Consider the following 57,671-nt stretch of genomic DNA (forward strand, 5'->3'; position numbering starts at 1 on the left):
TAAGTTAGCTTCAGCAAGCTTTTTCTTTGCATACTGATCTCCCTCTTCGATTCTTTCAGCAAGTCTGATTTCTTCATCAGATGATAACAAAGGAACTTTACCTATCTCTTTAAGGTACATTCTAACAGGGTCATCTATTGCTATCCCTTCTGGTATAGAAAGATCTAGTTCTTCTTCGATATTCTCTGATTCACCAATTTCACCTATTACTTCTATTCCCATGGATTCTAAAACTTCATAGATTTTTTCGATTTGGTCTGGACTTAGATCTATTTCATCTAGTTCATCCATAATTTCTTTATATGTTAAAGTACCACTCTTCTTACCTTTTTCTATGAGTTTCTTAACAATCCCCATTTTAGCATTTTTGTCTTTAGTGTCAACTTTAGCGGCTACTGCTTTATCCTTTGTTGGTTTAGCTTTATTTGCCTTTTCAATAGTTTCCATGTTAATACCTCCTTCCGCCATATCCGTACTTAACCCCTTTCTAATCTTTTAAGTTTCTCGTCTACTTCTTTAGCTTCTCTTACTAGCTCAATGGATTCTCGAAACAATCCTTTTTCTTCATATTGTTTCAGCTTATGTAAGATTTCCTTTTTGTGATTTTCTAAACTTTGCTTTTTGATTTCTTTTATATAATCATTGATGATTTTCTCCATATTACTTTCTGTAATCATCGTCTCAATTTCTCTTATAAGTATCCATTCTTTTAAACTTTCACCATCATCACATCTGAATTCTATTAGGGGATGTATATCTTCCTTACCTTCTTCAAATAGAGATGTTATTATTGAAAATATCTTTTTATGAGAATTTAAAATTAAGTCCTCTCTAGATATATGCCCAATTATATATTGATAGAATTCCTTATTTGACATAATTTTAAGCAAACTTCTTTCGGACTTAATATAAGCTGGCTCTACATATAATTTTGTTCCAAATTCTTCCTTATTATTCATGTTAAGAGAAGATTCATTGTTTTTTGTCATTTTTTTTGATAATAAGTCGTACAATGATTGTTCACGGAGTCCTGTTTCTTCAGCGATTTTTTTTACATACACATCCTTTTCCACAGGATTTAAGTCAGCTATTATTTCTGTAACTCTTTCTCCATATTTTATAATCTCTTCATTATCATTAAAGTTTATTCCTTCTCTAGCTCTAAACAATCTATATTCTATTAGAGGCTGTGCTGAATCAATTAATCTTAAAAACGCCTCTCTTCCATTGCTTCTTATGTATTCATCTGGATCTTTTCCTTGAGGAACTGTCAGAACTCTAACATCAAACCCAGCACTTCTCAGTATTTCCAATCCTCTTATAGTAGCATTTTGACCTGCTATATCTGCATCATATGATATTATTACTCTGTCAGCATATCTTTTTAAAAGCCTTGCTTGACCTGTAGTTAATGCAGTTCCTAGCGATGCCACTACATTTGTTATCCCATACTGGTGAAGTGAAATACAGTCCATATATCCCTCTACCATAATAAAATATCTTTCTGGTATTCCCTTTTTTATAGCAAAGTTTAGACCATATAAATTAGTACCCTTTTGAAACACTAAGGTCTCTGGAGAGTTTAAATACTTAGGCTTAGAATCATCAAGCACTCTTCCACCAAACCCTATAACCTTTCCTTTATAATCAAATACTGGGAACATTACTCTATTTCGAAATCTATCGTAGACTCTTCCTTTTTCACTTTTTACAGCTAACCCAGATTCAATTATTACATCTTCGTTATATCCCTTCCTTTTTAGGAAGTTAAGCAAAGAATTCCAACTATCCGCTGAGTATCCTAATCCAAATTTTTTTATTGTATTTTCAGTAATACCTCTTCGTAGGAAATACTCTTTTGGCATTTTGACATTTTGAAGATTAGAAAAGAAGTATCTTGCAGCTTCGGTATTAATTTTATGAAGTAAATCTTTCTTCCAATTTATCTTGCTCTTACCTGGACTTTCACTTTCTAGCGGTATATTAGCTCTTTCTGCTAAAAATCTAGCCGCATCAAAGTAAGATAAATTTCTAGTTTTCATTACGAAGGTAATAACATTACCAGCTTCTCCACAACCAAAACATTTATATATCTGTTTTTCTTGTGTAACCGAAAAAGATGGAGTCTTTTCACTATGAAAAGGACAGAGTCCTGTATAGTTTCTTCCGGCTCTTTTAAGTCTAACTGATTCTGAGATTACATCCACAATATCATTTTGTTCTTTTATCTTTTCTAAAAGTTCTTCTGATATTTTCAAGGAGCATAACCACCTTAAAATAAATTTATTTCTTTGCAAGTTTTATAATATTCGACATAAGTTGATAAAATCCTTCTTTTTGTTCTACATTTTTTCAAATTTATTATTAAACTTTATATTCCAAGTAATATTTATTATTCGTTATTTTCTTTAATTTTCCTTCTTATATATAAATAACTAACATTTTTTTATGATTATATAACTTTTAGTCCTTAATTTATTAATAAATCACAAATTTAGGTACATATATTTTATTAAACATATTAAGACAATAATCATCACTCATACCAGCTGCATAATCAGCAACAGCTCTTTCTAAACCTTCTTGTTCAGAAATCTGTTGATAAATATTAGGCATCTCTTCAGGATGTTTCATAAAATATTCAATTACATGTCTTAAGACAAACTTAGCTTTATCTCTTTCAATCTTTAATATATCCCCAAGATACACTTTTTTAAACATAAAGCTTCTTAACTTAGTCATTGCATCTCCTACCTCGTCACTTAAAGAAACCTTTATATCCCCTTTTTTTATGTTGTTCAGTGTATTTTCAATACAATCCGTTACCAATATATTAATTCTTTCAGAATTAGTTTTACCTAATATATTAATTATGTCTTTAGGGATTTCATCCTCTCTAAGAAGTCCTGCTCTTATAGAGTCATCTATATCATGGTTCACATATGCCATCTTATCACTATATCTCACCACTTGACCTTCTAATGTTGCTGCCTTAGCAATACCATTGGTAAAGCCACTATGATGTTCTATGCCATCTATAACCTCAAAGCACAAATTTAAACCTCTTCCTTCTTTCTCAAGTCTTTTTACCACTCGAACACTTTGTTCGTTATGTCTAAAACCATCCTTTAAGAATTCATTTAATACTTCTTCACCCATATGTGCAAAGGCTACATGACCTAAATCATGACCAAGTGTTATAGCTTCAACTAAATACTCATTTAACCCTATGCCAACAGCAATCGTCCTAGCTATTTGAGACACCTCTAAGGTATGTGTAAGTCTAGTTCTATAGTGATCTGAAGACGTTTTTATAAAAACCTGCGTTTTATGTTTAAGCCTTCTAAAAGATTTACAATGAAGTATCCTGTCTCTATCAACCATATAACAGGTTCTTATATGATCTTGTTCTTCACTTTTTTCTCTTCCTTTTGTTTTGCTAGAAAAAGAAGCCTCTTTAATCAGTGTCAAACTTTCAAAACCTTCAATTTTTTCCCTTATAGTCATATAATCACCTCCTTTTATAGATATTCTATATATTTTCTTAAAATCCTTCAAAATTATGCTACTATTTATCATTTGCATTTTTTTTCAAACTATTACAATTTTATAATTATTAATATAAAATTATTATTCAATTTAAGAAAATTTCTTACAATACTTCATTCCAGCATAAAACAAGTATCCTTCATTTTAGATTTGCAGTCCAAATATAGTCATTGCTATTTTAGATATTTTTTTGAAACTGAGATGTTTTTTGAAACTGAGATATTTATATTGAAATATGATCTAATTAATTAAAATTAATGTTTCAGAGAGATTCCCCCTTAATATCAACTTACTAATCAAACATAGCAAAATAAAATTACAAAACATACGTATAATGTAATAATTTTCATAATATTAATATAATATGAATTTTTATGTGAAGGAGGTATTTATGCCAAAGGAATTGCATGCAGCTGCTGCCAGCTTATTATCTGAATCAAATGTAGGAAAGCACGTCTTACCTTACTACAATTTGAAAGAAGCCTCCATAGAGCAAATAAAGTTGAAGAATACAGACAAGCAAAGAGCTGTTTATAAAATTGATTATAACAACAAAACTTATTGTTTAAAAAAGGTTTATTATACAGAACCAGAGTTACTCTTTGTCTATTCTGCTATGGAATGGCTTTATAGAAATGGTATTAACGTCCCAAGATTTTTACCCACAGTAAATAAAAGTAGATTTGTAAATTATAATGATATGCTTTTCGTACTTACTCCATGGGTTGATGGAGAAAAATGTAATTATGACGACATAGACAATATAGTTGAAACTTCAAAATACTTAGCAAAAATGCATTATTCGTCAAAAGATTTTTTCCCAATACCAGATAGTAAAATAAAGAAAGGATATGATGACTTATACATATCCATCAATAAACATTTTCAAAAACTTTTAATATGTTCAAATTCCGCATACCTATATAAAGATAAGTTTTCTAAAATGTTCCTGGATAGCTTTGATAAAAACATAGATCTAGCAAAGTTCGCATTAGAAACTGCATCTACCATTAATAAAGATAACCTTACATCATCTCTATGTCACGGTGATTATGTAAATAAGAATATTATCTTTGATAAGAACAAAGAAATTTGGATCATTGACTTTGATAAGTGTTCATATGACTACATTGCACATGATATTTCTTATTATCTGAGACGATTACTGAAAAGAGACAATACAAAATGGGATGTAGAAATAGCAATTAATTGTATAAAAAACTATAACGAGATAAACAAACTGACTGTTGATGATATTAAATATATTTTAGTATACTTATCCTTCCCTCAAAAATATTGGAGGATTTCTAAAGACTATTATAATAACATAAAGAAATGTAATAAGAACTCTTTCTGCAATTTATTAGAAAAAACAGTTAAAAAAACTGATTACCAACTTAATTTTATATCTGAATTAACTGATCATTTAAAAAAGCATTATTCATTGGATATCTAATTAAAAGTTATATTATAATATCAATGAACTAACGAGTTGCTATATCGAAACCAAATTTGTACTTGTTCGAAAATCATGCACATATATTCTGTAGGCATGTATAAATTAATAGTTGAGCTCGGAACTCTAAAACCCATGAATGTATGGAAATTTATATTTCTTTATATTCATGGGTTTTAATTTTAAGTTTTATGTTTAAGAATATTGTTGAAATTAATTTTTTTTACCTGAAATGTTATATGCGCAAGCTATTAGAATCAAATGATTTTTCATAAAGCAAAAAAGAAACCTAATTTTCATTAGGTTTCTCTTTATTTAAATACTATCTTGGATTTTTAATTTGAGCTTGAGCAGCAGCTAATCTAGCTATTGGAACTCTAAATGGTGAACATGATACATAGTCTAATCCTAATGCATGGCAGAATTCTACTGAAGAAGGATCTCCACCGTGTTCTCCACAGATACCAAGTTTGATATCAGCTCTTTCAGATCTACCTTTTTCAACTGCTATCTTCATCAATTCACCAACACCTGTTTGGTCAATCTTAGCAAATGGATCTTGTTCATAGATCTTCTTTTCATAGTAGTCTTTTAAGAACTTAGCAGCGTCATCTCTTGAGAAACCAAAAGTCATTTGAGTTAAGTCATTAGTACCAAATGAGAAGAATTCAGCTTCTTTAGCTATAGTATCTGCAGTTAAAGCAGCTCTTGGGATTTCTATCATTGTACCAACTTTGAAAGGTATTTCTACACCTTTTTCACTCATAACTGTCTTAGCAGTTTCTACTACTATATCTTTAACATATTTTAATTCTTTTATTTCACCAACTAATGGAATCATTATTTCAGGAACTACATCATAGCCTTTATTGTTTCTAACTTCAATAGCAGCTTCCATAACAGCTCTTGTTTGCATTTCAGCTATTTCTGGGTATGAAACAGCCAAACGGCATCCTCTATGCCCCATCATTGGGTTGAATTCATGTAATTCCTCACAAGTTGCTTTAAGCTCCTCATAAGTTATATCCATTTCCTTAGCTAAAGCTATGATATCTTCTTCAGCTTGAGGTAAGAATTCATGTAGTGGTGGATCTAAGAATCTTATAGTAGCTGGTCTTCCTTCTAGTGCCTCGTACATAGATGCGAAATCGCCTCTTTGCATTGGAAGAAGCTTATCTAAAGCTTTTCTTCTTTGTTCTACAGTCTTAGCAACTATCATTTCTCTAACAGCAGCAATTCTATCTTCAGCGAAGAACATGTGCTCTGTTCTGCATAATCCAATACCTTCTGCACCAAATTCTACTGCTTGAATTGTATCTCTTGGTGTATCAGCGTTTGTTCTAACCTTTAATTTTCTTGTTTCATCAGCCCATCCCATAAATGTTGCGAAATATCCGCTTATTTCTGGTGAAACAGTCTTTATAGCTTGAGCATATATATTACCAGTTGAACCATCTATTGATATCCAATCATTAGCAGTTAAAGTCTTACCTGCAACTTCTAATGTTCTATTAGCTTCACTAATCTTTAATTCTCCACATCCAGCAACGCAGCAAGTTCCCATACCTCTAGCAACAACTGCAGCATGTGATGTCATACCACCTCTTACAGTTAATATACCTCTTGCAGCTATCATACCTTCTATATCTTCTGGAGATGTTTCAAGTCTTACTAAAACTACAGTTTCTCCATTTGCCGCTCTTTCTTTAGCTTCTTCAGCTGAGAATGCTATTTTTCCACATGCAGCACCTGGTGAAGCTGGTAACCCCTTAGCTACAACTTCAACCTTTTTCATTTCAGCAGGATCAAAAGTTGGATGAAGTAATGAGTCTAATTGCTTTGGATCAACTTTTAGAAGTGCTTCTTCCTTTGTAAGCATTCCTTCTTCAACTAGATCTACAGCAATCTTTAATGCTGATTGAGCAGTTCTCTTACCATTTCTAGTTTGTAAGAAATATAAAGTTCCTTCTTCTATTGTGAACTCCATATCTTGCATATCTCTGTAATGTTTTTCTAAGGTATTAACTATGTCTTCAAATTGCTTATAAATTTCAGGATTTTGTTCCTGTAATTTAGCAATTGGTTGAGGAGTTCTTATACCAGCAACAACATCCTCACCTTGAGCATTCATTAAGTACTCACCATATATTGCATTTTCTCCTGTAGATGGGTCTCTTGAGAATGCAACTCCTGTACCAGATGTTTCTCCTTTGTTACCGAAAACCATCTCTTGAACGTTTACAGCAGTTCCCCAATCCCCAGGTATATCATTAAGTCTTCTATAAACTATAGCTCTTGGGTTATCCCATGATCTAAATACAGCAGTGATTGATTCTATAAGCTGATCTTTAGGATCTTGTGGGAAGTCCTCACCTTTTTCTTTCTTATAAAGTGCCTTAAATCTTACAACTAATTCTTTAAGATCATCAGCAGTTAAATCTGTATCGAAATGTACACCCTTTTCTTCTTTCATCTCATCGATTTTAGCTTCAAATAATCTCTTTTCTATTCCCATTACAACGTCTGAGAACATTTGAATAAATCTTCTATATGAATCATATGCAAATCTTGGATTGTTTGTAAGACTTGCCATTGCTTCAACAGCAGCATCATTTAAACCAAGATTTAATATTGTATCCATCATACCTGGCATTGATACTCTTGCTCCAGATCTTACTGAAACTAAAAGAGGTTTATTTAAATCACCGAATTTTTTACCTGTTATTTCTTCTAACTGAGCTAGCTTTTCATGAATTTGATTTATTATTTCTGGCGAAATCTTTCTTCCATCTTCATAATATTTATTACAAGCTTCTGTAGTTACTATAAATCCTTGTGGAACAGGTATACCCAAAGTTGTCATCTCAGCTAAATTAGCACCTTTACCTCCCAGTAAATTTTTCATTGATGCCTTACCTTCTTTGAAGAGGTAAACATATTTTTTGATCTCCATCTCAATACTCCTCCGTTCAATACTATTTATATTAATATGTTTATATATATATACTTAACAGAGCTAATGCTCCGAAAGCTGACGAATTGAACTGTGAACCATAGATTGTATTACTTACCCTTAATTATTGACCATTTCCCATTTTTACAAACAATTTTGTAATATTTGTTTTAGATATCTTTCCAATTATCTTATATTGATCCTTTTGTTCCTCATCAAGAACTTTTTCAACCACCGGAATAGAATCTATTTCATGTTCTATTATCTTTTTTGCTGCATTATATGCGCTTTCTTCTTTGCTTACAAATATTATATTAGGCATTCTAGTCATTATGACACCTACAGGAACTTTATGTATATCTGTTCCACCTATAGCTATCTTCAAGAAATCTTTTCTTGAAACAGCACCTATTAAAAAGCCATCACTTTCAACAAATAATGTTCCTACATCTGTTAAAAAAAGATTCACTATCGCGTCATATACCATAGTTTCTTCGTTTACAAATGCAGGCTTAGACATTATGTCTTTAACCTTTATATTGGTGATGTGCTCATACATGAGGTTATTCATTGGCTTCTCAGTGTAAACATAACCTACCTTTGGTCTTGCATCTAAGGCACCAATCATAGTAAGCACTGCTAAATCTGGCCTTAATGCCGCTCTAGTAACCCCTAGCTTTGAAGCCAGCGCTTCTGAGGTAATAGGCTGTCCCTCTTTTACAAGCTTTATTATCTCTTCCTGACGCGGTGATAACTTCAATGTCCTTCCCCTCTTTCGTTTTAATAGAGGAATATTCTGATTATTCAGAACCGTATACGTTTTACATAACTTATTATATCACTATATCGAAGTTTGACTATGCCAAATTTTCTGAATAATCTTTCAAATTCTTTGAATATTCCTCATTTGCCTCTTATTTCATCTGAATTTTCTTATTTTTCTTTAAATTCCTTATTCTTTATCCACTTCATCAAATTTAACTGTATAGGTATAAACTGGTGAATCATTATCTACATGAATATTTTTACCAGCAGACTTCTCATTTTTTACTGAATTGAACTTATCTTTTAAGTTTTCAGCCAAATCTGTTGCTTTATCTTTTAGATCAGTAGCCATATCTTTTACATCAGAAACAGTCTCTTTGACCACCTTATTCACAACTTCAACAGACCCATCTTCTTTAGTTATCTCTATTGTAATCTTAGTAGCAATAGCTGTAATTATACCTATAGCTAATAATTGAGGTAATACTAAGGCAATAACACCCGCAGCAATTCCAGCATTAACCGGTACATCAATTAATACTTTCTCATCTTTTTTTATTTTAATTCTAGATACATTTCCCTTTTTAATTAATTCAGATAACCAAGCTTTAAATTCTTCTATTGTTTCGTACTTTTGTGAGCCTTCTTCTTTTTCTGATTTCCACTCACTTTCACTATTCTTATCATGACTCTTTACTTCCTCAATATAAATTAAAGCATCAAGAACTTCCCCATTATTTACTTCTAAAGCATGTTTTGCTTCAGCATAACTAACACCTGTTCTTTGTCTTACTTGATCAACTTTCTCTAAAGTAACTTCACTCATTTTTATCACTCCTTAATATAATTTAGCATTTCTAAACTTTTTGGTTTTTTAGAATAATTAGAGTTAATAATGTATGCTGTAATTTTTGCAATTTCATCTTTTACTGTCTTATTGATATTAAGTCTATATATTTTATCCATTGGTGCGGTGTTTAAATACTTTAATGCACTGTATGCACCTTTAGACAAAGATATGCCATATTCTTTTGGACAATCTTCGCACACACCTCCATAAAAAGACATGTTTATGTATGCAGCAGAATTTATACTTTTTTTACAGTATGCACAATTATCTAGATTTAATCCATAGCCCGTAGCATTTAATATTTTAAGTTCAAAACTCCTAATTAAAAGCTCATAGTCAAGAGCATCGGTATTTAATAAATATAGGCAGGTAACAAAATCTTTAAATAACTTCCCGTTATCCTCTTCATCTGTTACGCATATATCTATCAGTTCACAAATGTATGTTGAATATGTAAGTTTTTCTAAATTATTTAATAATCCTTGAAAAGAGTTGGTTATTCTCCCTTCTGAGAGAGTGTACAGATTTTTCCCTTTAAAAACTACGAATTCGCCGTAGCATAATGGGAGCGTAAGAGATAAATGTCTACTTTTACTTTTTTTTGCGCCTTTAGCGATAACTGCTATCTTACCTAACTTTTCTGTATATAACCATATCAATTTATCATTTTCTTTAAAATCTTGAGCTTTAATTACTACGCCGTTCGTTTCAAAAATAGACAGAAATCCTCATCTCCTACTTATTTTTTCTTATATCCAAGTTCTCTTAAAAATAAAGGGTTATCTCTCCATTCTTTTCTTACCTTAACCCAAATCTTTAAGTTTACTCTTTCTCTTAAAAACTTCTCAATTTCATATCTAGCACTTTCACCTATTCTTTTTAGCGTTTGACCATTCTTACCTATGATTATTCCTTTATGGGAATCTTTTTCACAGATTAGATCAACCTCTATATTATATAAGCCTCGTTCATTTTGTTTCATTTGTATTATATCAACCGCTATTCCATGAGGAACTTCCTCATTTAAAGTTCTAAGTGCCTTTTCTCTAACTATTTCAGAAATTACAAATCTCTCCTGCACATCAGTAATCATATCTTCCGGATAGAATTTCGGTCCTTCTGGTAAGTATTTCACAATTAGGTCTAAAAGAGTACTTGTATTTTTTCCTTTAAGAGCTGATATTGGTATTATCTCTGCGAAACTCATTGTTTCCGAATAATTTTTTAGAGTCTCTGCAACTCTTTCCTTTGTATTTTCATCCACCTTATTTACAACTAGAATAACTGGAGCTTTTATATCCTTTAAGCCCTCAATAATATATGAATCTCCTCTGCCAATTTCTACATCTGGAGTAATTAAAAATAAAACTAAATCAACTTCATTTAAAGATTCTTTAGCTGAAGTCATCATATATTCACCTAATTTATGTTTAGGTTTATGCATTCCAGGAGTATCAACGAATATCATTTGATAATCCTCTGCTGTTAATATAGTCTTGATGTTGTTTCTAGTTGTTTGCGGTTTGTTGGAGACTATTGATAATTTTTCTCCCATTAGGTGATTTAAAAGCGTAGATTTCCCCACATTTGGTCTACCTACAATAGTTATATATCCTGATTTAAACATTTGTCCTCCTAGTTATTTATTTAAGTCTTCTTTTGAAAATATACCTGGTAGTATGTCCTCTAAAGTCTTCACTATATATTCTTTCTCATTTTTGATTATTATAATAGGGATCTCTTTATCTTTTGCAAATTCAGCAATAACCTGTCTGCATATTCCACAAGGATATGTAAAAGCATTTACATCTCCAATAACTGCCACAGCCTCTATTACTTGATGTCCTTCAGAAACAGCTTTAAATATAGCAGTTCTTTCGGCACAATTAGTAGCTCCAAAAGAAGCGTTCTCAATATTGCATCCTTCAAAGATTTTTCCATCACTCATTATAGCTGCTCCCACAGGGAAGTTTGAATAAGGTGCATAAGCCTTACTTCTCGCATTTATAGCTGCTTTTATAAGTTCTTCATACATTTTTTATTACCCCCAATTGTTTTTTGGTGCAAAATAAATTATAGCACTATTAATATTATTTACAAGCTAGAGGATTTCCTTACAGAAATTTAATTAAATAGTTTAAATACAATTAAAGTTAGAAAAGTACCAAATACGGCTCCCACAATGACTTCCCATATACTATGAACTTCTGAATCCACTCTGCTCTGGGCAGTTATAAAAGCCATTAAGTAGCTAAGCATAATACACAAAGGTTCCTCAGTTATTAAGGCTATAGCAGTAGCCAGCGAAAATGCCAGTGCACTATGCCCACTAGGCATTCCACCTTTAAGAGGAGTACCTTCTCCAAAAAAAGCTTTAGCAGCTATTGTCATCAGGCATACAATTACTAAAACTATAAAAATAGTATATGGTTCTGACTGCCTTATCATTCCGATTGTATGATATGTCACATTGGTAAGTTTATCCCAAAATATCACATACCCAACCAAAATAGCATTTATTGCTGTAACTAATACTCCACCTGCTGCTGCATTTTTCGCAAGCTTTGCTAGTGGATGATAATAATTTGTAGTCATATCAACAACATGCTCTATGGCTGTATTCATGAGCTCTGCTGCAATAACCATAGTTATTGTTACTGCTAAAATAAGGAATTCGAACTTCTTAATATCATATATAAAACAAGCAGTAAGAACCACAAGGGCTACTGCTATATGAATCCTCATATTCCTTTGGGTCCTTACTGAATGTATAATACCGTTAATTGCATAATTGAAGCTATCAACCAATTTTCTTACCTTCATATTTTCCCCTATTAAACCTCTCTAGTTATATTTAATTTTCCAAGTATGCTTTCTTCTCTTTCTCTCATAATCTTTTTTTCATCTTCTGCCATATGATCATATCCTAAAAGGTGCAAAATAGAATGAACTACTAAATAGCAGCATTCTCTTGTAAAGGAGTGATTAAAATCTTCACTTTGTTCCTTTGCCTTCTCCAAAGACAGAACCACATCACCTAAAACTAGATCTCCTTCATTAAAGAAAGATGCATCAAAGTTATAATTTAAGTAAACATCCTTGTATACTTTCCCTTTAGGATAATCTAACATCGGAAAAGAAAGTACATCTGTTTCTCTATCTATATTCCTAGTTTCCTTGTTTATTTCTCTAATAGAATCATTATCTACAAAAATCACGCTTATCTCACAAGCTTTATCTACCAACTCTTCTTTAAGAGCTGTTAGTATTACTTCCTCAATTATTTTTTCAAAATCACTATCTACTGACATCTTATCTTGTCTATCATCTATGAAAATCATATTATCACTCCGTAAATCACTTTATATTAAGTCTAGTTATTTATTCTTTTTCATATATTAAATTAAAGCTTATCTTTCTCTGTTGGGTATTCTATTCTCTGATGGTATATTCCATTTAGTACTTTTAAAAAGCACTTAGAAATTTTATTAATATCTTTAAGGGTAAGATCACAGTTGTCAAGTTCCCCAGAGAACAATTTATCTTTTACTATCTTATTTACCATCTCTTCTATCTTGCCCTTTGTAGGATCGCTTATTGATCTAACTGAAGCTTCAACACTATCAGCGAGCATTATTATTCCAGCTTCCTTGCTCTCTGGCTTTGGTCCTGGATACCTAAAATCTTCTTCTTTTATTTCATCAGAATTTTCAGCATTATTTTTCATAGTTACATAAAAATATTTAACTAAAGTTGTTCCATGGTGTTGTTCAATTATATCCCTTATGACCTGTGGAAGATTATATTCTCGTGCTAGTTCTAACCCGTCTTTTACATGTGAGATTATTATGAGTGTACTCAAATTTGGAGTTATTTTATCATGAGGATTTTCTTTACCAATTTGATTTTCTTTAAAAAAGTATGGCCTTCTGGTTTTTCCTACATCGTGATAATAAGATCCAATTCTAGCTAACACTGGATTCCCCCCAACCTCTTCTGCTGCTACTTCAGATAGATTGGCAACCATCATGCTATGATGATACGTTCCTGGTGCCTCCATAAGCAGCTTCTTTAAGAGAGGATTGTTAGGGTTTGAAAGCTCTAAAAGCTTAACTGTAGTTACCACATCAAAGGTACTTTCGAAGAAAGGCAACAATCCTACTGCCATAACCCCTGAAAATAAGCATCCTATGATAACAAAACCTGATTTCAACAACACATCTAAAATATTATTTGAAAGTATCATTCCTTGGGTAAAGGATACAATAGCAACAATAATCGACAAGAATAGAGTTGAATATAATATGTCGTTTCTCTGTTCTATCTTTCTTAATGATGTAGCCCCAATAATTGAATTTAAAGCTGCTAACACTATAACCTCTGGATTAAAGTTTACAGCCCCAGCTATAAGTATGCAATTGAACAAACTTAAAACTAAGGATACCTTATAGTTTATAAGTAAAGTTAACAGTATCGGAGCACAAGCTAATGGTATTAAAAATGGTGATATTATAGCTAAAGTCCTCGCTAATATCAATGAGGTTATATTAACTATATTAATAAGCAGCAACTTACTATTATCCTCATATATATTCTTATAGTATTTGTTTAAATATCTATATTGTAGAGATAATATAGCTGCAACAAATACTGCAGTAGACAGATATATAATTATATTTATCCCTGAGTTGTTAAGTAGGCCAAGCGAGCCTAATATCTTTATCTGATCTTCTGTTGCCGGCTCTCCTTCTTTTATGATAGTCTGATTCTTTTTTATAACAATAGGCGCAACTTCCTTAATTGCTTCCTTCTTCTTTTCTTCAGTCTTATCCTTATCAAAAAACAGATTAGCTTTAATTTGATAATAACCTATGTTCTTTAAAATATCCTTTACATTTCTATTATAATTAGAATTTGATATTTCATTGTCAAATATACTCCTTGCATTCTGCAAGTCTGAAGGTTGATCCTCTTGTATATTCTTCTCATAAGCCTTCTCCAAACCCGATATTACCAAATCAGATATTGACTTTATATTTTCTTTTGGTAAAGCTATTAAGCTGCCTATTTCATCATTGTCAAGTTTAACAGTCTCTAATTTACTGACCTGATTTATCTTCTCTGCATCGGGTATAGCAGAATCCTTTAGCGTGCTTATTTTATTAAAAAAAGTTCTTACATTATCTTCAGCATCCTTCTGTATATCCGTTTTTAAGGTATACTGTTGTCCATACTTATCAGCCTCTGATTGTTGCCTCTTTGCAGTTGCATCTTGATCAACTATCTCCCTCGGAGCTTTTATATCTACTTTTGAAATATCTCCCTCTCTTAAATCATATTTTTTTGTTACAAGAGAAGATATAGTGCATAGATATACTATTATAAAGGTTAATGTAAACATAATTATTCTTTTAGGGTTTTTTATAAATTTAATAATAAATTTTCTTTCTCTGCTCAAAATCACACCTTCTTATTAGGCTTATTTTCAGTTAACCACTTTACATCCTTTTTTAGTTTATGGTTTCATAGCTATATTCTGTTCTATGACTACAGCTACTTTAAGTCTAATCTTTCCCTCTCCAATATCCTCTGTGTTTACTAGTTTTTTTACAAACTTACCTTGTTTATCAATATCCTTCATTATAGCATCATATAAAGTATTTGAGGCCTTTTCTATCATACTCTCCTTGTCTTCACTTATAGGTTTAGAACTTTTCTCATAATATACTACTTTATTTAATATTTTACCCTTATTTTCTATTTTATCATAGTCACTAAATTCTTTTGTAGGTTTTTTTAGATAAATTTTCTTACCGAACAATTCAATATATAAATCTTCCTGTTTATTACCAGTCCTTTCTTCTACATTTCCACTTACCTGCAACTCAATTATTTTCTCGTAGAAAGTGTTTGCAAGAACTTTTCCATCAGCATTCACTTTATATTCAGCACCTTCTTTTCCTTGTATCCCCTTTATAAGAACTTGTCCCTTTTTTACTAATTCTCCTTGATTAACCGCCGCAGTACCAGAGGTCGTATAAACTCTAACTACTTCTCCATCCATTTTTGCTACAACATCATTTTCATTAACGTTTTTTACTATCTCTGGAGGGTTTATTTTTTCCTCAACTTTAATCTTCAAAGTTGATCCTTCTATTCTAGCTCTCACCCACATTATCTCCCCATTTCCATCTTCCAGTTTCTTTTCCAAATCTCTAAAATCTACTAAAGACTTCCTTACCCCTGGTTTAATACCAAGCCTTGCCAACTGTTGTCTTATTTCATAAGGTGATAAATACTTACCAGTGTCAACCTGAACACTCCATATGTATGTTGAGAGATAAAATAATATTGCTAAAAATAGAACTGCCCCCGCCATCAATGTGCCTCTTTTTTTCATCCTTAAAAGTAAAAATGTAATTCCTTTTCTACCTATCACTTTAACTCGCGCCTTTACTTTTTTGGCACATTCTAAGACTGCATTATAATCATTTAATTCTACCTCAATAGTTATAGTTGAAATATCTATCTTTTGAATATTTTTAGCAAGTATACCATTTTTCCATAAAAGATTTATAAATTTCTCAGGATATAAAACCTTAACCTCAAGCTTTACTATACCTTTACTGTACTTTTTAAAATCCATATCATCATAACCCCTCATATATTAAAGATTTAAATTTACCACTTATAGTTATTGTATTTCCTCCTATAAATAAAATTTCTAGATTCACTCCATCTAATGTGATTGTTCCTACTTTGGAATTTATTTTTATTTCACTACTATCAAAGGATATTATTCCTTTATGATTTTCAATAATGATCTCATTATCACCAGTTATAACTATTTTAGGAATATTAAGCACGATATCACGCGGCAAGTCTAGTTTTTCCGCCAGTCCCTCTTTAACTTTATCTATTTTACTCTCCATTCATAAAACTCCCGATAAGTACTTTCATATTAGTTTATGAGTTGAACGCTTCATAAATGCTAATTTTATATCTTGGATTTCGAAAATGTATGTTAACATAAAAATTTGCTAAAGCGATCTTCTTTAGTACTTTTTTGCGCATCTGCCTTTTCTTAAGCGTATGTGAAGAATCTTACAGGCGACATATTCTTCTTTTTTTATTCTTTAACTTTATACTATGTCTTAAGTCTGTTCGCATAATTATCCACAGATATAATTGAGATATAATTTCCTATACAGTAAAAAAACTCTATACCTTTTAATTATGCTAATATAATCAAAAGGTATAGAGTTTAGTTAAATGCTATTTACTTTTTAAAATCATTATTAAATTTGTTTTACTACTATTCAAGGTTTAAGGGTAAAAAAACAAAAAAGAACTCAAATTGAGTTCTTTCTTATTTATTTAAATAATCTTTTACCATTTGACTAACAAGTTTACCATCAGCTCTACCTACTACTTTAGGTCTTACCGCTGACATAACCTTACCCATGTCTTTCATGTTATTCGCGCCCACTTCGATAGCTGCTTCTCTGATGATTTCTAAAATTTCGTCTTCACTTAACTGCTGAGGAAGGTAATTTAACAAAATCTGGATTTCAGCATTTACTTTGTCTACAAGATCTTGTCTATTTCCCTTTTCGAATTCAAGCATAGACTCTCTTCTTTGCTTGACTTCTCTAGATAGAATCTCTATAACTCGTTCGTCCTCAAGCTGTACTACTTCAGTTTTTTCAACTAAAAGTACTGCAGACCTAGCAGTGCTTAATGTTTCAGCTTTAAATTTATCTCTCGCCTTTAAGGCTTGCTTCCAGTCTTCTTGAAGTCTTTCTTTTATTGTTGGCATCATTCTACCTTCTTCCAAAGAAATTCTTACTTAAACTTTCTTTTTCTAGCAGCTTCTGACTTCTTCTTTCTCTTTACACTTGGCTTTTCATAGTGTTCTCTTTTTCTAACTTCAGAAAGAACACCCGCTCTAGCACATTGTCTTTTAAATCTTCTAAGTGCTTGATCTAATGATTCGTTTTCTCTTACTCTAATTTCTGACATTCCTTTTTTCCCTCCCTCCGCTAGCTATATACTGTTTTAATATATCACAGCTGTGGGCTTAACAACACACGCTATATTATACAATAGAGTTTTCAATACTGTCAAGAATTTCATCGCTAATTTTAGCTAGTTTTTAACCTGGAGGCCATTTTAATTCTCTTCCACCTAACACATGAAAATGCATGTGATTAACTGTTTGTCCTCCATCCTTACCACAGTTATTAACAATTCTATATCCAGAATCTGCTATGTTAAGCTCTCTTACTAGTTTATTAATAACGCTGAATATATGTGCAATCACTTTAGTGCTTTCATCATCAATATGATTAACACTTTCTATATGTTTTTTAGGAATCACTAGAAAGTGAATTGGAGCCTCAGGACTAATATCATTGAAAGCTATCACATCTTTGTCTTCATATATTTTTTTTGAAGGTATCTCACCTTTTGCTATTTTACAAAAGATACAATTTTCCATAATAATTCACCTCCTTTAAAAAAGTCGCTGAAGCGAACTTCTTCAGTGAGTTTTTTTGCGCATCTGCCTTTCCGAATACATATGAGGAAAATCTGGCAGGCGACATATTCTTCTTTTTTATTCTTTGAATTATATAATGTTTAAAGTCGTCACTCAAGTTTATCCACAGATATACTTGAGGTATAAATTCTTAAAGAATAAAAAATTACAAATACACTTACCATTTGTAATTATATATATATATATCTTACCACTAAAAAGAGTAATTTAACCATAATATTCTAAACAAAAATTATATTATTTCTCCGATAGCATAATCATTTTTACTTTCCAAAAGCTTTGTTGGCATTATCTTACCTATCACAGAATCACAATCAAATTTTGCAACTACTTTTACATAGTTCTCAGTATATCCTTCATAATATCCTTCCATTGATTGAACTGCCTGTTCAAATAATACTTTTTGCTCTGTTCCTATTAAGCCTTCAGTAAATTTACCTTCATTATATTCATTTAAATCAATTAGAAGTTTACTTCTTTCTTCTTTAATATTTCCGTCAACTTGTTTCTCCATTGATGCAGCCCTTGTACCCTTTCTTGGGCTGTATTTGAATACATGAGTTTTTGTTAGTTTAATATCTTTTAGGAATCCATAAGTTTCTTTAAACTCCTCCTCAGACTCACCTGGGAAACCAACAATCACATCTGTAGTTATAGATACATCAGCAAAAGAATTTCTTAATATATTAACTATATTCTCATAGTCTTTAGCTGTATACTTTCTATTCATTCTTCTTAAAGTTTCATCTGAACCACTTTGTAAGGATAGATGGAAATGATGGCATAGTTTTTTTAGCTTTGATATACGAGCCACTACTTCTTCAGTAAAGAATGTAGGATCTATTGATCCTATTCTTACTCTCTCAATACCATCTATAGATTCTATAACCTCTAATATATCTACTAAAGTAACATTTTCTTCTAGGTCAACTCCATATGAAGCAGTATGTATACCTGATAGTATTATTTCCTTAAAACCATGCTCTGAAAGCTTCTGTACTTCTTCCTTTACTTTTTCAGGATCCTTAGAACAAACAGCACCTCTTGCATACGGGATCAAGCAGTAAGAACAAAATCTATTACAGCCATCTTGTATCTTTAAAAAAGCTCTAGTTTTATCTTGATATTCTTCTATATTTAAATCTTCAAACACATCATTCTTCATTACAGGTGAAACTTGAACTTGTTGTTTACCTTCATCAATAGCTTTATTCACCCAATAAACTATCTCTCCTTTGTTTCTTGTACCAAGTACAACATCTACCCCTTCTATTCCCCCAACCTCATTAGGAGCGATTTGAGAGTAACAACCAACAACTGCAATTGTAGCTGCTTCATTTTCACGTCTAGCTCTACCAATTATCTGTCTTGATTTTTTATCCCCCATATTAGTAACAGTACATGTATTTATTACATATACATCAGCAAAGGTATCAAAATCAACAACTTCATACCCTTCCCTTATAAACTTTTCTGCCATAGCTTCTGATTCATATTGATTTACCCTACAACCTAGTGTAGAAAAAGCTACTTTCATTGATTATTTCCTCCTATATCTCCAAGTTCATATTGCAACAGAGATACTGCTGTAAATCCAGCAGTCTCTGTTCTTAAGATTCTCGGTCCTAAAGTCACAATATGAGCTCCACTTTTCTTAAGATTATCTATTTCATATTCTTCTAATCCGCCTTCAGGCCCTATAACAATAGCTATATTCTTAATAGTCTTATCACCTATTTCACTTATAGCATTTCTTATCCCATAGCCTGTAGCATTCTCATAAGGTACTACTATCATATCCATATTACCTAGCATATCAATCATGCTGCCAAATTCAACTGACTCATCTATATCAGGTATAATTGTTCTCTTTGATTGCTTAGACGCCTCTAATGCTATTCTATGCAGTCTATCAAGCTTTTTAAATTCACCCTTTAACTTTACATCTACTCTATTAGTAATTAAAGGAATAATTTTCCTTATACCTAATTCAGTGCACTTTTGTACTATCAAATCCATCTTTGTTGATTTAGGTAACCCTTGAAACAATGTGATATTTATATTACTTTCATTATTACAACCTAATTCTTCAACAATTTTAACCTTAACGTATTGTTTTGTAATCTCTTCAATTTCTCCAAGGTACTCTTTACCTTCTAAATTGTTTATAGCTATCTTTTCTCCGGCTTCTAATCTTAGAACTCTATAAATATGCTTTACATCATCTCCAGAAATAATAGCATGTGTATCAGTAAAGGTCTCCTTTGGTGTGAAAAATTTATGCATTCCACATTCTCCTTAAAAGTCTATTTTACTCTAGCTACAATACAGTTCCATTCTCCATCTTTGTTTACTTCAACAACTTCAAAGCCTGAAGCTTCTAATTTATCTATAACCATTTGTCTTCTATCATGGATTATTCCTGAAGTTATAAATAATCCACCTTGATTCATTGCTTGTTTAACATCATCAACAAGTATGCATATTATCTCGGCTATTATGTTTGCTACAACTATGTCAGCTTTTCCGCTTACTACATCTAAAAGATTTCCTTCTAATATCTCAATATTATTTAAATTATTGAAACCAACGTTTTCTTTTGCAGAGTCTACTGCTACCGGATCAAGGTCAACCCCTACAACATGTTTTGCACCAAGCATAGATGCAACTATTGCAAGTATCCCTGATCCTGTACCTATATCAAAAACTACCGAATTTTCTTTTACATTCTTTTCAAGTGACTCAACACACATTCTTGTAGTTTCATGTGTTCCTGTACCAAAAGCCATTCCTGGATCAATTTCAACTACAAGATCATCGCCAGTATTTTCATACTGTTCCCATATAGGTTTTATCACTATTCTATCACCTATTTTAGTAGGCTTATAATATTGCTTCCAGTTATTAGCCCAGTCTTCTTCCTTCATTTCAGTTGCTATAACTTCACCCTCGCCTATATCTATTCCACACTCTTTAAGTTCTACAAGTTTTTCTTTAATATATGTAACCACTTCTGAGATATTATCTTCATCAGAAAAATACCCCTTAACAACGGCAGCTTTCCCTTTATGTTCTAATATATTTATGTCTGCAAAATCCCATGTAAGAGGGCCTTGCTCTCTTGTTAATATGTCATTTGGATCCTCAATCGCAACTCCTTTACAGTCTAATCCATAAAATATACCTGAAACTGGCTCTAAAGCCTCACTCTTACTTATTACCTTTATTTCTATCCATGTTCCGTTCATATAAATCAATCCTTTCTTGCTTTTGTTAATATATTTTCCATCCTGAAAATACACACAATGTACTTAAATATAGAATATTCAACGAGTATTACATAAATAAATACTTTTACTATAATTTTGAACATATACTGTCCACTTAAAACATATGTAATATTTTAATACAAAATATTAGCTTATCACAACTAATATATTTTACACTTTACCATACTTCCTGTAAATATATATAGATGAACCACTTCCTCTTAAATTTATATTTTTAAATTCTCTCACAAGAAACCGTGAGAGTTTTAAAAATTGTTTTCGGATAGAAGTAATTCATCTTTAGATGAACCACTTCCTCTTAAATTTACATTTTTAAATTCTCTCACAAGAAACCGTGAGAGTTTTAAAAATACGTTTCGTTACGAAACAGCACACATTTAAACCTTTTCGTAACTTAATCTTGTCAAAAAACAACTCACCTTTATATAACTCTTTGCATATCATAACAAGTAAATATTTCGTAATAGGTGGTAGATAACATGAATTGTTATGAAGCAATGAAAAGAATAATTGAAATTGATTCTAAAATGTCCGATTTAGGAAAATTATTAGCTAATGCTAAAAATCCTGCCGATAAGGATAGATATGAAAAAAGTATCGATGTTTTAGAGATGGAATTCTTAAGACTCAAGCATCAATTAGAAGTCACTGAATTAAATACTAACATTCTTCTATAAATTTATTCAAACACCCATTATCTCCCTAAACCCAATTATTCAACTGATCTTTTCTTTAAATACTTACATTAAGAATACTGTTTAAATTAAGTGGTTAGGTAGGAGATGCTATAACAGAGGAAAAATCTAAAAGCCAAGAATACTAATTTGTATTCTTGGCTTTTTAAAAGGTGTTTATCCGAATATTTTTCCCATAAAACCTTTTTTATCTTTATCTTTATGATCTTTGTTCTCATTAGAATCATGCTGAATTTTCTCTCCTGATGCTTCTAAGAACATATTTAAAGCTTCTTTTTGTTTATCGTTAAGACTCTTAGGAATATCAACAATTACATTTACATATTGATCTCCTCTTCCTGATGAATTAACTCTAGGAACTCCTTTACCCCTAAGTCTAAACAACGTTCCTGGTTGTGTACCAGCTGGTACTGTGTACTTAACATCTCCATCAACAGTAGGCACCTTTATTTCTGTTCCCATTGTTGCTCTTATCATATCAACATGATAATCCAAATAAATGTCAAAACCTTGTCTCTTAAATACCTTTGAAGGCGCCACATTGATTCTTATATACAAATCTCCAGGAGTTCCATTGTTTGAACCATGTTCTCCTTGTCCTCTTAATGGCATTACATTACCTGTATCAACCCCTGCTGGAACATTAACTTTAATCTTTCTTGTTTTTCTAACTTTGCCTTTTCCTCTACATTCTGGACATGGATCTTCAATCACATGACCTTTTCCTCCACACTTGTCACAAGCGGATTGAGAAACAAAGTTACCAAAAGGAGTTTGTCTTTGTGCTCTTATTTGACCAGTTCCACCACATTTAGAACATGTCTTTGGTGATGTTCCTGGTTTTGCTCCTGAACCTCTACAAGTTTCACAATTTTCACTTCTAGTTATAGATATCTCTTTTTCCATACCAAAAACAGCTTCTTCAAAAGAAAGATTAAGAGTATATTCTATATCATTACCTCTTTGTGGACCGTTTCTTCTGGCACCACCGCCGCCACCAAAACCTCCACCAAAGATGCTTTCAAATATATCGCCAAATCCACCACCAAAATCGAATCCATCAAAACCTGATGCACCACCACCAGCATTAAAGTCTGTTGTTCCAAATTGGTCATACTGAGCTTTCTTCTGAGGATCACTTAAAACTTGGTAAGCTTCATTTAATTCTTTAAATTTTTCTTCAGCCTCATGATCACCAGGGTTTCTATCTGGATGATATTTTAGAGCTTGCTTTCTAAATGCTTTTTTTATTTCATCATCACTTGCACCTTTTTCAAGTCCAAGTACACTGTAAAAGTCTTTCCCTGCCAATTATTTCCACCACCTAAGTTATAATATTAAAGGGAAGACGAGTTGCCTTCCCTGTCATATTATATATTAAATACTCGCTTTGTTACAACTATTTATCTTCATCAACCTTAAAATCAGCATCTACTACATTGTCATCATGAGCAGCTCCTGTGTTTGCTCCACCTGCATTAGCAGCATTTGGATCAAATCCAGCACCACCTTGTGCATTTGCCTCACCGTATATCTTTGATGAAATTGCATAGAATTCTTGAGTTAAATCTTCTGTAGCTTTCTTTATAGCTTCTATGTCGTCTCCATCTTTAACCTTCTTAACATCTTCAAGTTTAGCTTGTATCTTAGCTTTATCTTCAGCAGAAACCTTATCACCTAATTCAGTTAAAGTTTGTTCTGTTTGATATACAACTTGATCTGCATTGTTTTTAACTTCTATTGATTCTTTTCTCTTCTTATCTTCTTCTGCAAATCTTTCAGCTTCTTTAACTGCCTTATCTATTTCGTCATCACTTAAGTTAGTTGAAGCTGTTATAGTTATATTAGCTTCTTTTCCAGTTCCTTTATCAACTGCAGATACCTTTACGATACCATTAGCATCTATATCAAAAGTAACTTCTATTTGAGGTACTCCTCTTCTAGCTGGAAGTATTCCTGAAAGTGTGAATCTACCAAGAGTCTTGTTATCAGCTGCCATTTGTCTTTCACCTTGAACAACATGTATTTCAACTGATGTTTGGTTATCTGCTGCAGTTGAGAATACTTGACTCTTTCTTGTAGGTATAGTTGTATTTCTTTCTATTAATGGAGTTGCTACTCCGCCTAAAGTTTCAATACCAAGGCTTAATGGAGTTACATCAAGAAGTAATACATCCTTAACATCTCCAGTTAATACACCAGCTTGTATTGCAGCACCTACAGCAACACATTCATCTGGGTTAACTCCCTTTGAAGGTTCTTTTCCTGTAAATTTCTTAACAGCTTCTTGAACTGCTGGTATTCTTGTAGAACCACCAACTAAAACTATTTTGTCTATATCATTTAAGCTTAATCCTGAGTCAGCTAATGCTTTTCTCATTGGCTCTATTGTTCTTTCAACTAAATCATTAGTTATTTCATTGAATTTAGCTCTTGTAAGAGTTAATTCAATATGCTTTGGGCCTGTAGCATCAGCTGTTATAAATGGAAGATTTATTATAGTTTGAGTTGAAGACGAAAGCTCTATCTTAGCTTTTTCAGCTGCTTCTTTAAGTCTTTGTAAAGCCATCTTATCATTTCTTAAATCAATTCCATGTTGTGATTTAAAATCAGCTGCTATATAATCTATAATCTTTTGGTCAAAGTCATCTCCACCAAGGTGAGTATCTCCATTTGTTGCCTTAACTTCAAATACTCCATCTCCAAGTTCAAGTATTGATACGTCGAAAGTACCACCACCTAAGTCATAAACGAATATTTTATGGCTATGATCTGTCTTATCAAGACCATAAGCTAATGATGCTGCAGTTGGTTCGTTTATTATTCTTAAAACTTCAAGACCAGCTATCTTACCTGCATCTTTAGTCGCTTGTCTTTGTGAGTCATTGAAATATGCTGGAACTGTTATAACTGCTTGAGTTACAGTTTCTCCTAAGTAAGCTTCTGCATCAGCCTTTATCTTTTGAAGAACCATAGCTGATATTTCTTGTGGAGTATAGTCCTTACCATCAATAGTAGTCTTATGGTTAGTTCCCATATGTCTCTTTATTGATATTATTGTTTTATCTGGATTTGTAATCGCTTGTCTTTTAGCTACTTGACCAACTAATCTTTCTCCATTAGCTTGGAAAGATACTACTGAAGGAGTTGTTCTTGCACCTTCTGAGTTTGCTATAACTACAGGTTCTCCTCCTTCCATAACAGCTACACAAGAATTAGTTGTTCCTAAATCAATACCTATAACCTTTGACATTTGCTATTTCCTCCTCATTAATCACGAATTTAATTAATTTATTCAAATAAAAGTATGTTTACTAGTTTGCTACTTTAACCATAGTGAACCTAAGAACTTTGCTACCTTTTTTATAGCCTTTTTGAAAGACCTCTGCTATGGTGTTGGCACCTAAATTTTCATCTTCTATATGCATTACTGCTTGATGTAAATTCGGGTCAAATTCACCGTTAGCTTCTATTTCCTCTACTCCTAATTTTTCAAAGGCATTTTTGAACTGTCTTACAGTCATGTCTACTCCTTTTTTAAGGTCATCAACACTTCCATCAACAGTTACAGCTCTTTCAAGATTGTCTAACACTGGGAACATTTCTTTAAGTACGTCCTCACAAGCATCAGTATAAATACCTTCTTTTTCTTTAGAAGTTCTCTTTCTAAAGTTGTCATACTCTGCATTTAATCTTAAAAGTCTTTCTTTTAATGCATCTAATTCATTATTTAATTTCGAGTTTTCATTCTTAAGTTTAATTATTTCATCTTTAAAAGATGTAACATTATCATTACCACTTTCAAATTCAATATCTTCTAAAATTTCACCTTCTAGAACTTCTTCTAGAGTATCTTTTTCTTCTAAATTTTCATTTTCCACTTCTGCAGTATTTACATCATCTTTTTCATTGATATTTTCGTTATTCACTTCTTTCATATCTTGTTACTACACCTCATCTCTTTTTTATGAAATAGGGCTTTCTTAATATATAAAACCCCTTGCTATTCTTTACTTTATACTATAAAAATATAATTATTTATATTTATTTCAAGCGTTGATTCTTAAGCGACTCATTAAGTTCCTTCATAACTTCTGCCATGATGGATAACACTTTAGGATAGTTGATTCTTGTTGGTCCAATTAAAGCAATGGTCCCAGTATTTTTACCACCTAAGGTGTATACAGCAGAAATTACACTGCAATCTTTTGCCTCAGGAAGATAATTTTCATCACCTATTCTTATAGAAATATTATCATCACTTACTATCAATTTAGAAACATTGTCCTTATCATAAAGAAGAGATAATATCTCCTTAGCTTTTTCTATATCATTGTACTCAGGGTAGTTAAATATGTTAGTTGTACCTTCCATAAACACTTCACTTTCTGATGTATTTAAAGTTTCATACAATGCTGGTATCAATGCATTAAATATTTCATCAAAACCTAACAAATCTTTCTTCAACTTGTTTATAGTAACCAAATTTATTTGTTCTATCGTTAGATCTTTAAGTCTTATATTCAATATATCGTTTATCTTTGATAATGTTTCTAATGTTGGTATGTTAGTTACCTTAATAAGACTGTTTTTTATCGCTCCACTATCAGTAACAATAACACAAAGAAGGTTAAATTGATCTACAATCATAAGTTGTATAGACTTTATAACACTTTTCTTAACAGAAGGTGCATTTACTACGCAAGTAAGTTTTGTTAATTGTGACAAAAGAGTACTTGCCTGCTTTATCATTCTATCTACTTCAAAAAGAGCAGAATCAATAAGATATTTTTTAATTAGAAGTTCCTCTTCCAAACTAACACCTTGAAATTCCATTAGTTTATCTACATATAATCTGTATCCTTTGCTTGATGGAACTCTGCCAGCAGATGCATGAGGTTGCTCAAGATATCCTAATTCTTCTAAGTCAGACATTTCATTTCTGATTGTAGCTGAACTTATTCCTAAATCATATTTTTTAGCGATAGTTCTTGATCCTACTGGCTCTCCAGTCATTATATAGTCATTTATTATTGCCTGAAGAATTTTAATTTTTCTTTCATCTATCACTAATATCACCTCTTTTGTTAGCACTCACTTAACTTGAGTGCTAATGACTACGATTTAAATATATTATTTATATAATTTTTTGTCAATTTGATTTAAGTTAATAAATCTATAGATTAAATTAATTTAGGCTATTATTTATAAACTTTCTCTTACATTCTCACAATTCCTCTCGATTGCTTCTAAATTCTTATTTTATTCAAGTCCATGATATTTTTTACATAATCTCTTCTTACTTTCTAGTTTACATTTTTTATATGCTGACGACCGTATTGCTTAAATATAAAAGTTTATCTAGTCTTAACTAACTTAGTTTCCCCAGCTTCTCTCCACAAAATTCAAAAGAATGTATGAATTTATATAGCATATGAATTCATACATTCTTTTATATTTTTCCACCTAAGTTAACATAAAATCACTCATAACATAGTTTGATAGTTCTATTCCTTTTTCACTTAAAAAAATCATACCATTTTTTCTTATTAAAAGACCTTCTTTTACATGTTTATCTATGACAGCTTTAAAAATATCATCTATGGAAACTTTAAATTTTTTCTTAAACTTATCCTCTGATATTCCTTCTAATTTCCTTAGCCCCATAAACATAAATTCTTCCATATTATCTTCTGATGAATTTTTTATTATTTCTTCATATTCTTCTAAATTCTTTTCAATTGCTTCCATATATTTGTTCATATTTGATAAATTTTTATATCTTGTTCCATCAATATATGAAGATGCCCCTGTACCGCAGGCTATATAATCTTCTAAATTCCAATATACTAAGTTGTGCTTGCATTCTTTTCCTTCCTTAGCATAATTAGAAATCTCATACCTATTATACCCACTATCTTTTAATAAAGAATGAGTCAAATCATTCATTTCTCTTTCTTGATCTTCTGTTGGAAGATTAAGTCTATTCTGCTCATACCATCTATAAAAAACTGTGTCTTCCTCAACTATAAGGCTATAAGCTGATATGTGCTCTGGATTTAATTTTATTATCATGCTTAGACTTTCCTTCCATTGGTCAACCTTCTGACCAGGAAGCCCGTACATAAGATCCACATTTATGTTATCAAAACCCTTGCTTCTGGCTAAATAATAGTTCTCCTCAAATTCCTTATAATTGTGTATTCTACCGATTACAGTTAATAGATTATCTTGACATGCCTGTAGCCCAAGCGAAAGTCTATTAACTTTATTTTTTTTCATAACTTCTAAGATTTCATCATTCAAGGTTCCCGGATTACATTCAATAGTGTATTCAACATCTTCTGAAAGATTTAAGTTTCCTATACACTTTAAAAGTTCTTCAAATAGAGGTAAATATAAATAGGTGGGAGTTCCCCCACCTATAAAAACACTTGTTATCTCATATTTACTAGCTTTATTCTTTATTTCTGCTATAAGAGCCTTAGTATATCGCTCCATAGTATCTTCCATACCTTGAAATGAGTGAAAATCACAGTAAAAACACTTTTGTTTACAGAATGGTATATGTACATAAAGTGCTATTTTCTCCATACTGTTACCTCCAATCAAATCATCTTTTGATGCACCAATTCATAATAAAATTTATATTTTCAAATTCTCCTCTCAGAACCCAGAGGAGTTTTGAAAATAGATTTCGGATTGAATTGGTGCATCCTTAATCAACTTTTAAAACAGACATAAATGCTTCTTGTGGAACTTCAACAGAACCAACCTGTCTCATTCTCTTCTTTCCTTCTTTTTGCTTTTCTAAAAGTTTCTTCTTTCTAGATATATCTCCACCATAACATTTTGCAAGTACGTCTTTTCTCATTGCCTTTACTGTTTCTCTTGCAATAATTTTAGATCCTACTGCTGCTTGTATTGGAATTTCAAATAGCTGTCTTGGAATTATTTCCTTTAGCTTTTCAGCTATTCCTCTACCCTTATGGTATGCTCTTTCTTTCGGAACTATCATTGATAATGCGTCAACAGTATCTCCGTTTAGAAGAATATCCAATTTAACAAGTTCTGAAGTTTCATAACCTTTTAGTTCATAATCAAGCGATGCATAACCCTTAGTTCTTGACTTTAGCGCATCAAAGAAATCATAAACTATTTCATTTAGAGGAATCTCATAGTTGATAACAACTCTTGTTGTTTCGATATATTCCATATCGATGTATCTTCCTCTTCTTTCTTGACATAATTCCATTATTGGTCCAGTGTACTCAGTAGGACTTATTATTGACGCCTTAACTACCGGTTCTTCCATGTAGTCAATTTCAGTGGGTTCTGGAAGATTTGTTGGGTTTGTAAGTTCAATCAAAGTACCATCTGTTTTTATTACTTTATAAATAACCGATGGAGCTGTAGTTATAATATCTAGGTTGAATTCTCTTTCAATTCTTTCTTGTATTATTTCCATATGTAACAACCCTAAGAATCCACATCTAAATCCGAAACCTAAAGCTACTGAAGTTTCTGGTTCAAAGGAAAGTGCAGCATCATTTATTTGAAGTTTTTCTAACGCTTCCTTAAGCTCCTCATATTTAGCACCATCTACAGGGTATATACCTGAGAAAACCATAGGTACTGCAGGTTTGTATCCTGGAAGTGCTGTGTCAGTAGGTCTATCTGCCTCGGTAATAGTATCACCTACTCTAGCGTCTCTAACATTTTTGATAGATCCAGTAACATATCCAACATCTCCGGCACTAAGTTCAGACATAGGCATAAAGCCTGGAGTAAACACCCCAACCTCTGTAACTTCATATACTTTGTTAGTAGCCATAAGCTTTATTTTTGTACCAACCTTAACTTTTCCTTCATAAACTCTTACATAGCAAACTACACCTTTATAACTATCATAGAAGGAGTCAAATATAAGAGCCTTTAAAGGAGCATCTTCATCTCCATTTGGTGCAGGAACTTTTTCTATAACAGAATTTAATACATCTACTATATTAAGCCCAGTCTTTGCAGATACAAGAGGAGCATCATGTGCTTCAATCCCAATCACATCTTCAATTTCTTGCTTTATTTCTTCCGGTCTCGCACTAGGAAGATCAATTTTATTTATTACTGGAACAATCTCTAGATTATTATCTAAAGCCAAATAACAGTTTGCTAATGTCTGTGCTTGTATCCCTTGTGTTGCATCTACTACTAGAACAGCACCCTCACAAGCAGCCAAGCTTCTAGATACTTCGTAATTAAAGTCTACGTGCCCTGGAGTATCTATCAAGTTTAGTATAAACTCTTCTCCATCTTCTCTTCTATAAACAAGTCTTGCAGCCTGCGACTTTATTGTAATGCCTCTTTCTCTTTCAAGTTCCATATTATCTAAAACTTGTTCTTCCATTTCTCTTTGTGTTAAAGTTCCTGTTGTTTCAAGAAGTCTATCTGCTAAAGTAGACTTTCCATGATCGATATGTGCAACTATTGAAAAGTTTCTTATGTGTTTCTGTCTATTACTTTGCATATTCATAAACCCATCCTCAAGGAATATCCTTGGAACAGTTTTCACCCCCATGTAGATTAAATCTTGTTAAATTATATCATAGTATCCAGCTTGATTGTCAACAACTATAAAATTATGTTATCTAACCACTAATCTTACTACTAACTTTTTCATAAAAGTACTCTACACCATCGCTAATTTTATTAAAGACCCAATAACCTTTTTCTCTTATTATGCCAAGTGACTTCAGTTTTGATCCTATGGCATCTATATTGTAGTACTTACCGTTGAACTCCAACTTGTAACTTCCATCTTCATCATGAATCTTGACCTCACAGTCATCTTCCAAAAGTCCTAAGAAATCCTGTCCAAATTCGTCTTTTAATTCTTTGTAATCATCCTGTGATATGGAACTTACACCATCTGTCCCTTTACTCAGAGAAGCTGTATTTATAATATTTATATTTATAATTCCCCACAGTATAAAGGAAATAACCATCATTACTATAATAATATTTGCTATCTTTCTCAAAAAAACACCCCCAAGATATGATTTATATCTATAAGGATGTTCATTTTTTGGAAAAATTATTCACTTATGCCAATTCACATTACTTTTTACCATTCAAATATTCTGCAATTATTCTAGCAACATACTTTGCTGAACCTTGAGACTCTTGACTAGTATTAATATCTGAACCAATTTCTATTAAGATTGAATGATTACTAAGATTTTGATTAAAGGAATTCATACCTCTCTTATATGATAGTATCCCTTTCGAAAATCCAGGAAAAAGCTTTCTAGCTGTTTCATTCAAGCTCTCTGTTATAGCATTATTCTGCTGATAATAAGGTGTATTTTGCGCTGTTACGAACATCATCTTTGACACATTTTCACCATTTAAGTTTATGGTACTAGAACTCTTACTTTCTGCAGAATCTCTATGAAGATCTATAATCAATTTAAAATTATTACCATATTTATTTAGATATTTTTTTACAGTTTCAGCGGATCTTAAATAACTATCATTATACACCATGCTATGCATTGTCTTATCATGAATAACTGATATACCATAATTCTCAAGTTCTTTTTCTAGCTGAGTTCCAACACCTACAACACTATATTGTTCCTCAGTAGAATCAGCCCCTGCAGGCTTATATGCCTCAGTTGTATGGGTATGATATATCAAAATTTCTGGCTTAGATTCATTTAACTGTTTCTTCAAATTTGGGTTAAATGCTGCCGATACTTTTACCGGAGTTTGATTTTCTGGTTGTTGACCTTGTTGCTGCTGAAGTTCTTCTGGATTAATTTTAGCAACAGCTGCATCTGAAAGATTAAAAGGATTTATTGTAGCGAAATTCTCCTCATATTCTTTTTCATCACTGCCAGTATTTAAGAATGGTATTTCAGCAGATAATAATTTAGATGGACTTACTATATCAGAGCTAATCTTATCATAAATACTATCTCTCAAAGATATATTCTTAAAACTATCATTACCAGCTTGTACACTTGCACCAAAATACGGTATAGATGTTTCAATAGCCTTGATATATAGATATGAATTCTTAAGTAATGATGTTCTTACATTAGTAAATAACATAACAACAGCAATTACTAAGCAGACACCCATAAGCAACATAGTTTTTAATGAATTATGCTCTTTTACTCTCCTCCTATTATAATACACTATATCCCCTCCTCATATTAAATATTTATATGAGACAAGTCTATAGATTATGTTAACCTATATTACAATTTGAATATGATTTTAGTTATAGTTGTATCACTTAATTTTAGGCTACGTTTAAAAGTATTATTGAAATCAAATGGTTAAACAGGAGATGCTATATGAGCGGGCTATTAGATTTAATATGAAAAAATCATATTAATTCTTTGCGTAAGCTCATCAAAACATCAGATGTTTAACCATTTAATTTAAACTAGGCGGTTTAAAAGAACCTAATTTATTAACTCATAAATTTATTTATATCATCCATATCCAGACTAGATTGTAATGCCATGTTCAATCCGTTAGATATTATTTTCGAAACCGAATCAATAACAACATCTACTTCTTTTGGAGTAACCATCAAGTCTCCAACATGTGGATTTAATAAAGATTTAATTAAATGACTTTTTTCATTTTTATCAATACTTCTAAGCATATTATAAAACTCTCCACCTTCAGTAGATTGACTCACCATTTCATCTAAAACTAAATCCATAGCATCATTCACAATTGTGGCTGCATCAACTACAGTAGGCACACCTATTGCAATGACTGGAATGCCTAAGTTCTCTTCATTAATCTCCATTCTCTTGTTGCCAATCCCAGCACCTGGAGAAATTCCAGTGTTAGCAATTTGTATAGTTCTGTTAACTCTTCTTATACTTCTTGAAGCCAAAGCATCTATGCATATAACCATATCTGGCTTTATCTTATCAGCTACTGCCTTTATTATTTCACCAGTTTCTATACCTGTAATACCCAAAACTCCAGGAGCCAATGCACATACAGGCCTTACAGACTCATCAATAGAATCTGGCATTACAGCTTTTAAATGTCTTGTAATCATTAGTTTTTCCACAACCTTTGGACCTAGTGCATCGGGAGTTACCTTCCAGTTTCCAAGTCCAACTACTAAAGCAGTCTTAGATGTATTTGTACCAATTAATTTTTGCATGCTATTATTTAGTACTTCAGATACATCATCCATTATTTCTCCATCATAGTGGGTGAATTCTGGTATATCTATAGTAATATAGGTTCCGATTGGTTTTCCAATCTTAGCTGCGCCATCTTCATTCATTATCTTAACAGTTGTTACTTTTATATTATCTATCTCTTCTTCTTCAGAAATAATACCATCAGCTTCTCGCTTATTTATTTGTTTATATAACTCTCGTGCTTCTACAGCTAAATCAGTTCTTACGTTTATCATATAGTCACCTCTATACAAAATATTTTATACATATTTTATCCCATAAAAGTGATAATTATTAATTTTATAAGTACTTAATATATTGATTTTAAAATTTTTGTATAATTTTAATGTTTTTTGACAACAAATAATATGTAATAAATAACATACGTGATGTTAGTTTTTGTATAATATTAACTGGAATAAACTAGATTGGTTGGCTTAAAAAAATAAAATAGTACTTGAATTAGCCATTTATCAATGCTATAATATCACTTGTTGAATATGAACTCGTACGCAGATTTCCCCAAAGCTGCAGAGACCCTATAAAATTGAAGGGGGTGAACATGAATGGCAAATATTAAATCAGCTAAAAAGAGAATTAAAGTTATTGAAACTAAAACTTTAAGAAATAAGATTATAAAGTCTGCTCTTAAAACAGCTATAAAGAAGTTTGAAGTAGCTGCTGGCGCTAACAATGTTGAAGAAGCTAAGGTTACTTATAAGGACGCTGCAAGAGCTTTAGATATGGCTGCTGCTAAAGGAGTAATCCACAAGAATATGGCTGCTAGAAAGAAATCAAGATTAGCTGCTAAGTTAAACACTATAGCATAATAAGCTTGTAAACCGGTCTAAAGACCGGTTATTTATTTCTATCAATATCTATTTTTTAGTTCCGGAATAAAAAACTTAATTTATGCATGTTCAAAAATAACAACGTTATTGTTTTCGAGCATCCATAAATTAATAGTTAAAAGCTGGTTCTAAAATAAAAAAGAAGTTAGTGTATACTAACTTCTTTTTTATTTTAGGTTATACTTAAAAATATTATTGAAATTAAATGGAATCTGACAAAATCATATTAATTCTTTGCGCAAGCTCATTAAAGCATTGGATGGATAACCACTTAATTTCAACACAGTACTTTTTATTAAACCATCAAGGTACTCATTATCATGATTTCCATCTCAGTTTTTTTATCAAACCCAGTGCTTTTCAATTTCTTTTCTGTATCTATGCACAGTTTCATACAATTATAAAGTTGCTTATATGAAAACTTCCTACTCTGAGCCATAAGTTTTTCACAAATAAATGCTGGTCTTCTTATTTCTTTTGCTAGATCGTCCTTATTTTTGCCTTTATCTATTCCGAGTTTTATTTTATAGAGCATGGTGAATTGAGTTTGTATAAGAGATAATATCAACATTAAATTTTCACCTTTATTTATAAGCTCGTTCATTATATCTATAGATTTTTCTGACTTCTTCTGACTTATAAAATCAACTAAATCAAAAACATCATCTTCGCTCTTGTGCGGAAGCATCTTTATTATGTCTTCCCTGGTAATATCTCGTCCTTCAGTATAGCTTATAAGCTTGTCGACTTCTCGCTCGATTATATTAAAATTGTTTTCAACTGCGTCACAAAAATATCTTAATTCTATTTTGCCAATGTTCTTCCCTTTTTCCTCAAAGATTGAGTTAACCTTTTTATATAACTTATCACCTTTTAATTTATCTACTTTCACAACTGTAGCCTTTTTTTCAAGAGCTGTTAACTTCTTATTCCTACTAGGGTTCTCCCTTTTATCGTTTTGCAGATAATAAAGAACTAAGATACAGTGCGGTGGTGGATTTTTTAAATATTCCACTAGATGATTATAAACTTTAGTTCCTGTAGCATCAGTCTTATCTCTCAAAAAATTTGCTCTATATACTACAACTACCTTTTTATCACTAAAAAAAGGCAGAGTCTCGCAGGCATTCATCATTTCATCAAAGGTTGTTTTCATCCCATCTAATTTTATGAAATTTAAGTCTTTGAATTGACCATCCACAGTTTTATCAATTATTTTATCTATGTTTTCATTTATTATCATTTCATCTAGTCCAACAAAAACATAGCAGCCTTCTAATTTTCCTTTTTTTATAGAGTTATCTAATCCATCTAAATCAATCACTGTTATCACCTTCAGAGTCCAATATATTATCATTTAAAGCCTTAGTATCTTTTTGATCTAATATAAAGCTTTTATTCTCATCAATTTTTATTATATCATAGGATTGATTACAAACATAAGGTTGATTATTAATAGTTAAAATATAACTATTTTTGCTGCTTACTATTGCTATTTCTTTATCTTCATCTTTAGGAATTATTGTTATACCGTTGTATGAATACATTTTTTTATTTTTCCATTCTATACTTTCAATAGGATAGTAATTTTTATTCAGGATGTTATAACTGTACCCTGATAAGGTCTTAGTAATTAATACCCTTCGGAAACCTTGTTCCATAAGTATCCCATTTGTTTTACCATCTGTTATAATAGTCACCTTAGTTTCAAATTTGTACATTGATAAAATAACAGCCAAAACCACCATCCATAGAATATTCTTAGCTTTTTTATAACCATTTTGGTACATGTAAAAACATATAAGCAGCAATACATATCCATATACAATACTTGGATTTATTGTGGTTATATTCAAAGAAAATTTATCAACAACTGATATGCCCCCTTGCAGGGCTACTATAAATATTTTTATTATATAAGCTGTAATTTTAAGAAGCACCTCGTTCCACATTAGCATAAATGCTATATTTCCCAATATTACGATAGGAGTAAATAACGGTAATAAGAAAAGATTTCCCCACATGAAATTAGGCGAAAAGTTATTTAGAGCTAACGTGGCTACTGGAAAGGAAAAAATTTGTGCTGCTATTGAAATACAGAAAGTATCACTTAGTATTTGAGGTAATTTGTAGAATCTTATTTTCAGCTTGTTATAAAACAGCAATATACCTAAGGTAGACAGATACGATAAATTAAAACCTATGTCATATATGAAGTATGGTTTATAAACCATCAATAGTATGGCCGAGAAACTTAGTGCAGATATTGAATCGTACTTTCTATATACCTTCTTAGAAAGTTTAAGAATAAATATCATTAAAAAAGCTCTCCAAGTTGAAGACTTTCCACCACTAAATAATGTATATATAAAGCTAAACACTAAAGCAAATTTGAAGCCAAGTAGTTTTTCTATAATAGAATATATCACTGCTATATGAAAGCCTGAAACAGATACTACATGGATGATTCCATATTTACTCATAAGCACATTTTGCTCGTTTTTAATGTATTTTGTGTATCCAAAAGCAGCAGAACATACCAATGCCGAACCTTCTTCCCCTATATACTTTTTCAATATATTATAAAAGTCGTCCTGCTTAGAATTAACGCTTCCACTAAACCCATATTCTAAAAAGCTATATTTTTCAACCTTAATAGTCCCAACTAAACCTTTTTCAATATCCGGTTCATGTCCAAAACTTCCATATATCAAATACTTGCTTCCATCTTTAAGATCTGTGTTAATCCCTTCTATTTTAAAACTTTGCCTTCCTATCTCTACAATTTTACTTTTAGGATTAACAGCAACTACTTTAAATACGGTTTTATATTCAGAATTCAAGGAATAGTATATTAAGCAATTTATATAGGAAGCTATAAAAAATATGCATATAACCACCATGAACCTTTTTCCATATATAATAAAATGTAATAAAAAAAATGATGCAGCAACTAACACTGCACCATAGATATTCTTTTGAATAAGATTGAAAGTTATAATACCTGTTATACAAGAAATTAATATATTAACTGCCGGCCTACTTATCTCTTCGTTGTTTGTAAATTTAATTATCATTACAAATAAAAGTATTGTATATACTAGCTTAAATATTAAAATTCTATTTATTTTAAGTATCTCTACTTAAGTATTATCCGTCATACTTAAACTATATATAATACTTGTTCCTTTCAAATAAGTGAATTTAGAACATAAGTGCTATACCATATATTCTTTCCACTTATTTGATAAAATTTCAGTAATAACACATAAAGCTATAAATATTATTGACACTACTATGCCTTTTACATTTACTTTATACGATATTAATAATGCTGCTGCAGTTATTCCCATATAAACGCTAACACTTGAAATCAATAATCTTTTTACTCTTTCAGGGGTTTTTAGCTTAATATCAAAAGTAAATACTGCTTTTATAAATAAAAGTAAGTAGAAACAAATTGTTATCATAAGCCCATAATCCATACCAGCTACTATCTTACATATCACTCCTATTAAGAATGTTTGCCCTAAAGCTATAGCAACTAAATATGTTGAACCAGGCTCTTCTTTTATATACTTATCACAAAATAAAAGTCCAACAGCTAAAAGTGGAATAGTAATTAAATTTTCTGCAGCTATCAAATAGATATCCTTAGTAAAGTTGAGATTTAATATTCCAGGAACTATTATTGATGAAATTTGTAATGCTATTAAATACTTTAGCAAGCTGCTACCAATATATATATTTCTTCTCAATATAGTAAGCTTCTTTTTTAGCTCTAAAAATTTATGTAAACAGTCTTCTTTTATATACACGTCTGATAACTTCTTCACCAAGCTAGAGCACTTGTCACCATAAGATATTCCTAGTTGAGCTGCACTTAGTGATGGAAGGTCTGTTAAATTGTCTCCAACTACCGCCACGTTATATCCGTCATTTATAAACATATTTATTATCCTATTTTTCATTTCATAGGATATTCTTGAAAATACCTTTACTTTAGAAAGTACACTTATCATTTCATCATCGCTAAGAGAATCTAATTCAACTCCGGATATGACTTCATCCATGCTATTAATTAAAGATATATCACTTGCAGTCTTTGCCGCAGCTATTTTATTATCTTCTGTTATAATCATAGGAGCAATGTTGTTTCTCTTTAAAGTTTTTATTATATCATCACTTTCATCAACCACTGGGTTAAGAAATGCCATTATTCCTACAAAAACTAGGTTACTTTCAATATTTTCATCCGGTGTTGGCTGATATCCAAAGCTTCGATAAGCAAATCCCATTGTTATAAGACCCTCATTAGAAAAATTATAATCACAGTTCTTTATATTTTCTATGTCTTCTTCCGTTATCTCCTTTTCTACGCCTTCTTTCATGATATGAGTACATCTACTTAAAACTTCATCTAAAGCTCCTCTTAAATTCGCTCTATAATTTTTTTCTACTTTATTTAGAGTAGTTACCATTCTTCTTTCTAGATCAAATGGAATTTCAAAAATTCTTCTTTGCTTAGTCATAAGCATACCTTTATAAATCCCTCTACTAGCTCCAATTCTCAGAAGAGCAATTTCTGTTATATCGCCTTTACCAGAATCATCATTAACATTGTATATGGCATTGTTAGTTAATAAACCTATATTTATCATTCTTTGAAGGTTTATATCATTGTTATCTCCTTCATCTTCGTTATATACTTTTTCATCAGTATACATTTTCTTTACGATCATTTTATTAATAGAAATTGCTCCTATTTTTTCTAAAAATATTATATCTATCTTCTTTTGATCACTCAAAACTGAGAGGTTTATTACTTCGATTCCATCTTGTTTTAGATGTTTTTTATATAAATATATGAAAAGTATTACTATAACTACATAACCTAAGGTTTGAACAGAATATAATTCAGAAACTAATAAGTTTATATCCGTACTCTTTCCAGAAACTGCATTAATAAGCAAAGCAGTAGTTCCAGCAATTAATGTAGCATAGATTGTAATTGAGTTAAGCTTTTGTTCCAATTCTATACCTAAGGTATTTTTTCTAATATCAGAGCTGTTTAGTAAAGCCATATTTTTTCCTAGTTGAGTATTAGCTCCTGTAGCTACCACTATACCTAATCCATCGCCATGAACAACCGTACTTCCTTTAAACACTATATTCTTCATCTCAGATAAAGAGTTAACTGCTCCCTCAATCATAGTCTCATACTTTTCGCTTATAAAATCTTCTCCCGTGATATTTTTCTCATTAACCTTTAATTCTTCGCTTTCTATTACTCTTATATCTGCTGGTACTATTTGATTCTTTTTAAGAACCACAATATCCCCAACAACTAATTCTTCAGATTTTATATCTCCTCTTATGCCATTTCTTAAAACACGAGAAGATGTATAATCTAGTCCATTTAATACATTTAGTTCTTTCCTGCTTTTTAAAACTTCATAATATCTTATTGCCATTGTAGCCATGGCTAATAAAATTATCACACCTGCTTGTAGAAAAAAATGAAAAAAGATAAAAATTGCTGATGTAGCTAGCATTATAAAAAACCACGGTCTAAGCAGCAATTTTAGAAGTATAGTTCCTGAAGTTTGCTCTATTGATATAGGCATTATGTTTGTTCCATTTAATTCTCTTCTTTTATTTACCTCATCACTACTTAATCCTTTATTTAAATCACTTTCTAATTTATCAATCACCTTACTCCAAGGAATGTTATACCATCTCTCCACAATTTTTGCTCCTGTCACATTTATTTGCTAGTTAATTTTCGTTTAATATACTGTCACACTTTATTACATATATGTAATAATAGTAAATAAACTATCAAAAATTATTTTATATAAGCATTATAACAGAGATAGTATTTCTAGTGAACATACTTATTCTTTCATATGTCCTCTACTAAGACTTTGTTTTAGGATTAAATATAAGTCCCATTATATAGCCAAAGAATATTGCAGCAGTTATCCCACCAGCTGTTCCTTTTATTCCTCCGGTAAAAGCACCTATTATTCCTTTTTCTTTTACTTCTTTAATAGCAGCTTTAGATAGAGAATTTCCGAAACCAGGTAAAGGTACAGTAGCACCCGCCCCTCCTATATCTATAAGTTTGTCGTACACATTAAATGCTCCTAATATAACTCCAATAGTAACAAATGCCACCAATATTCTCGCTGGTGTAAGTTTTGTCTTATCCATTAGTATCTGAGCTATTACACACATGGTTCCTCCAATTACAAATGCATATATATATTCACTCATCGATATAAATCCTCCTAATCACTGCCACAAGGTAGCTTACCGTCATACTCAATAGCCACCGCATGAGCTATTCCTGGAATTGACTCTCCCTGAAGAGAGGTTGTAGTACTCATAAGTGCTCCTGTTGAAACCAATAGTAATCTTTTTATTTCTCCTTTTAGCATCTTTTTATAAAAGTATCCACAGGTAACAACTGCAGAGCACCCACATCCACTAGCTCCAGAGTTAGTTTTTTGTCTCTCGTTATCATATATTACAGATCCACAATCCACATAAACATCTCTTATGTCATAACCATATTCTAGTAATAACTTACTTGTTATCTCCTTACCAACAAGACCTAAATCACCAGTAGCAATTATGTCATAGTCTTGAGGAGTTCTACCTGTATCTTGGAAATGTCTATAAATCGTATCAACTGCTGCTGGTGCCATAGCAGCACCCATATTTGAAGCATCTTTTATTCCATAATCCTTAACTAATCCAGTAGTCACATATGTAACTGCGGGGCTATTGCCACTGTGGGTTAGTAACATAGCACCTGCACCTGTGACAGTCCACTGTGCTACCTCTGATCTTTGTGAACCATATTCAAGTGGAAATCTAAATTGTCGTTCTGCCGCACTAAAATGTGAAGAGGTAGCTGCAATTACGTTTTCTGCATATCCACCATCCATTATTAGTGATGCAAGTCCAATAGATTCAGCCATTGTTGAACAAGCTCCATACAATCCTACAAAAGGGATATTTATGTCTCTTGCGGCAAAACTTGATGAAGCTAATTGATTGAGTAAATCACCTGCAAATAAATAATCAATATCTTCTTCATTCAAACCTGCTTTTTCTATAGTTTCTTTTATAGCTGTATACATCATCGATGTTTCAGCTTTTTCAAAAGTTTCCTTACCATTTGTATCATCACTAAGTATTATGTCAAAATAATCTTTTAATGGTCCATCGCCTTCTTTAGGTCCAACAATACTTGTAGTGCAAATTATCTTAGGTGGATTGTCGAGTTTTACGGTCTGCTTTCCTATCTTCTTATGTGCATTTTTCATAGCTATCCCTCACTTTTTGTGACTTTAATCCTTAGATTACACAAGTTTTATTTTTCAATAAAAGAAGTCAATTATATAGTAGACTATTCCAACTATTACCGAAGTACCTATTCCGTACACTAATACCGGACCAGCTATAGTAAACATTTTTGCAGCAAGACCAAAAATAAAACCTTCTTTCTTAAATTCAATAGCTGGAGATACTATAGAATTTGCAAATCCTGTTATAGGAACTACAGTACCAGCTCCTGCAAATGCTGCTATTTTGTCATATATCCCAACACCAGTTAACAGTGCTCCTATAAAGACCATTATTATAGCAACCCATGTAGCCGCGTCGTCTTTTGGCACCCCCCAAGATGTAAGTGTATTAGAAAAAAACTCACCAATATCACAAATAATACCACCCACAATAAAAGCATTTATGCAGTTTCTTAATAATTTTGGTTTAGGTTCAGATTCCTTTGACAGCTGATCAAACTTTTTCTTTATCTTCTCCTCTTTTGCTTCCATATGCTCCCTTCTTTCTTTTAGAAATACTTTTTAGCTTTGGATACATATTTCTATCAACTAGAACTTTATATTATTTAATTACTGTTATGCTAAATCAAAAACCAGATTTCAATTATTATGGTTATATTTTGTGGAGTTATAGAATATTTATAAGCACCAAAATTTAGCTTGTAAAAAATGCAAAAAAAAAACGGTGGTTATCCATCCGTTTTTTAAAATTCAGATAATTTTTTCCGCATTTGCTGAAGCACTTTCTTCTCAATCCTCGAAACTTGCACTTGGCTAATCCCAAGCATCTTTGCTACTTGTATCTGAGTCTTATCTTTAAAATATCTAAGAAGTATTATCTGTCTTGATTTTGGCTCTAAACTCTTCAATGCTTCCTTTAAAGCTAACCTGTCTACCATTTCTGCATCTTCTTCGCCATTTTCTGCTATCTTATCGATTAATAATACTGGTGATCCATCATCTTGATGTATTGTATCATACAAGTATTGCATACTATTAGCTGATTCTAAAGCAAACACAATTTCTTCCTTGTCTATCCCCGAATACTCGGCTAACTCTTCAATAGTAGGCTCTCTGTCCAACTTTTTTGAAAGTTCTTCTCTACTAAAGTGAAGTTTTCTTGCCAAGGTTTTTGTATTTCTAGATACTTTTATAAAACCATCATCTCTTAAAAATCTTTTTATTTCTCCCATAATCATCGGTACAGCATATGTTGAGAATTTTACATTGAAGGAATCATCAAAATTATTGATAGCCTTTACAAGCCCTATAGATCCTATCTGAAATATGTCTTCATAATCATAGCCTCTATTAAGAAACTTTCTGCTGATAGACGAAACTAAAGGCATATTAATCTCAATAAGTCTATTCATTGCTTCTGTACTACCTTTTTTAGCCTGCCTTATGAGTTCTGTATTGTCATCATAATTGAATTCTTCTCTTTTAAAATTATTATATTCCATAGATTATCACCTAACCTATAGAATTGAATTTCTTTTTCATTACTATCTTAGTTCCTTTAACTCCATTGCTAAATACCTCTAAAGAGTCCATGAAAGTCTCCATAACAGTAAATCCCATACCGGATCTTTCTAAGTCAGGTCTAGAAGTATACAGTGGTTGCATTGCTATATTTAAGTCTTTGATTCCAATTCCAGCATCTTCAATTATGATGGTAGCTTCACTCCCCTCCAATATGGTTTCTATGCTAACTACGCCATCTTCCTTCTCTTCATAACCATGAATTATTGAATTGGTTACAGCTTCTGATACAGCAGTTTTAACATCACTTAATTCTTCTATTGTTGGGTCAAGTTGAGATATAAAGGCAGCTACCGCAACTCTTGCAAAACCCTCATTTTGAGATTTACTTAAAAATTCTATCTTCATTTTATTTCCTTCCACGTTAATTCCCCCCTGTTAAATGCATTTAATAGCATCGTCTATGCTTTCGTAAGAATTAATAATTTTGAACATACCCGATAATTCAAATACTCTCTTTACATTCTTATTTGCTGCCACTACGCTTACTTTACCATTTCTCATCGAAAGTCTTTTATATCTTCCTATAACCATTCCTATTCCTGAACTATCCATAAAAGTTACTCTTGAAAAATCAAAGACAAGACTTTTCACTCCATCCCTATCAATTCTATCATCAACTTTCACTCTTATTTCCTCTGCACTATGATGGTCTAATTCACCTGTCAGCGCCACAATCAAATTATCTTCAACTTTTTTAAAATTTAAATCCATAAATATTACTCTAAAATAGAGTAATTCACCTCCTTAGCTATTTTGCCAATTTAGTTTCCTTCTTTTTCCATAATTTTATCATAAAATTTTGTACTAAGTCAAACATATTTATCATATATTTCTATTTTATGGTATTTTTTAGTATCAACATGATTATTTATACTACTATTAGGAGTCATAAAAAAATCAAGTAATACAATTTTTGAGTATCTGGGTTTAGCTAACTTGAAAATTTTATAATTTCATAGGCAGTAAAAAAGAGAGGCAATTCATCAATATCATTTAGTTAACAAAATGACATTGATAGTTTACCTCTCATCTTACTTGCTATAGGTCGTTATTTGACTTTATTATACAATGCTATTTCACTTTTTATTGAACTCAAGATATCTTCTAAAGTACAGGTCTCATCAGCCATAAGAATCTGAATTGCATCATTTATATCATTTATGGCATAAAGGTGGAATTCCCCATTTTCTATAGATTTTTCTACTTCGCTATTCAGTATAATATCATTTACATTAGATGCTGGGATAATTACTCCTTTACCAAAAACCGTATCAATATTTTTACATACATTATAAAATCCTTCTATTTTTTCATTAACCCCACCTATAGGCTGTACTTCTCCAAATTGGTTTAATGAGCCTGTTACAGCTATATTTTGTTTTATAGGGATTTTACTAATAGCTGAAATCATGCAGACTAGCTCAGCGATTGATGCACTGTCTCCTTCAAGCATGCCATAAGTCTGTTCAAAGCTCACGTGAAAATCAACAGGAATTCTAGAATAAGGATCTATAAGAGTATTTAATAAACCTCTTAAGATATCAATAGATTTGGCATGTATATTACCACTTAAATTACTTTCTCTATGCACATCTACAATTCTTCCTACACCTTTATAACATATACAAGTTATCCTAGTAGGCTTACCAAAACTGTAATAGCCTGTATCTAAAACCGATAAACCATTTATACTTCCAATTAATTTTGACTTTACATCAATTAACATCTTTTTTTCTTTAAACATATCAATTATATCTTTTTCTACCAATTGTTCATTATAAGCCACTGAAGTTATTTCTTTACGTCCTATTACTCTTTTATCAATTTTCTTTGCCACATTATTTGCTAGTATAAGTATTCTTCCTATCTCTTCATCATCTATAAATATCTTGTGCTTATCTTGAGCTTTTCTTGATAGAAATTTCCCTATTTCATTAATTGCTTCACTACTTATACTTAACAAGTTGTTTTTCGTTTTAATTTCATCTATCATTGTGGCTAAGGAATTTTTCACTTCTTCATTTATGACTACATAAGGATTATACTCTGCTTTTATTTTAAAAAGATTCTTAAAATCTTCATCATAAGTGTACAAAGTATCATAGGTCTCACTATCCCCTATTATTATAATCTTCAAATTTATATCAATTGGTATTGGCTTCATACCATTTAGAGCCAGGAACTCCAAATAACCTCTATTATAATCATAGCTTACTTTATTACTCATAAGAGTTTTTCTCAGATAATAATAGCTTCCCGCATTATTTAAAAATGAGCTTGCTCTAACTATCAAACATCCTTCATTAGCATTTAATAATGAACCTGCTGTGATAAGTGATACATCTGTTGAATATACTCCATTATGATTTTCATAATCAATGCTTCCGATCAAGTTAGTTACACTTGGGTCCTCTTCGAATATAACTTGAGGATATTTTACATCCTTATTATCAACAAGAAGATTGATATTATTTCTATTTACTATTTCCTCTATTTTTTCCATGTCTTCTTCATAGTTCATAGAATAATTTTCAATAGTTTCCTCTTCTATTAAACTACAGACATTGTTTAAATATTCTAAAGCTTCCTTTTCTTCTATAAATTCTTTAAATATATCTTCTTTTATATCCCTTGACTCTTCATCCAAATAACTCTTAAATATTCTCTTTATTTTATCTATAGAGTTTAATTCAATATCCTTTAACTGCTCCAAGACATCTTCTGCTCCAGTTTTAAGTTTACTTGCCTTTGTTACAATTTGTTCTTTTGAATTTTGTTCTAACCCATCATACTCTTTTTCTGTCATTGCTTCTCCCTCTTTTAGAGGTATAAATGCAAATCCATTAGTAGTGGCTTTTACATCAAAACCTTCATTCTTAGCCATTTGAACAAGATCTTCAATATAATCAGTTCTCTTTTTTTGTATTTCCTCTATTATTGTTTCTTTTTCTTTATTTGATGATGAGTTATAAAAATTAAATATTTTCTCTAGATAAAAATTTTTGATTGCATCTAATCTCTCTTTAAATTTCTTTCCTTTACCATTAGCAATAAACAATGGAGTAGGATATCTAGGATCCTCTAGTGTTACGTAACAAATATCCTTTGGACATGACCTACTACTAAGGCTATCTTCAATAAAACTAATTATATTTTCAAGTTTTTCTTTAGAAAATAGATCTATAAGATAGACGTTAAACCCCTCTTTCTCGATGTTTAAAGCAGCTTCAATATTCTTATAGACCTCAGCATATTCCGGTATAAACTTTTTATCCTCTGTTCTAGATAATCGATTAAAATCTACATTATAAACGACCTCTTGTGGAGTTAACTCTCTCTTCATAACGTCCCACTCAAAAATTGCAAAAGTTAATCTTTCCCCAATTTATTAGAGCAGTTCCCTCCTCTATAAAGTAATTTACTATATTAATATTCTATTTTTTTAATTTTAGGTATAAAATTTTTCAATATATTTCATCAAGTTTCATCAAAATATGAAAAAGGTATGGACCATTGCATATAATCCATACCTTTTTCATATTTTATATTTAATTATATAATTCGTTTATATTCTACATATTAGATAACTTCTTTCCTGTTTTTTTATTCTTTAGGAAATTATATTTCATATGAAGTTGTGGGTAAGTATGCGTATACGGCTTAATAAGTAGAGTTAGATTTCTTGCCTTCACATATTTCTATAGAAGCTGATGCACCAATTCTTGTAGCACCATTTTCAATCATTTTTAAAGCGCCTTCTTGACTTCTAACTCCGCCAGAAGCCTTAACACCTAAATCTGGTCCAACAGTCTCTCTCATTAACTTAATATCAGCTTCTGTTGCTCCACCAGTTGAAAAACCTGTTGAAGTTTTAACAAAATCTGCTCCTGCTTCCTTAGAAAGTTTGCAAGCAATTACTTTCTCTTCATCAGTTAATAAGCAAGTTTCTATTATAACTTTTGTAAGCGCTTTCCCTCTAGCAGCATCTACAACTGCTTTTATATCTTCTTTAACATAGTCATAGTCCTTATCTTTAAGTTTTCCTATATTTATAACCATATCTACTTCGTTTGCACCCTTAATTATTGCATCACTTGTTTCAAATGCTTTAACTTCTTTAGTATTAGCTCCTAAAGGGAATCCTATTACAGTACAAACCTTTACTTCACTTCCGTTTAATAACTTTGCTGCCAATTCTACATTGGAAGGGTTTACACATACTGATGCAAAGTTATACTCAAGTGCTTCCTTACAAAGTTTTTCAACACCAGCTTTTGTAGCCTCTGGTTTAAGTAAAGTATGATCGATCATTCTAGCTAATTGTTCTTTATTCATCTCTTCCTCCTATTTATTAAAAGTTTTAATAAATTTTTATAATCTAAAAGAAAATTATGTTTCATAGTTTTTTTATATAGTTTTGACTTCAACAATTATTTTATAAGTTGTATATTTTAGTACAGCTTAAATATAGTATTGAAGTAAACCTCGAAACACATATTTATTATAATCTTATATATATTTTTAGTCTACCTATATATAATTGTTATAATCTCAAATAATTATAGGATTATTAACTGAAATATTAAGTTGTACATATCCAACAACTCTCAGAAACCTGGATTATCGAACAAGCATAACTTAAATTTACATGTAGGATTTCTTTATTTACGAGCTTTAATTCTTTCAGATGAGCAGATTATAGTTAATATACTTATTATGAAAAGTACCCCTTCAGCTAAAATGAAGATCAAATTCATTTTCTCATATAGAATAGTAGAAATACCTATTATCATACTTATTAATATAAAGATTTTATATGTACTTCTCATCTTGAATATTACGAAGATAAGCAGTATGAGTTTTATAATATAGAGTGCACTTAACACTATAGTTTGACTTTCGGTCGGTATCATACCTGCTAAAACTGGCACACTCAACTGTTTATAAAAATAAATACCACTCATAAAGAAACATTCTAAAAAGAGAATAGTTAAAAAAACTACTCTATAATTCTTTAAACTGTTTTTCATCATTACTCCCTGTTAAAGTGATACACCTCATGTGTACCACTTCATAATTAAATTTATATTTTCAAATTCTACTCTCAGTTTGCCCTAGATATTATTGCCTGTTGCTGACTCACTAAACTGTAATTTATTATAAGAGCCATTATTGAATTTAAATAATTAGTTTTAAGCTTCTTCTTACTAAGTATAACCATAAACATAGAAATCATCAATCTAAAGCCTCTATCCATAAAAAATTGATAATCTGGAAGTCCGTTCAAGTACTTTTCCACACTATAAACTTCTCTTATAAAGCTATCAGCATTGTTTACAACCGTGGATGCAACACCAATAACCCCTATATATTGAGGCTGTATACTTCCAACACTACTCTTTACTAGTTTACATATATCAATAGTCTTTTCTAAATTATCTTTCCATTTATCTGGATTAGTACATAATATTGTTGCTAAAGTTTGAGCACCATTGTTAGTAGTAAAATCATTCTCAGTTATCTCATCATAGGCTTTGTTAGTTATGTCCATATATGTATGACTGCTCAAACCTTGTGACACCAAAATCGCACAAATAATATAGTCATCTGAAGATGTTACATTGTAATATTCTTCTTTCATCAATGAAAATATTTCTCTCATTTTTCTTGTTACCGTATACATCTCTTCATCCTTGAAATTTTCTGTTAAAATCCATATACCTATGGATAAATATGGGCTTTCAACAAAACCATTATCTTTTAAGTGTTCTTCCCACTTTTGTATTCTTTCAAATCTTTGTTGCCACTCTTCTTCAAGTGATAACAAAATTGAAATAACATATAAATTATTTCCTCTAAATGTAGAAAACCAGCTTGTACTATCTTTTATAAATTTTCTTATAGCTCTAATTTTCTCATAATTTAATTCTTTAGCTGAGCTCGTAAGTATCAGTGCTACAAAATGATTTAGCAAATCTCCATCATACTTCAATTTATTTTTACTTTTTATATAATTATTTATCATTAAATCCACATTCTTTTTAAGTATACTATCCATAGTTTTACCTCTTTCCAAGTCTCACTTATCCCTTTAAGGGTTATTAAATATCATATAATATATTGTATTATTTATTCTCTACAATATCAATTAATAAATTGTAACAATGTTGTTAATTATATTTATGATTATTAGTTAAGTTTTTGCTTATAATAAAGTATAAGGTTGATTTTCTACTTTGCTATTTTATTAACAGCAATTGTATGCTATAATACTAGTTGTTTATTATGTTTTATAGGTTTTTATACTGAAACTTAACTGTAGACATATGTGTTCTTTATTTAGTAAATTTCTAATTCATATAAATATTTTATTAAAATATATAATTGGCATTATGTGAAATTAATTATTTTTTTGTAAACTAGATAAACTATAAATATTAATTGAAATATAAGTATGCTTTTTATATACACCCTATTTATCGCGATTTGTGTTAGAATACTGGTTTTTTACCTAATATATCAATCACAATCCCTGATATATAGTAATTTAAAATTTGAATTAGATTTAGAATAAAAAATTAGCTGGTCTTAGTTAATTGTTTAAGTTAAAATACTAAAATGGACTTATAATATTTGAATATGAAAAGGAGTTTTAACTATGGGTTTTAAGGAAAAACTATCGAAATATTATACTGACTCATACATAAAAAAGTATGGTGATAGAATGGCTCAATTTCAAGGAACAGTTATATCAGCTAAGGTTGAAGAAAAAACTATTCTTTGGATATTTCATACAATAGCAGCTACCCTAATAATAAGACCTGAAAGAAGTAAGGCAGTTATTAAATGTTCTTACAAAAAGAATAGATGGTTTAAAAAACCAGAATTTTTAGCAGTTAATCAAGGTCATAATGTTATGATCCAAGGTTTAAAGAGTGATAAAAAATCTAAATCATCTGGTGATGTAATTCAGATAATGAACGTTATAAACTTCACTACTAAGAAGGACTTATTCCCAGTTGATCATTCACAAATAAAGAAAGCTAAGCAACAGCAAATTACTAGAACAAAATAAAAGAATTGCGAACCATCGCAATTCTTTTTTGTTTTAGCCTTAATGTTACTTATGAAATTAAACTAAAACCTACTATTTTACTTTTATATATAGGTAAACACTGTTTATGAATGCTATTACTCCTGAGAAGAACAAAACTATAAGCCACTGCCCTATCATAAGTGGTGTAGTATGGAATATCCCCTGTAAGAAAGGAATATAAAGTATGGATAACAGCATTGTTACTGAAATACTTACTGCTCCAACCAAATATGGGTTTGTCAAAAACTTTATTTCAAATATAGAATGTCTTTCTGATCTACATTCGAAAACGTGAATTAGCTGCGACATTACTAAAGTACATAAAGCTAGAGTTCTGCTTGTATTAAGATCCCATTTATAATAGATACCTACCATAAATGAGAACAAGGTACATATACCAATAAGGGTACCTCTAACAACTATCTTTTCAGTAAGACCTCTTGAAAATACACTTTCATTTTTTTCTCTTGGCCTTTGCTTCATTATGTCTTTATCTGCTGGATCCACTCCTAGGGCTATAGCTGGAAGCCCGTCTGTAGCCAAGTTTACGAATAATATCTGAATTGGCGCAAGTGGGGTTGGAAGATAGAAAATTGATGCTAGAAGCATAGTTAATACTTCACCAATATTACAAGACAATAGATATCTTATAAACTTTCTGATGTTGGAATATATAACTCTTCCCTCTTCCACGGCAGCTACAATAGTCGCAAAATTATCATCCATTAATATCATAGAAGATGCTTCTTTTGTAACATCAGTTCCTGAAATACCCATGGATATACCTATATCCGCTTCCTTTATAGCAGGAGCATCATTTACTCCATCTCCTGTCATTGCTACTATATTACCATTCTTTTTGAATGCTTTAACTATTCTTAATTTATGATTTGGGCTTACTCTAGCAAAAACTCTTATCTTCTGAACCTTTTCATACAGTTCCTTATCACTCATTTTTTCAATGTCTTCTCCAGTAATTACTTGATCTGGAGTTGAACATATATTAAGATCTTTTGCTATAGCAAAAGCTGTGTTCTGGTGGTCACCAGTTATCATTACAGGCTTTATACCAGCTAATCTACATCTTAATACAGCATCTTTTACTTCTAGTCTTGGCGGATCTATTATGCCTGCAATTCCTAAGAATATTAAATTACTCTCAAGTGAGTCATCTCTTTGAATATTGGTATCCTTGTAGGCAGCTCCAATACATCTTAAAGCTTTGTTTGACATAGAATCAACAAAAGTTCCAATCTGCTTTTTTCTTTGATATGTTAGAGGTTTTACTTTACCTTCTTCATAAATATAGTTACACCTCTCTAATAATCTTTCAGGTGCCCCTTTTACATAACATATTTCTTTTCCATTTTCCTTCATTATTACGCTCATCATTTTCCTTGTAGAATCAAATGGAATATCAAATACTCTATGTCCACCTGCTAAAAATCCTTTTAAGGCGCCAACTTCTTTAAAATAAAGCTTTATAAGTGCGGTTTCTGTTGGATCTCCATGAAGAGCCTTGTCCACATATTTCTCGCTAAAATTATAATTGCAGTCATTACAGAATACAAATGATCTAGTGAGCATTGGATTTGGAGGAAGTTTCTCTTCATTTAAGTTGTATATTTTCCCATTCATATATACTTCTTTTACAGTCATGTTATTTTGAGTCAATGTACCTGTTTTATCACTACATATTATAGATGTACATCCTAAAGTTTCTACTGCTGGCAGTTTTCTAACTAATGCATTTCTCTTTAACATTCTAGATACACCTAAAGCAAGAGCAACTGTTACAATAGCTGGTAGACCTTCAGGTATAGCTGCTACTGCTAAGCTTATTCCTAGTAGGAACATTTCAGTTAAGTCATTTCCTCTTATTATACCCATTACAGTAACTACTGCACATATTACCAAACATAAAATAACTAAGACTCTTCCTAGTGACTCTAGTCGTTCTTTCAAAGGTGATTTTTCTTCTTCAATATTTTGAAGAAGATTAGCTATCTTACCCATCTCAGTATTCATACCAATTTGAGTGATCTTAATAAAAGCTTTTCCTTTTAATACGCTTGTACCCATATAAACATTGCAATCTTTTTTATTTATACTTTTGTTTACACCAACTGACTCTCCAGTAAGTAGAGACTCGTCCACCATCAAGGCTGTACTTTCTATAACTTCACCATCAGCAGGAATCCTATCACCTGATTCCAATACTACTATATCTCCAAGGGTAAGATATTTAGCATTAATAACCTTTATATTTCCATCTCTATACGCCTTACACGTAGGTGCAGCTAAAGATTTAAGCGCTTCTAAAGATTTTTCTGTTCTAAACTCCTGAATAAATCCCAATATTGCATTGATTATCACAATTATTAATATAGTGATTGCATCTGCCTTTTCTCCCATTAATCCTGATACAATGGTTGCGCCCATAAGCACCCAAACCATAAAATCATTGAATTGGGATAGGAATAATATCACAGGAGAGACGCTTTTTTTATGACTTAATTCATTTAAGCCAAAATTTTTAATTCTTCTTTCTGCTTCTGAAGAAGATAACCCTCTTATAAGTTCCTTTTCCTGTATCACTCTAGTTCCCCCTTTTCTCTGTAACATCTATAATAATATATGTAGACAGGCTATTAGTTAGAACATTGTATTATTGTTTATAGATAAACCAGTTCCAAATAAAACATATAGTTGATGATCTTTTTACTATTATTATTTAATATAATCCTCTATTAGTTTTATTAGATATAACTGGATTATCTATTCCGCTGAACTGATAAACTACTTCAATCATTAAACTCCAAATAAAGATTTCGATGGTTCTACGAATCTTTATTTGGATAAATTATAATATGAAGTAGTTTATCTGTAAGTTTACAGTAACAATCTTTACAATTTACATCCTAACTATTAGAATATATTAGTATAATAAATTATCACAAAGGAGGATTCGTTCAGTGAAAGACATTATATATGTTACTGGTCACAAAAATCCTGATTCAGACTCAATATGTGCTGCAATAGGATATGCAGAATTTAAGAACAAAAGCGGAGATATTCCTGCTATACCTGTTAGACTTGGTGAACCTAATCAAGAAACTCAATTCGTACTAAATTATTTCGGAGTAGAAAAGCCAAAATTTCTAGAAACAGTTAAGCTAAAGGTAGAGGATTTAGAGTTTGATAGAATCGAATCAGTTACACCTGAAATATCATTAAAACAGGCTTGGCATATCATGAAAGATAATAACGTTAAGTCTATACCTGTAGTAGATTCCCACAAACATTTAGTAGGGATTCTTTCAACAGCAAACTTAACTTCAAGCTATATGGATATATGGGATAATTGCATATTAGGCAAAAGCAATACTCCTATCGAAAATATTTTAGATGCACTTTCTGGTGAAGCGCTATACATAAATGCTGCTAATGCTACTTATCCTGGCAAAATTGTTGTTGCGGCTATGCAACCTGATTCAATGAAACAAGTGGTTGCAGCTGGAGATATTGCTATAGTTGGTGATAGAGCTGAAACTCAAGAAGCTCTTATAGATTTAAAAGCTTCACTTGTAATCATCACTGGTTCTCATAAAATGAATGCTGATCTACTTGAAAAGGCTAAGGCTACTGGAGTTACAGTAATATCTACTCCTTATGATTCCTTTACTGCTTCAAGATTTATAGTTCAATCAATTCCTGTTGAATATGTTATGGCTACAGAAAACTTAGTTTCATTTTCAACTGATGAATTAGCAGATGATATAAAACATGTTATGGCTGAAACTAGATATAGAAGCTACCCAGTTGTAGATAGTGAAAACAAAGTTGTAGGAAGTATCTCAAGATATCATTTAATTTCTAACCATAAGAAAAAGGTAATTCAAGTTGACCATAACGAAAGAGGTCAATCTGTACATGGTCTTGAAGATGCTGAAATCTTAGAAATAATCGACCATCATAGAGTTGCTGATATACAAACTGGAAATCCTATTTATTTCAGAAATGAACCTTTAGGAAGTACTTCTACTATAGTAGCTAAGAGATTCTTTGAGAATGGACTTACTCCATCTAGAGAAGCAGCTGGATTACTTGCTAGTGCAATAATTTCAGATACACTACTATTTAGATCTCCTACTTGTACTCCAGTAGATAAAGAAATCTGCTTAAAGCTTGCTGAAATAGCTGGTATAGATGCAGAATCTTATGCAAAAGAAATGTTTAAAGCAGGTACATCTTTAAAAGGAAAAACTGTTGAACAAATCTTTAATCAAGACTTTAAGCCTTTTACAATAGAAGGTATAAAGGTTGGAGTAGCTCAAGTTAATACAATGGACATAGAAGGCTTTATGCCTTTAAAAGATGAGATGCTTGAATACATGGAAAGAAAAGCTGAAGACTCTGGCTTAAAAGTGGTTATGCTTCTTTTAACAGATATAATAAATGAAGGTTCTCAACTTTTAGTTACAGGAAAACTTCCTGAAATTGCTGAAAGAGCATTTAAGATAACCTTAAGCGAAAATACTGCTTATCTTCCTGGTGTACTTTCAAGAAAGAAACAAGTTATTCCACCTATAACCAATGCAATATCAAATCTATAATAAAAAATCAGCTAGAATTTCTAGCTGATTTTTTTATTATATCCTTAAAATTAATGCGCTCCTTCATCCAGTACTTTAATGAGCTTCACAGAGAATTAATATTACTATAAAAAAATCAAGGTAAAGATGAGTCTTTACCTTGATTTTAAGTTATTTATCATTCCCCACATCTCATCAGCAGTAGTTATTGCTTTTGAGCCTAATTGGAATGCTCTTTGCGTTACTATCATATCTGCAAATTCTTTACCCATATCAACATTTGCATTTTCTACATATCCTTGAAGGACATCAACATTAGTACTCTTTACTACTTGAGCACCAGCCTTTGGAACATATAAACTTTCACCTACTGAAGTAAAGGCGTCGTTTCCTACGGCAGTATATACAGGAACTTGTCCTACAACTTTATTACTATCTTTCAAAGTTATAGTTCCTTGTTTATCTATTGTGAAGTTATCACTACTTATTTTATCCTGTAATGCTACAGTATCCTTGTTATATCCAGCGGCATATTCAACATCTAAAAAATTACCTTTAGCATCAACTAAATTTCCATTGGAGTCAACTTTAAAGGACCCATCTCTACTATAAGCAACAGACCCATCTGCCTGTTTAACTCTAAAATAGCCTTCACCATCTAAAGCTAAATCAGAGGACTTTTTTGTTTCCTGTAACTGTCCCTGAGAGTCATCTCTAACCCATGAGGATGTTCTTACCCCTGTACCGGTATAAGCAGTTTTATCATTAATAGGATAACCTTGCTTATCTAAACTTTCCTGCATCAAATCTTTAAATGATACATCTACTCTTTTATACCCTGTAGTGCCGACATTTGCTAAGTTATTAGATATTGAATCTAACTTTTCTTGGTTTGCAAGCATTGCGCTTTTTCCATTCCATAAAACTCTAAACATGCTTACCTCCTATTATCTAACTGATCCAATTTCATTTGCTGCTTTTGATAAGGTCTCATCCATAGTTTGTACTACTTTTTGAGTTGTTTCAAAGCTTCTCATGACAGTCATCATATTTACCATTTCATTTACTATATTAACATTTGATTTTTCAAGCGTCTTTTGTTTTACATAAACTTGTCCGTTGTAATTAGGAGTTTCGCTTGATTCGTACAAATTATCTCCAAGTTTCTTTAGATTTTTATAATCATTAAAATCAGCAACTTGCATTTTATATTGTGGTACATTATTTACAATAACATTATTGCTATTATCAACAGTTAGTTTACCATTTCCAACATAAATAGGCTCAGAAGCACCAGTTTTTATATTTCTGCCCATTACACTGTCGCCTTCACTAGTTACCAAGTATCCTGCTGTATTAATCCTAAACTGACCATCCCTTGTGAAATATGTTTTATCTCCTCTTTTAACAGAGAAGAAGCCTCTTCCATCAATAGCCATATCTGTATCATTATCAGTACTTGAAAGAGTACCTTGAGTAAATTCTACGTCTGTACCATCAATCTTAGCTCCAAGACTCAAACTTCCTATTGTGTTTTTTACGTTTTGACCGCCAACAACTTTATCTTTGTTTTGTATTAACACATCTTGAAACTTTTTCACCTTTAAATCTTCAGCCTTATATCCATTAGTATTGGCGTTAGCCATATTGTTTGTGATAACATCTTGCTTTGCTTCTAAAGTCACCATTGCATTTACAGCTGTATATAAACCTCTAATCACTTTTTCACATCCTTATCAAATATTACTTTGCTCTCATCCTGGTATATCATTCCGTAGCCTCTAGCTTTTTCTTCAATTCTTTCTCTTGACATACTTACATTGTATTGATAACCAAACATGCAGAAAGTACCTATTAAAATTCCTATACCAATTCCAAGTAATATTTTTTTATCAGCTAGAAATAGAAATATTTCTCTTACTTTTTGTATAATCCTTTTATTAATAGTACTTCCCCCTTTCCAATAGCAAGCTCCTCACAAATTTGGTCATCAGTGAAGCCCTTATCTAAAAGTTCCTTCACTGATCTTGCCTTATCAGAAATCATATTTTTATTTGAGTTCTTAGTCACAGAAACAGATTCTTCATATGAAGCCTCGTCATCTATACGATAATCAATAGTACCACTTTTATTATCGTCAGGTTCTTCACTATTCTTAATAGCTTTTAGTCTTTCTATTTCTAACTGGAGCTCTAATATAGTTTCACTAAACTCTCTTCTTAGATTACCAATTTCTATATCGTGCTCCTCTACTCTTTCTCCTCTTTGCTCAAGGATTTTCTCAAAGGAACCGTCTTCTTTTTTTAAAGCTCTATAATTTATTGTAATAAGCAATACTCCAATAATAATAAGTACAAATGGCATTTTAACTACCTCTTTATATGTAATGAAGCTTCTTCATAGCTGCTCTTAGATTTCTTATTGCCCTACTATGTAATTGACATACTCTTGACTCTGATACTTCTAATACCTTACCTATTTCCTTAAGTGTAAGACCTTCATAGTAATATAAGCTTAATACTATTCCATCTTTTTCATTCAATAATCCTAAAGCCTTACTTAACATCTCAACCTCTTCTTTTTCTTCTAAGGTTTTTTCAGGACTAGGACTGTTCTTATCTTCTATTATACCCATAATCGAAATATCATCATCATCTGAAAATATAATATTTTCTAATGATACTATTGATATGTAGTTTATGTAGTTTTCAATTTCACCTACACTCTCTAATGACATATTAAGTGCTTTAGCTATTTCCTCATTGCTCGGTTCTTTACCTAAGCTTTTTTGAAGAGAGTCTATTACTTCATTGTATCTATTAAGTTTATCCATAGCACCCTTTGATATAGGGCTATTTCTTCTTATTTCATCAATCATTGCACCTTTTA

General features: G+C 31.3%; 52 protein-coding genes (2 of these 52 only partly in view). 5 read left to right on the forward strand and 47 right to left on the reverse strand.

Annotated features, from left to right (window positions below; all coding sequences use genetic code 11):
- The 3 genes from rpoD to bsdtw1_RS15275 form a co-directional block, all read right to left on the reverse strand.
- Positions 1-468, reverse strand: the 5' portion of a protein-coding gene (gene rpoD, locus bsdtw1_RS15265; protein WP_183278420.1) for an RNA polymerase sigma factor RpoD. Its footprint begins 687 nt before the window's first position; 468 of the gene's 1,155 nt are visible here — the first part of the coding sequence; the start codon lies at positions 466-468; its stop codon lies off the left edge, out of view.
- 8 nt (positions 469-476) lie between these two features.
- A complete protein-coding gene (gene dnaG, locus bsdtw1_RS15270) occupies positions 477-2,258 on the reverse strand; it encodes a DNA primase (protein ID WP_183278421.1) in 1,782 nt (593 codons plus the stop codon).
- Positions 2,259-2,478: 220 nt separating this feature from the next.
- Positions 2,479-3,507: a deoxyguanosinetriphosphate triphosphohydrolase gene (locus tag bsdtw1_RS15275; protein ID WP_183278422.1), complete on the reverse strand. Its 1,029-nt coding sequence runs from the start codon at positions 3,505-3,507 to the stop codon at positions 2,479-2,481.
- A 433-nt stretch (positions 3,508-3,940) separates the two neighbouring features.
- Here bsdtw1_RS15275 and bsdtw1_RS15280 point away from each other — a divergent pair, with 433 nt between their 5' ends.
- Positions 3,941-5,005: a CotS family spore coat protein gene (locus tag bsdtw1_RS15280; RefSeq protein WP_183278423.1), complete on the forward strand. Its 1,065-nt coding sequence runs from the start codon at positions 3,941-3,943 to the stop codon at positions 5,003-5,005.
- A 322-nt stretch (positions 5,006-5,327) separates the two neighbouring features.
- Here the strand turns inward: bsdtw1_RS15280 and ppdK are convergent, their stop codons facing one another.
- The 17 genes from ppdK to prmA form a co-directional block, all read right to left on the reverse strand.
- Positions 5,328-7,958: a pyruvate, phosphate dikinase gene (gene ppdK / locus bsdtw1_RS15285; protein WP_183278424.1), complete on the reverse strand. Its 2,631-nt coding sequence runs from the start codon at positions 7,956-7,958 to the stop codon at positions 5,328-5,330.
- A 124-nt stretch (positions 7,959-8,082) separates the two neighbouring features.
- Entirely contained in the window at positions 8,083-8,718 is a 636-nt protein-coding gene (gene ccpN / locus bsdtw1_RS15290; protein ID WP_183278425.1) for a transcriptional regulator CcpN, read from the reverse strand.
- A 192-nt stretch (positions 8,719-8,910) separates the two neighbouring features.
- Complete coding sequence (locus bsdtw1_RS15295) at positions 8,911-9,549, reverse strand: DUF4342 domain-containing protein (protein ID WP_183278426.1); 639 nt, start codon at positions 9,547-9,549, stop codon at positions 8,911-8,913.
- Between the two features lie 5 nt (positions 9,550-9,554).
- Complete coding sequence (recO, locus tag bsdtw1_RS15300) at positions 9,555-10,295, reverse strand: DNA repair protein RecO (RefSeq protein ID WP_183279827.1); 741 nt, start codon at positions 10,293-10,295, stop codon at positions 9,555-9,557.
- A gap of 17 nt (positions 10,296-10,312) precedes the next feature.
- Positions 10,313-11,200 (reverse strand): GTPase Era, encoded by an 888-nt coding sequence (era, locus tag bsdtw1_RS15305; protein WP_183278427.1) that lies wholly within the window; start codon positions 11,198-11,200, stop codon positions 10,313-10,315.
- 12 nt (positions 11,201-11,212) lie between these two features.
- Positions 11,213-11,608, reverse strand: a complete 396-nt coding sequence (locus bsdtw1_RS15310; RefSeq protein ID WP_183278428.1) for a cytidine deaminase — start codon at positions 11,606-11,608, stop codon at positions 11,213-11,215.
- 89 nt (positions 11,609-11,697) lie between these two features.
- Complete coding sequence (locus bsdtw1_RS15315; protein WP_183278429.1) at positions 11,698-12,396, reverse strand: diacylglycerol kinase; 699 nt, start codon at positions 12,394-12,396, stop codon at positions 11,698-11,700.
- A gap of 11 nt (positions 12,397-12,407) precedes the next feature.
- Positions 12,408-12,914, reverse strand: coding sequence for an rRNA maturation RNase YbeY (ybeY, locus tag bsdtw1_RS15320; RefSeq protein ID WP_183278430.1), 507 nt, complete (start codon positions 12,912-12,914; stop codon positions 12,408-12,410).
- Positions 12,915-12,976: 62 nt separating this feature from the next.
- Positions 12,977-15,031, reverse strand: a complete 2,055-nt coding sequence (locus tag bsdtw1_RS15325; protein WP_443092661.1) for an HD family phosphohydrolase — start codon at positions 15,029-15,031, stop codon at positions 12,977-12,979.
- A 57-nt stretch (positions 15,032-15,088) separates the two neighbouring features.
- A complete protein-coding gene (gene yqfD, locus bsdtw1_RS15330) occupies positions 15,089-16,219 on the reverse strand; it encodes a sporulation protein YqfD (RefSeq protein WP_183278431.1) in 1,131 nt (376 codons plus the stop codon).
- A gap of 4 nt (positions 16,220-16,223) precedes the next feature.
- A complete protein-coding gene (gene yqfC / locus bsdtw1_RS15335; protein WP_183278432.1) occupies positions 16,224-16,505 on the reverse strand; it encodes a sporulation protein YqfC in 282 nt (93 codons plus the stop codon).
- Between the two features lie 437 nt (positions 16,506-16,942).
- Positions 16,943-17,392 (reverse strand): GatB/YqeY domain-containing protein, encoded by a 450-nt coding sequence (locus tag bsdtw1_RS15340; RefSeq protein ID WP_183278433.1) that lies wholly within the window; start codon positions 17,390-17,392, stop codon positions 16,943-16,945.
- A 26-nt stretch (positions 17,393-17,418) separates the two neighbouring features.
- Positions 17,419-17,595 carry a 30S ribosomal protein S21 gene (gene rpsU / locus bsdtw1_RS15345; RefSeq protein ID WP_072897356.1) on the reverse strand — a complete coding sequence of 59 codons (177 nt, stop codon included), beginning with the start codon at positions 17,593-17,595 and terminating at the stop codon, positions 17,419-17,421.
- A 133-nt stretch (positions 17,596-17,728) separates the two neighbouring features.
- Positions 17,729-18,073, reverse strand: coding sequence for a histidine triad nucleotide-binding protein (locus bsdtw1_RS15350; protein WP_183278434.1), 345 nt, complete (start codon positions 18,071-18,073; stop codon positions 17,729-17,731).
- A 292-nt stretch (positions 18,074-18,365) separates the two neighbouring features.
- Positions 18,366-19,670, reverse strand: coding sequence for a tRNA (N(6)-L-threonylcarbamoyladenosine(37)-C(2))-methylthiotransferase MtaB (mtaB, locus tag bsdtw1_RS15355; protein WP_183278435.1), 1,305 nt, complete (start codon positions 19,668-19,670; stop codon positions 18,366-18,368).
- Positions 19,667-20,419, reverse strand: coding sequence for an RsmE family RNA methyltransferase (locus bsdtw1_RS15360; protein WP_183278436.1), 753 nt, complete (start codon positions 20,417-20,419; stop codon positions 19,667-19,669). The genes mtaB and bsdtw1_RS15360 overlap by 4 nt, the downstream gene beginning before the upstream one ends.
- A gap of 20 nt (positions 20,420-20,439) precedes the next feature.
- Positions 20,440-21,381 carry a 50S ribosomal protein L11 methyltransferase gene (prmA, locus tag bsdtw1_RS15365; protein ID WP_183278437.1) on the reverse strand — a complete coding sequence of 314 codons (942 nt, stop codon included), beginning with the start codon at positions 21,379-21,381 and terminating at the stop codon, positions 20,440-20,442.
- 521 nt (positions 21,382-21,902) lie between these two features.
- Between prmA and bsdtw1_RS15370 the strand changes: the two genes are divergently transcribed.
- Positions 21,903-22,100, forward strand: a complete 198-nt coding sequence (locus bsdtw1_RS15370) for a hypothetical protein (protein ID WP_183278438.1) — start codon at positions 21,903-21,905, stop codon at positions 22,098-22,100.
- A gap of 174 nt (positions 22,101-22,274) precedes the next feature.
- On the opposite strand, the gene dnaJ is transcribed toward bsdtw1_RS15370, so the two are convergent.
- From dnaJ to gpr, 9 genes are all read right to left on the reverse strand, one after another.
- Positions 22,275-23,429, reverse strand: coding sequence for a molecular chaperone DnaJ (gene dnaJ / locus bsdtw1_RS15375; protein WP_183278439.1), 1,155 nt, complete (start codon positions 23,427-23,429; stop codon positions 22,275-22,277).
- Between the two features lie 88 nt (positions 23,430-23,517).
- A complete protein-coding gene (gene dnaK, locus bsdtw1_RS15380) occupies positions 23,518-25,371 on the reverse strand; it encodes a molecular chaperone DnaK (RefSeq protein ID WP_183278440.1) in 1,854 nt (617 codons plus the stop codon).
- Between the two features lie 61 nt (positions 25,372-25,432).
- Positions 25,433-26,056: a nucleotide exchange factor GrpE gene (gene grpE / locus bsdtw1_RS15385; protein WP_183278441.1), complete on the reverse strand. Its 624-nt coding sequence runs from the start codon at positions 26,054-26,056 to the stop codon at positions 25,433-25,435.
- A 106-nt stretch (positions 26,057-26,162) separates the two neighbouring features.
- Positions 26,163-27,188, reverse strand: coding sequence for a heat-inducible transcriptional repressor HrcA (gene hrcA / locus bsdtw1_RS15390; protein WP_183278442.1), 1,026 nt, complete (start codon positions 27,186-27,188; stop codon positions 26,163-26,165).
- 396 nt (positions 27,189-27,584) lie between these two features.
- Positions 27,585-28,712, reverse strand: a complete 1,128-nt coding sequence (hemW, locus tag bsdtw1_RS15395) for a radical SAM family heme chaperone HemW (RefSeq protein WP_183278443.1) — start codon at positions 28,710-28,712, stop codon at positions 27,585-27,587.
- A gap of 124 nt (positions 28,713-28,836) precedes the next feature.
- Entirely contained in the window at positions 28,837-30,642 is a 1,806-nt protein-coding gene (gene lepA / locus bsdtw1_RS15400) for a translation elongation factor 4 (RefSeq protein WP_280514170.1), read from the reverse strand.
- A 121-nt stretch (positions 30,643-30,763) separates the two neighbouring features.
- On the reverse strand, positions 30,764-31,153 hold the full coding sequence (locus tag bsdtw1_RS15405) for a sporulation-related protein NgaS (protein ID WP_183278445.1): 390 nt from the start codon (positions 31,151-31,153) through the stop codon (positions 30,764-30,766).
- 79 nt (positions 31,154-31,232) lie between these two features.
- The gene (locus bsdtw1_RS15410; protein WP_183278446.1) at positions 31,233-32,318 is read right to left on the reverse strand and encodes a stage II sporulation protein P; all 1,086 of its coding nucleotides are present in this window, start codon (positions 32,316-32,318) and stop codon (positions 31,233-31,235) included.
- A 280-nt stretch (positions 32,319-32,598) separates the two neighbouring features.
- Positions 32,599-33,573 (reverse strand): GPR endopeptidase, encoded by a 975-nt coding sequence (gene gpr / locus bsdtw1_RS15415; RefSeq protein ID WP_183278447.1) that lies wholly within the window; start codon positions 33,571-33,573, stop codon positions 32,599-32,601.
- Between the two features lie 330 nt (positions 33,574-33,903).
- Between gpr and rpsT the strand changes: the two genes are divergently transcribed.
- A complete protein-coding gene (gene rpsT / locus bsdtw1_RS15420) occupies positions 33,904-34,167 on the forward strand; it encodes a 30S ribosomal protein S20 (protein ID WP_128212528.1) in 264 nt (87 codons plus the stop codon).
- A gap of 316 nt (positions 34,168-34,483) precedes the next feature.
- Here the strand turns inward: rpsT and holA are convergent, their stop codons facing one another.
- The 12 genes from holA to bsdtw1_RS15480 all read right to left on the reverse strand — a co-directional run bounded on the left by holA (position 34,484) and on the right by bsdtw1_RS15480 (position 49,149).
- Entirely contained in the window at positions 34,484-35,512 is a 1,029-nt protein-coding gene (holA, locus tag bsdtw1_RS15425; protein WP_183278448.1) for a DNA polymerase III subunit delta, read from the reverse strand.
- Entirely contained in the window at positions 35,505-37,265 is a 1,761-nt protein-coding gene (locus bsdtw1_RS15430; protein ID WP_183278449.1) for a ComEC/Rec2 family competence protein, read from the reverse strand. Before bsdtw1_RS15430 ends, holA begins: the two co-directional genes overlap by 8 nt.
- A 141-nt stretch (positions 37,266-37,406) precedes the next feature.
- Positions 37,407-39,935 carry a P-type ATPase actuator domain-containing protein gene (locus bsdtw1_RS15435; RefSeq protein ID WP_183278450.1) on the reverse strand — a complete coding sequence of 843 codons (2,529 nt, stop codon included), beginning with the start codon at positions 39,933-39,935 and terminating at the stop codon, positions 37,407-37,409.
- A gap of 172 nt (positions 39,936-40,107) precedes the next feature.
- Positions 40,108-40,467, reverse strand: a complete 360-nt coding sequence (gene spoVAE, locus bsdtw1_RS15440) for a stage V sporulation protein AE (RefSeq protein WP_183278451.1) — start codon at positions 40,465-40,467, stop codon at positions 40,108-40,110.
- A 14-nt stretch (positions 40,468-40,481) separates the two neighbouring features.
- Entirely contained in the window at positions 40,482-41,525 is a 1,044-nt protein-coding gene (spoVAD, locus tag bsdtw1_RS15445) for a stage V sporulation protein AD (RefSeq protein WP_183278452.1), read from the reverse strand.
- Between the two features lie 54 nt (positions 41,526-41,579).
- A complete protein-coding gene (gene spoVAC, locus bsdtw1_RS15450; RefSeq protein WP_183278453.1) occupies positions 41,580-42,038 on the reverse strand; it encodes a stage V sporulation protein AC in 459 nt (152 codons plus the stop codon).
- A 212-nt stretch (positions 42,039-42,250) separates the two neighbouring features.
- Positions 42,251-43,009 (reverse strand): RNA polymerase sporulation sigma factor SigF, encoded by a 759-nt coding sequence (sigF, locus tag bsdtw1_RS15455; RefSeq protein WP_183278454.1) that lies wholly within the window; start codon positions 43,007-43,009, stop codon positions 42,251-42,253.
- 10 nt (positions 43,010-43,019) lie between these two features.
- Positions 43,020-43,451, reverse strand: coding sequence for an anti-sigma F factor (gene spoIIAB / locus bsdtw1_RS15460; RefSeq protein ID WP_280514150.1), 432 nt, complete (start codon positions 43,449-43,451; stop codon positions 43,020-43,022).
- 15 nt (positions 43,452-43,466) lie between these two features.
- Entirely contained in the window at positions 43,467-43,802 is a 336-nt protein-coding gene (gene spoIIAA, locus bsdtw1_RS15465) for an anti-sigma F factor antagonist (RefSeq protein WP_183278455.1), read from the reverse strand.
- A gap of 337 nt (positions 43,803-44,139) precedes the next feature.
- Positions 44,140-46,434, reverse strand: coding sequence for an AAA family ATPase (locus tag bsdtw1_RS15470; protein WP_183278456.1), 2,295 nt, complete (start codon positions 46,432-46,434; stop codon positions 44,140-44,142).
- A gap of 317 nt (positions 46,435-46,751) precedes the next feature.
- Entirely contained in the window at positions 46,752-47,426 is a 675-nt protein-coding gene (deoC, locus tag bsdtw1_RS15475) for a deoxyribose-phosphate aldolase (protein ID WP_183278457.1), read from the reverse strand.
- Positions 47,427-48,195: 769 nt separating this feature from the next.
- Positions 48,196-49,149: a DUF4003 family protein gene (locus tag bsdtw1_RS15480; protein ID WP_183278458.1), complete on the reverse strand. Its 954-nt coding sequence runs from the start codon at positions 49,147-49,149 to the stop codon at positions 48,196-48,198.
- Positions 49,150-49,749: 600 nt separating this feature from the next.
- On the opposite strand from bsdtw1_RS15480, the gene bsdtw1_RS15485 reads away from it, so the two are divergent.
- Positions 49,750-50,166 (forward strand): hypothetical protein, encoded by a 417-nt coding sequence (locus tag bsdtw1_RS15485; protein ID WP_183278459.1) that lies wholly within the window; start codon positions 49,750-49,752, stop codon positions 50,164-50,166.
- Between the two features lie 72 nt (positions 50,167-50,238).
- On the opposite strand, the gene bsdtw1_RS15490 is transcribed toward bsdtw1_RS15485, so the two are convergent.
- Positions 50,239-52,785 (reverse strand): calcium-translocating P-type ATPase, SERCA-type, encoded by a 2,547-nt coding sequence (locus bsdtw1_RS15490; protein WP_183278460.1) that lies wholly within the window; start codon positions 52,783-52,785, stop codon positions 50,239-50,241.
- A gap of 377 nt (positions 52,786-53,162) precedes the next feature.
- Here bsdtw1_RS15490 and bsdtw1_RS15495 point away from each other — a divergent pair, with 377 nt between their 5' ends.
- Positions 53,163-54,803, forward strand: coding sequence for a putative manganese-dependent inorganic diphosphatase (locus tag bsdtw1_RS15495; protein ID WP_183278461.1), 1,641 nt, complete (start codon positions 53,163-53,165; stop codon positions 54,801-54,803).
- 134 nt (positions 54,804-54,937) lie between these two features.
- Here bsdtw1_RS15495 and bsdtw1_RS15500 read toward each other — a convergent pair whose 3' ends face one another.
- The 5 genes from bsdtw1_RS15500 to bsdtw1_RS15520 form a co-directional block, all read right to left on the reverse strand.
- The gene (locus bsdtw1_RS15500; protein WP_183278462.1) at positions 54,938-55,717 is read right to left on the reverse strand and encodes a flagellar basal-body rod protein FlgG; all 780 of its coding nucleotides are present in this window, start codon (positions 55,715-55,717) and stop codon (positions 54,938-54,940) included.
- Between the two features lie 12 nt (positions 55,718-55,729).
- Positions 55,730-56,503 carry a flagellar hook-basal body complex protein gene (locus bsdtw1_RS15505; RefSeq protein WP_183278463.1) on the reverse strand — a complete coding sequence of 258 codons (774 nt, stop codon included), beginning with the start codon at positions 56,501-56,503 and terminating at the stop codon, positions 55,730-55,732.
- A complete protein-coding gene (locus tag bsdtw1_RS23635; protein ID WP_261850662.1) occupies positions 56,500-56,622 on the reverse strand; it encodes a hypothetical protein in 123 nt (40 codons plus the stop codon). Before bsdtw1_RS23635 ends, bsdtw1_RS15505 begins: the two co-directional genes overlap by 4 nt.
- A gap of 77 nt (positions 56,623-56,699) precedes the next feature.
- Complete coding sequence (locus bsdtw1_RS15515; protein WP_183278464.1) at positions 56,700-57,146, reverse strand: hypothetical protein; 447 nt, start codon at positions 57,144-57,146, stop codon at positions 56,700-56,702.
- Between the two features lie 13 nt (positions 57,147-57,159).
- Positions 57,160-57,671 carry the 3' portion of a FliA/WhiG family RNA polymerase sigma factor gene (locus bsdtw1_RS15520; RefSeq protein ID WP_183278465.1) on the reverse strand. Its footprint extends 214 nt past the window's final position, so the window shows 512 of its 726 coding nt (coding positions 215-726); the start codon falls outside the window, past its right edge; its stop codon occupies positions 57,160-57,162.

This window comes from Clostridium fungisolvens (assembly GCF_014193895.1).
GTDB classification, from domain to species: domain Bacteria; phylum Bacillota; class Clostridia; order Clostridiales; family Clostridiaceae; genus Clostridium_AR; species Clostridium_AR fungisolvens.

Coding starts and splice junctions, on each gene's coding strand:
- bsdtw1_RS15275 (WP_183278422.1), bottom strand. CDS start 3,507: ATGACTATAAGGGAAAAAATTGAAGGTTTTGAAAGTTTGACACTGATT.
- bsdtw1_RS15280 (WP_183278423.1), top strand. CDS start 3,941: ATGCCAAAGGAATTGCATGCAGCTGCTGCCAGCTTATTATCTGAATCA.
- ppdK (WP_183278424.1), bottom strand. CDS start 7,958: ATGGAGATCAAAAAATATGTTTACCTCTTCAAAGAAGGTAAGGCATCA.
- bsdtw1_RS15295 (WP_183278426.1), bottom strand. CDS start 9,549: ATGAGTGAAGTTACTTTAGAGAAAGTTGATCAAGTAAGACAAAGAACA.
- era (WP_183278427.1), bottom strand. CDS start 11,200: ATGTTTAAATCAGGATATATAACTATTGTAGGTAGACCAAATGTGGGG.
- bsdtw1_RS15310 (WP_183278428.1), bottom strand. CDS start 11,608: ATGTATGAAGAACTTATAAAAGCAGCTATAAATGCGAGAAGTAAGGCT.
- bsdtw1_RS15315 (WP_183278429.1), bottom strand. CDS start 12,396: ATGAAGGTAAGAAAATTGGTTGATAGCTTCAATTATGCAATTAACGGT.
- ybeY (WP_183278430.1), bottom strand. CDS start 12,914: ATGATTTTCATAGATGATAGACAAGATAAGATGTCAGTAGATAGTGAT.
- yqfD (WP_183278431.1), bottom strand. CDS start 16,219: ATGGATTTTAAAAAGTACAGTAAAGGTATAGTAAAGCTTGAGGTTAAG.
- yqfC (WP_183278432.1), bottom strand. CDS start 16,505: ATGGAGAGTAAAATAGATAAAGTTAAAGAGGGACTGGCGGAAAAACTA.
- bsdtw1_RS15340 (WP_183278433.1), bottom strand. CDS start 17,392: ATGCCAACAATAAAAGAAAGACTTCAAGAAGACTGGAAGCAAGCCTTA.
- rpsU (WP_072897356.1), bottom strand. CDS start 17,595: ATGTCAGAAATTAGAGTAAGAGAAAACGAATCATTAGATCAAGCACTT.
- bsdtw1_RS15350 (WP_183278434.1), bottom strand. CDS start 18,073: ATGGAAAATTGTATCTTTTGTAAAATAGCAAAAGGTGAGATACCTTCA.
- mtaB (WP_183278435.1), bottom strand. CDS start 19,670: ATGAAAGTAGCTTTTTCTACACTAGGTTGTAGGGTAAATCAATATGAA.
- bsdtw1_RS15360 (WP_183278436.1), bottom strand. CDS start 20,419: ATGCATAAATTTTTCACACCAAAGGAGACCTTTACTGATACACATGCT.
- prmA (WP_183278437.1), bottom strand. CDS start 21,381: ATGAACGGAACATGGATAGAAATAAAGGTAATAAGTAAGAGTGAGGCT.
- bsdtw1_RS15370 (WP_183278438.1), top strand. CDS start 21,903: ATGAATTGTTATGAAGCAATGAAAAGAATAATTGAAATTGATTCTAAA.
- dnaK (WP_183278440.1), bottom strand. CDS start 25,371: ATGTCAAAGGTTATAGGTATTGATTTAGGAACAACTAATTCTTGTGTA.
- grpE (WP_183278441.1), bottom strand. CDS start 26,056: ATGAAAGAAGTGAATAACGAAAATATCAATGAAAAAGATGATGTAAAT.
- hemW (WP_183278443.1), bottom strand. CDS start 28,712: ATGGAGAAAATAGCACTTTATGTACATATACCATTCTGTAAACAAAAG.
- lepA (WP_280514170.1), bottom strand. CDS start 30,642: ATGCAAAGTAATAGACAGAAACACATAAGAAACTTTTCAATAGTTGCA.
- gpr (WP_183278447.1), bottom strand. CDS start 33,573: ATGATAAACGTAAGAACTGATTTAGCTGTAGAAGCACGAGAGTTATAT.
- rpsT (WP_128212528.1), top strand. CDS start 33,904: ATGGCAAATATTAAATCAGCTAAAAAGAGAATTAAAGTTATTGAAACT.
- bsdtw1_RS15430 (WP_183278449.1), bottom strand. CDS start 37,265: ATGATAATTAAATTTACAAACAACGAAGAGATAAGTAGGCCGGCAGTT.
- spoVAE (WP_183278451.1), bottom strand. CDS start 40,467: ATGAGTGAATATATATATGCATTTGTAATTGGAGGAACCATGTGTGTA.
- spoVAD (WP_183278452.1), bottom strand. CDS start 41,525: ATGAAAAATGCACATAAGAAGATAGGAAAGCAGACCGTAAAACTCGAC.
- spoVAC (WP_183278453.1), bottom strand. CDS start 42,038: ATGGAAGCAAAAGAGGAGAAGATAAAGAAAAAGTTTGATCAGCTGTCA.
- sigF (WP_183278454.1), bottom strand. CDS start 43,009: ATGGAATATAATAATTTTAAAAGAGAAGAATTCAATTATGATGACAAT.
- spoIIAA (WP_183278455.1), bottom strand. CDS start 43,802: ATGGATTTAAATTTTAAAAAAGTTGAAGATAATTTGATTGTGGCGCTG.
- bsdtw1_RS15470 (WP_183278456.1), bottom strand. CDS start 46,434: ATGAAGAGAGAGTTAACTCCACAAGAGGTCGTTTATAATGTAGATTTT.
- deoC (WP_183278457.1), bottom strand. CDS start 47,426: ATGAATAAAGAACAATTAGCTAGAATGATCGATCATACTTTACTTAAA.
- bsdtw1_RS15480 (WP_183278458.1), bottom strand. CDS start 49,149: ATGGATAGTATACTTAAAAAGAATGTGGATTTAATGATAAATAATTAT.
- bsdtw1_RS15485 (WP_183278459.1), top strand. CDS start 49,750: ATGGGTTTTAAGGAAAAACTATCGAAATATTATACTGACTCATACATA.
- bsdtw1_RS15500 (WP_183278462.1), bottom strand. CDS start 55,717: ATGTTTAGAGTTTTATGGAATGGAAAAAGCGCAATGCTTGCAAACCAA.
- bsdtw1_RS23635 (WP_261850662.1), bottom strand. CDS start 56,622: ATGTTTGGTTATCAATACAATGTAAGTATGTCAAGAGAAAGAATTGAA.
- bsdtw1_RS15515 (WP_183278464.1), bottom strand. CDS start 57,146: ATGCCATTTGTACTTATTATTATTGGAGTATTGCTTATTACAATAAAT.